The sequence below is a fragment of the Arthrobacter sp. P2b genome, from assembly GCF_900168295.1.
Taxonomy (GTDB): Bacteria; Actinomycetota; Actinomycetes; order Actinomycetales; family Micrococcaceae; genus Arthrobacter.
The window spans coordinates 344,123-387,594 of the sequence record NZ_FVZL01000003.1 but is presented as its reverse complement, the minus strand read 5'-3'; the positions used below and the strand labels follow the sequence as shown (position 1 = coordinate 387,594).

Sequence of the window (43,472 nt, the reverse complement as noted above, 5' to 3'; positions counted from 1 at the left end):
CTCAGCTTCCCCGACTTCTTCCGCGACTCGATAGCGCCCTGCGACACCACAGCCACCCCGGCGGAGTCGTAGCCCCGGTACTCCAGGCGGCGCAGTCCCTCCAGGACAACATCCAAAGCACTGTGACCGTCAATTACACCGTCAACAGGACGGCCCACATATCCCACGATTCCACACATAGCCCCAAGACTATCGGCTGGGAGCCGCCAGCTGTAAACCGTGTGGTCCGCCGTCCCAAGGAGAAGACCACTTCACTAAGAGTTCAGGCTCGGGAAGCCGCAATACCGTTTATGTTCCGGGACAACAGGGACATCCCGGCAGCTGTGGCATTTTGCCTCCAAGCATAACGTGTCGATGAAATGCAAATTGCCAAGGCCGTCCCGATGGTACGTTCATCAAATGCGTAGTCGATTGCTCCGTGACACCACTTGGATTCTTGGAGTTGTGTGCGCACTGTACGCGTCACTCTCAGTTTGGGCTCGAGGATTCGGCGTAGACGCCCATGCGTATTGGCTGGCGTGGCATGGACCGATGTACACGACGGCGCCGGGCACTCCCGACGCCTACCTCTATACACCCGCCTTCGCCCACGCCATCTGGCCACTCGCCCAACTGCCGTGGCCGCTGTTCGTGCTCTTGATTACGGTTGGGATCGGCGCGACTCTCGCTTGGCTACTAAAGCCACTCGGCTGGAAGTGGGGTCTCCCCCTGTGGTTGGCGGGGCTGCCGGAAGTTGTGTCCGGGAACATCTTCATACTTATGGCGGTTGTAGCCGTTGTAGGGTTCTCAACCCCCGGAAGTTGGGCTTTCGTAGGGCTGACCAAAATCACCCCCTGCGTGGGCCCCATTTGGTTCCTTGTCCGCGGTGAGTGGAAAAATCTCGTACTTGCGATAGCGAGTATCGGCGTGATCGCCGGGATTTCATTCACCATTTCCCCTAGTCTCTGGGAGGAGTGGCTGAACTTCATAGTCGGCCACTCCGGCGCATCCACGCAGCCGATTGGCTCGCCATTCTTGCCACCTCCGGCCCTTCGCATTCCGGTAGGCATAGCCCTCGTTGTTTGGGGCGCGCTACGAAACAAGCCCTGGAGCATTCCCGTCGCGATGTTCTTGTGTACACCGGTCCTGTGGCTCGGCTCCTTCACTTTGCTGGCCGCGATACCCCGGCTGAAAGCGGGCCGAAAAAGTTCTGACCCCGACGCCTTGCTCCTGGATGAAAAGCGGTAGGCATGTGTCCCGAACTGTATGAGACGGGTTCGTGACGTCCATTGTCATCCGGCAAATCATCCCTCTAAACAAAGCATCCCGGCTGATTTGTCGGTCGGCTTCGGCGGCCTGCATTTCGCTATGTGCCGGGCGCGGGGCAGAATCTCTAACGTGACTTTGCAACGCAATGAGGCGAATGGAGAGGGTGTCTCCCCGTTCGTCGAGCTGGACCGGCAGACCTGGTCCCGGCTCGCAGACGAGATGGAACAGCCTCTTAACGAAGAGGACATCGTCCGCCTGCGCGGCCTCGGGGATCCCCTGGATATGAAGGAAATCCGTGAGGTCTACCTTCCGCTGTCCAGGCTCCTGCACCTGTATGTCGAGGCTGCGGGACAGCTGCATGCCGCCACTACCACCTTCCTTGGCGAGCACACCCAGCGCACGCCGTTCGTCATCGGCGTGGCCGGTTCCGTGGCGGTGGGCAAATCCACCATCGCCCGTGTGCTCCGCGAGATGCTGCGCCGCTGGCCCGGCACCCCGAACGTGGAGCTGATCACCACCGACGGGTTCCTCTATCCCCTGGCCGAGCTCAAGCGCCGCCAGCTGCTGGACCGCAAGGGCTTCCCGGAATCATACGACCGCCGCGCACTGCTGCGGTTCGTGAGCGAGATCAAGGGCGGCGCCGAGGAAGTCCGCGCGCCCTGGTACTCCCACGTCACGTACGACATCGTCCCGGACAAGGAAGTGGTGGTCCGCCGCCCGGATGTCCTTATCGTGGAGGGGCTGAACGTGCTGGCTCCGGCCCGCCCGCGCCACGACGGCAAGCAGGGGCTGGCGCTGAGCGACTTCTTCGACTTTTCCATCTATGTGGACGCCAAGACCTCCTATATCGAGGAGTGGTACGTAGAGCGGTTCCGCAAGCTCCAGAGCACCGCGTTCGCGCAGCCGGAGTCCTACTTCCACCGCTACGCGACCTTGTCCGAGGAGGAGGCGGAGAGCACCGCCCGGGACATCTGGAAGCGCATCAATGAGCCCAACCTGGAGGAGAACGTCCTTCCCACCCGTGGGCGGGCGCAGCTGGTGCTGACCAAAGAGGCTGACCACTCCATCCGCCGCATGCTCCTGCGGAAGGTGTAGCACGGGTGTGCCACGACTGCTCAGCTGAACCGGGGCCGGCGGGCACCAGCCGCCGCAGCTTCGCACGGTTCCTCGCAGCGGGGGCCGGACTGACTGTCCTGACGGCGTGCACGCCGGAGGCACCCACGGCGGCGGCGCCGTCGTCGGCCTCTCCTTCTGCGCCTCCCTCCCCCGTTGCCTCCACCGCATCAGCAAGCCCGACGGCGGACCCCGCCACAGCGGCCGCCGCACCTTCCGAGCCGGCACCGTCGCCCTCCGCCGTTCTGCCGCGGCAGTTCTCCCTGACCGACCCGGCGAGCCCGTGGCTCATCGTCAACAAGCACCGGCCGCTGGTCCCCGCCGCCTATGCGCCGGCTGACCTGGTGCGCCCCGCCCTCGCGACAACCGCCTCCGGGGAGGCTGCGCTGCTGAACAGCACGACGGCGGCAGCTGCCGAGGCGATGTTCGCGGCTGCTGCGGCGGACGGCGTGTCCATGGTGCTGGCCAGCGGGTACCGCTCGTACAGCACGCAGGTGGCCACCTACAACGGCTACGTCGCCTCGCGGGGACAGGCCGACGCCGACACGGCCAGCGCGCGCCCAGGGTACTCCGAGCACCAGACGGGGTGGGCGTTCGACATCGCCGACGGCAACGGCGTGTGCGGTTTCCAGCCGTGCTTCGCGGACCAGCCCGCCGCGGTGTGGGCGAAGGCGAACGGGCACCGGTTCGGGTTTGTGGTGCGGTATCCGTGGATGTTCCACCCGATCACCGGGTACTACTACGAGCCGTGGCACCTGCGGTACATCGGGGTGGAGGCCGCCACGGACATGGCTGCGCGCGGCATCTTCACGCTGGAGGAGTACTTCGGCGTGGAAGCGGCGCCGGGGTACTTTGAGTAGACGGGGTATGCCACAGATGTGACGGAGGGTAATAGAGTCACGTCTTCGCCATATTGCATACTGCGTAATTCCTGCGGAGATTTTGACGCAAAGGAGCAACAGACGACCAGAGGCCTGCGGTAATCTCTGCCTTTATGGGGAACGTTTTCAAGAACGGACTTATCCGTTCACATGGGACAGTTAGTAGCTTTTGGGCCCTCTTTGTTCTTCGGGTGGATAGGTTGCTGACCCCGCAGCGGCTGCGGCTTTACCCGCTGTTTTTTCTTGTAGCTTCTGCACTTGGGGTGTCGTTTGCGGTCGTAATTCGCATTGTGGCCCCCGCAATGCAGGGTGCGCTCATGCCCGATTACCTCGCTCATTGGACTGGCGGCCGCCTTTTACTCATGCCGGGAATCGGTAGTCTTTACGACCCCGAAGTTCAGAGCGCCCTACAGTCGACTAGTGTCGGGACGGATGTTCCACTCTCCTGGTTTGTCTCGGCACCCGTTGTTGCAGTGTTCTACGCCCCGCTTGCGCTTCTGCCGTACAACCTAAGTGGGCTCATCTGGCTGCTCATTAGCTCTACGTTGCTTGTCTGGTGCGTACTAAACCTTCGAACTCTTGCCCCTGGGCTCATGGCACGGAAAAAAAGCACGGTGATTCTCTCTGTCTTGTCGTCGCCAGTCGTCTTTGAACTTCTCGGCGGCGGGCAGGACTCGGCTTTCATTCTCGCGGTCTGGCTTGTCGGCATCCGGTTGCTGGCAAGGCAACACTCCTTGTGGGCTGGCGCAGTTTTCGGATTGGGCTTTGCTAAGCCGCAGCTCGTCGTCGTCGTTCCGCTGATTTTTTTGGTTTCCCGGAACTATCGGGCGTTGGCGTCCTTCGTTGCCACGTGCGCTCTGCTTCTGGGCATCTCTGTGGCTGTAGTCGGCCCAGGAGGCTTCCAGCAGTGGCTCGCCACTCTCGGAAGCTCGCTGTATATGCAAGAGGTTCAACAAGGACAAGCATGGAAAATGGTGGGTCTGCCCTCTTTCGCCCATGCCCTGTTGCCACCGGAATGGGGAACCTGGATAGCTCCTGGGCTAACCTTGCTACCGCTCCCCGTGGGCGCAACCATTCTAATCGTTCATATCCTCAAAAAGCGCACTACTGAGACCACGCCCGTTTGGATCGCTGCTCTTGCCACAATCGCAACGTTTTCACCGCATTTGGCTGTCTACGATGCCATCCTATTTGTGCCGGTTATAGTCTTTCTCCTGGAACGCCAGGCATCGCCCGTGCTCCGCGTCTGCACGGTGGGAGCTTTTGGTCTTCTGTACGCCACACCTGCCCTACATCTTGCTGCGGCTCTTCTGCCCTGGCCTCTGACCATCCTTGGGGCTCCTTGGGCTGCCCTTCCATTGGCAGTCGTTTGGTGGCAGTCGATTAGATATCTTGGACGAACTAGTAGCCATTCACAAAGCCTTGTCGCGGGCGCCAATAGCGTAGAGCCATCCCCAACGTGAGTGACGGCTGCTTTGTGAGCAGCTTTTGCACCGCGTCCTGTTGCAGGATTATTGGCCTTGCACGGGGATGCTGAAGAAAACCAAGTCGGCGGTTTTTCGGGACAGTCAAACACAGCCCCTCAACACACCTAAGAAGCTTATGCTCCTTCTCCGCCACCCAATGATGCTGCATTAACGTAGTTTCCATGCTGACAGGATTCAAGAACTTCATCATGAAGGGCAATGTCGTTGACCTTGCCGTCGCCGTTGTGATGGGTGCCGCATTTGGCGCCGTCGTGACCTCTATCGTAGAGGGCCTGCTCACCCCGCTGATCGGACGCCTTTTTAGCGCGAAAGGCATTGAGGACATGCAGTGGGAGGGATTCATGTATGGATCCGTCATCTCATCGATCATCTCGTTCCTGCTTATCGCCGCAGCCATCTATTTTGTGGTGATTCTCCCGATGAACCTGATGATTGAACACCGTAACCGCAGGCTCGGGATCGATCCAGACGTCAAGGAGGAATCCGCGGAGGACCCGCAGATCGCCCTGCTGACCGAAATCCGTGATTCGCTGAGGGACCGGTCCGCCTAGATTCATCACACAAAAATGGTCCGCTTTCCTGCTGGGAAAGCGGACCATTTTGTTTGGCTGGATTAGTCGCTGACGAGTTCCAGCGCGAGCTCAGTCCGGACTACCTGGGCGAGGTGCTCGGCGATGGACTGCGCCGTCTCTTCGTCGGCGGCCTCCACCATGACGCGGACCACGGGCTCGGTGCCCGAGGGCCGGAGCAGGACGCGGCCGGTATCGCCGAGCGCGGCCTCTGCTGCTGCCACCGCCTGGGCCAGGACCTCGTTGCTCTTGACCCCGGCGCGGTCGACGCCCTTAACGTTGATCAGGACCTGCGGAAGCTTGGTCATCACGGTGGCCAGTTCCTTCAGCGGCTTGCCGGTCAAGGCGATCTGGGCGGCGAGCTGCAGGCCGGTGAGGACGCCGTCGCCGGTGGTGGCGTGGTCGGCGAAGATCACGTGGCCGGACTGTTCGCCGCCAAGGTTGTAGCCGCCGTCGCGCATTTCCTCGAGGACGTAGCGGTCGCCCACCGCGGTTTCGCGGATGCTAATGCCGGCGTCGCGGAGGGCGAGTTTCAGGCCGAGATTGCTCATGACGGTGGCCACCAGGACGTCGTCCTTGAGCTTGCCGGAGGCTTTGAGGGCGACGGCGAGGATGGCCATGATCTGGTCGCCGTCCACTTCATTGCCCTCGTGGTCCACGGCGAGGCAGCGGTCGGCGTCGCCGTCGTGGGCGATGCCGAGGTCGGCGCCGTGCTTCACTACGGCTTCTTTGAGGGCGCCGAGGTGGGTGGATCCGACGCCGTCGTTGATGTTGTGGCCGTCCGGGTCTGCGCCAATGACGATGACGTCCGCGCCGGCGTCCTTGAAAACTTGGGGTGAGCAGCCGCTGGCGGCGCCGTGGGCGCAGTCGAGGACCACCTTGAGTCCGTCGATGCGGTGCGGAAGGGTCTGGAGGAGGTGGACGATGTAGCGGTCCTCGGCGTCGGAGAAGCGCTGGATGCGCCCGACGTCGGCGCCGACAGGGCGGACGGCCTCCTTGGACATTTGCGCCTCGATGGCGTCCTCCACCTCGTCGGGGAGTTTCTGGCCGCCGCGGGCGAAGAACTTGATGCCGTTGTCCGGAGCCGGGTTGTGGGAGGCGGAGATCATGACGCCGAAGTCTGCGTCCAGGTCAGCCACCAGGTAGGCGGCTGCGGGCGTTGGAAGAACGCCGGCGTCGTAGACGTCCACGCCTGAGCTGGAGAGCCCGGCCTCGACGGCTGCGGCGATGAACTCGCCGCTGGCGCGCGGGTCGCGGGCCACCACGGCGCGCGGCCGGCTGCCGTTGGAGTTGCGGTCGTGGCCGAGCACGACGGCGGCCGCCTGGGCCAGCTGCATGGCCAGCTCTGCTGTCAGCAGGCCGTTGGCCAGCCCCCGGACACCATCAGTTCCAAATAATCTAGACACCGGACAAGTCTAGAGGATGAGGCTGGTTGGGCTTGAAACGGCTGGTGAAGCGTCCGTCACGCACTGCGGGACCGTCCGCTGCCTTAGGCATAAACGGCAAAAGCCCGCCCCGCCAATGGCGGGACGGGCTTCTGTGCAAGCGGATTTAGCGCTTGGAGTACTGCTGAGCCTTGCGGGCCTTCTTGAGACCGGCCTTCTTACGCTCGATGACGCGGGCGTCGCGGGACAGGTAACCGGCCTTCTTCAGGGTGGCGCGGTTGTTCTCGACATCGATCTCGTTCAGCGAACGGGCGATGCCGAGGCGCAGTGCACCGGCCTGACCGGAGATGCCGCCGCCGTGGATGCGGGCGATAACGTCGTAGGCGCCTTCGAGATCAAGGATCTTGAAGGGCTCGTTGACGTCCTGCTGGTGCAGCTTGTTCGGGAAGTAGTTGTCCAGCGCGCGGCCGTTGATGGTCCACTTGCCGGAGCCCGGTACAACGCGGACGCGTGCAACGGCTTCCTTGCGGCGGCCAACAGCTGCGCCGGCAACGGTCAAGGCCGGGCGCTCCTTCTTCGGCGCAGCTTCGGCAGCTGAGCTTTCAGAGGTGTAGCTGGTCAGGGTTTCCTCAGCCTCAACGGCTTCGGTGGTCTCTTCGTTCTGAGCCACGATTCTCCTTGTATAGATAAGTTGTTTGGTGGCCAGGACTACTGGGCGACCTGGGTGATTTCGAAAGTCTTGGGCTGCTGGGCGGCGTGCGGGTGCTCAGCACCGCGGTACACCTTCAGCTTGCCCAGCTGCTGTGCAGCGAGGGAGTTCTTGGGGAGCATGCCCTTGATGGCCTTCTCAACGGCGCGGACCGGGTTGGATTCCAGCAGTTCCGCGTAGTTGACGGAGGTCAGGCCGCCCGGGTAGCCGGAGTGGCGGTAAGCGCGCTTCTGCTCCAGCTTGGCGCCGGTCAGGGCAACCTTTTCAGCGTTGATGATGATGACGAAGTCGCCCATGTCCATGTGGGACGCAAAGGTGGCCTTGTGCTTGCCGCGCAGCAGGATTGCGGTCTGGCTCGCGAGACGACCAAGGACAACGTCTGTGGCGTCAATGACGTGCCACTGGCGGTTGATATCGCCGGGCTTCGGGGTGTACGTACGCACGGTGTTTGCCTCGTTCTTATTCTGGCGTTCTGGTTTAGGTGCCGCTCAGGGGCGGACACCTACTATCTGCGCGCTACCGGAACAGAGGTGAGGGCTCCATGTAACCAGTCATCCTGTGGTTCCGAATGTGCACGTTGAGTAGTCATCCTGCAACCGGATTCTCAAGCGGGCACGCACCATCGGAATAGGACACGCACAACGACTACCAAGATTAGCGCGTTAAGGGGTTCAGGGTCAAAATGGGGTAGCCGGCTGCCAGCACAGCGCCTGCCGGCTTTACCGACGCAGGGGGTCGCGGTGTTTGCAACGGGTAACGAGGGTTCTGCCGCCTGGCTCCTAATTTTTGCCGCCGGCCTCTTGGGGGTGGCCCTCTCCCCTGTCGCGGAGATACTCATCGCCAAGCACCTGCCGAGGCTGGGCGGTCTCCCAGCCCTCCCTGTCAGGATCACGACGGCGGCACTCACCGGCCTCGCATGCGCCGCCTTCACCTTGCGCCTTGGAATAGGCCTTACTCTGCCGGCTTTTATATTCCTGGCCGCGTTGGGCGTGCAGCTCGCCCGCATTGACGTCGCCCTGCATTTGTTGCCGAACCCGCTGGTGCTAATGCTGCTCACGGGTGGTTTTGCACTCTTCCTAATGCCGGGACTGCTCAATAAGCAGGCTGATGATCTTATCCGAGCGGTGCTTGGTGCAGTCATTTTGTTTGCCGGTTACGTTATTTTGGGGATAATTTCCCCCGGCGGCATCGGGATGGGAGACGTGAAGCTCGCCGCGCCCGTCGGCCTTTACCTCGGGTACCTAGGCTGGAGCCAGCTGCTCTACGGCGGCCTCCTCGGCTTCATTCTGAACGGCCTGGTCAGCGTGGTGCTTCTGAGCCGAAAAGGCCGAAATAAAGCCTCGGAAGTGGCTCACGGACCTTCCATGCTCGGCGCAACTACGGCTGCCACTCTCTTCCTCCTGTAGCTTCTTTCCCCCTTGTCTCGGACCCTTGTCCAGCAAAGAACTCCTCGCTTCCAAGTAGTGGCCCGCGTACCCGCCTCCTTTGCTGAGTACTGACCGCACTTTTCGAGTACGTACTTTTTCTCCATTCGAAAAAGTCGAGTACCACTACGCATTGTTGCCCCTACCTCGCCAATGACAATCTCTTCTTAGCGAAGTCCAGCCGCTAAAGATTTATGGGGGCAGCTGGAGATTCGTTGAAATCACCTAAAACCAATTTCACCGAATTAAGGATTCTAAAATGACTTCTCTCATGGTCTCGATGATGGCATTCGTCGCCGGCGTCAAGGATCGTTTCTCCTCCGAAAGGGGCGCAACTGCAACAGAGTATTCACTGCTTGTGGCATTCATTGCCTTCATCATTATCGCTGGCGTTTCCGTCTTCGGGACAGCTCTCAGCACCTGGTTCTCCGACCTCGGCACCGAGGTCGGCACCTGGGATGCTCCGTAGCAGGTATTCATGGCGAATGTGCCGCCTTCGCCACGGCGGAGGCGGCACATTTTTTACCCGACCTGTCGCTAGGGGTTGACTACTTTGAAACGAAAGATCCCGGGGACGACCGAAAACTCGCGTGGAGCAGTCGCTGTCGAGTTTGCCCTCGTAGCCCCCATCTTGCTCTTACTCGTTGCTGGCCTTATCGAGTTCGCCAACGTATACAACGCACAAATTTCGGTTACTCAGGCTGCACGGGAAGCCGCCCGCGCCATGGCTATTCATAACAACCAGGCGACTGCTGAACTTGCTGCAGCCGACGGGGCTCCTGGTCTGGAAACAGCTGTATTCGATTACGACTTCTCACCCACAGCCTGCTCCAGTGGTTCAAATATTGAGGTCACCATCAACTACGAGGCGGATAGTCTCACCGGTCTGTTTGGGGACACCATCACGCTTACAGGCGTAGGAGCAATGCGATGCGGCGGCTGAAGCCTTTCAAGAAAGATAACCAAAGGGGCGCTGCTGGCGTGATTGTGGCTGTGCTAGTACTGGTACTTATCGGCGCCGGCGCTCTAGCAGTCGACCTCGGCCAAATATACGGCGAACGGGCACAACTGCAGAACGGCGCAGATGCGGCCGCTCTCGCAGTTGCCCGCAGTTGCTACGAAGACTCCTGTACTCAGGCGAGCGCCGACCTTATCGCTAGCGAACTCGCAAACAAAAATGCCCTCGATGGCGGGTCGGCCTTGTCTGCGCCGGTAGACCTTTCGACGGACAAAGAGGTCACGGTCAGGACATCCACTCGGCAGGGCGAGGCTGGCCCCGGCTTTCTCAACAAGCTGTTTGCCAGCGCTCTTAACGCACCACCTGTGACAGTCGGCGCGAAGGCAACAGCCAGGATCTTTTTCCCATCGAGCAGTTCTGGATTTCCTTTAGCTATCTCCGATGACTGCTTCAACCTATCCAGTGCGAGTGATATGGCACCGGTTCAAAGAATCTCCTACAAACCCGGCGGAACTTGCACAGGCCCCTCCGGCACACAGATTCCAGGGGGGTGGGGTTGGCTGGATCAGATTGCTCCTTGTGAAGCGGCAACAGAAGTGGGCACCAATCAAGTCGGTTCTGATCCCGGCAATCCTCCCCCCACTCAGTGCCAAGGCGTTCTACAAGGGTGGAAGGACACCATTGTCGCGAACGAAGAGGTGCTGGCCGTCTTTCCCGTTTTCGATGACGCTACCAATCAAGGGCAGAACGGCCTGTTCAACGTCATCGGTTACGCCACGTTCAAAATCTGGGGTTGGAAATTCGGCAACAACGGAACCTACGAGTTCCGGAATTTGTCGACCGATCCGAACATGACCGCAGCTCTCGCCTGCAGTGGCGGTAATGACCGCTGCATCATCGGCCAGTTTGTCAAGTATGTGTCCAACGGCTCCGGCGGAGGTGGCACAGGTGGAATTGACCTGGGCACCGTGGAAATCCGCCTCACTGATTAACAACCAAGGGGAAAGAAATGAAGAAACGCCTACTGGGAGGCATCGCCGCACTACTCGTGGCAGTCATGGGTACCGTCCTATTGATCATGTATGTGCAAAGCGCGGACAAGCGTGCCCTCGCCAACACCGAAACCAGTACCGTATTCGTGGTCCAAAAGCCTGTTGAAGCCGGCACAGAGGCCAAGGACCTCACGGCTGCTGTCGTCAAAAAGGCTTTGCCCAAAGCTGCTATTGCGGCGGATGCGGTCACGGATCTGGATGAATTGGGATCAAAAGTGACCTCAGTGGGGCTGGTACCGGGGGAACAACTGCTGGGTGGCCGAATGGTGAACCCCGCGGATTTCCTGGGCTCGTCAAGGGTCGCCGTTCCGGAAGGCATGCAGGAGCTAACCCTCCGGCTGCCAATCGAACGTGTCGCGGGCGGGAAGATCAGCGCAGGAGACACCGCAGGTATCTTCATCTCCTTGGACGAAACCTCAACAAACGCCACGACTGGGGCAGAGGGAACGGTATCCAGCGGCACACAACTGACCTTCCACAAAGTCTTAGTAACAGCAGCCCAGTTCAGCGACGGTTCCGCCTCACAGCCGGAGGGATCCTCCGGGAAGGCTACTGCCGACAGCTCGAAAAAGACCCAGAGCGACGACACGTACCTCATCACAATCGCTCGCAACTCCGTGGATGCGGAGAAGATAATCTACGCCGTTGAGTTTGGAAGGGTTTACCTTTCTAAGGAACCGGACAACGCCACGGAAGGCAATGCGGGTGTTGTTAGCAATTCGAAGGTTTTCCGATGAGCCGGTTCGTACTCATCACGCCTAACCATGAATTTGAACGCCGTGTGAGGATGGCAACTGCCGGCATGGCAGGTTCCCTCCAACATTTCCAGGCTGGTTACCTGCCCGAAGGACCTGAGGAAGTGCTCAGGCAACTGCTGGGAGAACCACCAGAGGTATTCATCCTGGGGCCGGGTTTGCCGGAAGGTGAGGCATTGAAGTTTGCCGCAGTGATGGACCTGCAGTACCCGGAAATCAGCATGATTCTGGTCGCAGCGGACGCTTCCGACGTTGCGATTCAGGCTATGAGGGCTGGAATTCGCGATCTCCTCGATCCGTCGGCAGAGATTGAAACGATACGCATCATTGTTGAGCGGGCCAGCCTTTCCTCCGCCGGCCGTCGCCGCGGGCTGGCGCCCAGCAGCTCAGAGCACCACGAGCACTCTGCTGGCGGGCGGATTATTGCCGTCATCTCGCCTAAGGGTGGTGTCGGTAAGACAACGGTGGCGACGAACATCGCTGTAGGTTTGGGTCAATCTGCGCCTATGGGCGTGGTGATTGTCGATTTGGACCTACAGTTCGGGGACGTTGCCAGTGGATTGATGCTTGAGCCGGAGCACACCATCACTGATGCTGTCGTCGGCGCGGCGAGCCAGGATTCTATGGTCCTCAAGACCTACCTCACCGTGCACCCCGCTGGCATCTACGCATTGTGCGCACCGACCAACCCGGTGGAAATGGATCGGATTAGCGGCGAGAGCGTAACCCATCTCCTAAAGCAGCTACAACAGGAATTTCAGTACGTCGTCGTTGATACGGCTCCTGGACTAGGTGAACACGTTCTCGCCACCCTAGATCTCGCATCGGATGCTGTATGGATCTGTGGCATGGACGTACCCAGCATCCGAGGCCTCCGCACGGGCAACCAAATCCTGTCGGAGCTGAACTTGCTTCCAGAAACTCGTCACGTGGTACTCAACATGGCCGACCGACGTAGCGGCTTGACCCTACAGGACGTGGAAGCCACAATCGGGGCCCCGGTTGACATCGTGCTGCCGCGTTCCCGGACACTTCCCTTTTCAACGAACAAGGGAGTTCCGCTCCTTCAAGACGGCAGTAGGGATCCTGCCACTAAGGGCCTTCGCAATCTAGTAGAGCGCTTCAAACCAAATTGGGAAGCCAGACCACATAAGAAATTGCACCGAAGGGCGGTCGTCCAGTGAACCTGTCACGCAGGCTTGAGAAGGTGCGAGGCACCGAAGCCATCATGTCTCTCCCTGAAACTGATCAGAACCCGTTTGCGTCAGTACCAGCCGTTACTGAACCTGCAACTCTAGGCAGAATCCATGAAGCCAAGGCAGCCGAATCGGCGCAAAATGCTGAAGTTGTGGAATTGGCCCCCACTGCGGCCGTGGCCAGCGGCGCACTTAGTGCCCTTAAGGACCGCGCCAGCCAGGCACTCTACGAACGGCTCGGTGCTCGTATAACGGATTCATCGCTTGAGGAAGCCGAGCTTCACCAATACGTTAGAGATGAACTGAAGGTCGTCGTTGATGAGGAACAGGTACCGCTAACTTCGGCAGAACGCCAGCGGCTAATTCGAGAAATAATTGATGACGTTCTCGGCCACGGCCCCATCCAGCGCTTCCTCGATGATCCTTCGATTACCGAAGTCATGGTCAACCGTTTTGACCAAGTCTACGTTGAACGAACCGGCAAGCTGACTCTGACCGACACCAAATTTGCATCAGACGATGCTTTGCGGCGAGTCATCGAACGGATTGTTTCGAAGGTGGGCCGCCGAATTGACGAGTCATCACCACTGGTGGATGCGCGCCTGGCCGATGGTTCTCGAGTGAATGCCATCATCCCTCCCTTGGCGGTCAATGGACCTGCGCTTACAATCCGCAAATTTGGAGGCGATGCTCTGACTGTGGACAAGCTGATTGCGTATGGCAGTTTGTCACCAGAGATGGCAGAACTGCTTCAGGCCTGTGTCCTGGCCCGCATGAACATCATCGTTTCTGGCGGTACTGGAACCGGTAAGACAACTCTACTAAACGCGCTCTCTTCGTTCATCCCCGCATCCGACCGCATCGTGACCATTGAGGACGCGGTCGAACTCCAGCTCCAGCAGGATCATGTCGTGCGACTGGAGAGCCGGCCCGCAAACATTGAAGGCAAGGGCGAGGTAGCAATCCGCGATCTCGTTAGGAACTCCCTACGTATGCGTCCTGATCGCATAGTTGTTGGGGAAGTCCGCGGCGGGGAATGTCTGGACATGCTTCAAGCCATGAACACCGGTCATGATGGTTCGCTTTCCACGGTCCACGCAAACTCACCGCGCGACGCAATAGCGCGCCTTGAGACCTTGGTGTTGATGGCCGGCATGGATCTCCCGCTCAGAGCAGTTCGCGAACAAGTCGCTTCCGCAGTGAATCTCATTGTCCAGATCGCCCGACTCCGGGATGGAACGCGCCGAGTCACGCACATTACTGAAGTACAGGGCATGGAGGGGGATATCGTCACTCTCCAAGATGCCTTTGTCTTCGATTACTCTGCCGGCGTCGATGTCAACGGCAAATTCCTGGGCAAGCCGATCCCCACTGGGGTACGGCCACGGTTTACCGACAGGTTTGCGGACTTGGGAATTCATGTGTCGCCGCAGATCTTTGGCGCCCCGTCCGTAAGGACACGGTAGTCGTGAACGCCGAAATGCCCGTAACGATGTTTGCCGCTGGACTATTCCTGATCTATGTAGCACTCGCCCTAATCATCGGATTGGTGTTCAAAGGCGGGCCAGGGATCCCGCTTTCTCGCAGAAGGCCGGACACCGTACAACATTCCTCGAGGCTAAGCTGGGTCACCGCTCAGGCCATCGGTGTGCTCAACCGAGGTCTGAAGAAGCGGCCCACCGGACTATACAACAGGGCCAAACTGGAGCAGGGGGGCTTGAACAAGGATCCCGGCGACTACCTTCTTATGGCGGGGGCGAGCACGTTGTCGGCGACCGTTCTCGCGTTCCTAGGCGGGGGTATGGGCCTCAGCCTGCTGGCATTCGTCATGACCCCCCTGTCGTTCTATATGTTACTTACGCTGCTGATTGTCCGTCGCCGTCGTAAATTCGACGCTCAAGTTCCGGACACTCTCCAGATGTTTTCTGGCGGACTTCGGGCAGGACATAGCCTTCTTCGAGCCATTGATGCGGCGGCGCAAGAAAATGAAGCTCCGATGTCGGAGGAACTCAACAGAGTGGTCAACGAGACCCGGATCGGGCGGGACTTGGGCGATTCCCTAAACCAAGTAGCGTTTCGGACGAATAATGACGACTTCCAATCGATCGCACGCGCTATCGACATTCACCGGGAAGTCGGTGGCGACCTCGCGGAAGTCCTCGATCACGTGGGCGAAACCATCCGTGACCGGAATCAGGTTCGGGGCCAGGTTCGAGCGTTGAGCGCGGAAGGCAGGGTATCGGCCATAGTTTTGATGGCTTTGCCAATCGTCATGTTCCTGGTCCTCGTTTTCAGCAATGAGCTATACCGGAGGGTTTTTACCACGACTCTTCCCGGCTATCTGATGCTGGGAGGAGCCGCCCTGTTCCTAACCCTTGGCGGCCTGTGGCTGTCGCGTCTGGTCAAACCGAAGTACTAGGGGGATTACGATGCAACTCATTGCCTACGCAGCCATTTTGGCCATCATCGTGCCAATCTCGGCCATGCTTTGGTTGGCTTTAACGGGGGACAGGGCCGCAATACGGAATATTCAGGCAAACCTGGGTCGCCGTACCGGACAAGGTCGAACCGCTCTTACCGCTAACGAACAAGCACTCGCACTTGCACACCGGCTCACACCGCGAAGCTATGAGGCGTGGCTCGATAAGCAGCTTGCAGCTGCGGGACGGCCGAAGGAATGGCCGCTTGGTCGGATCATCATGGCAAAACCTCTACTGGCTTTTGCAGGGGCAGTAACTGGTGTTCTTTTCTACGCGGCAAAGCCCGGGGCAGACCGATTTCTTTTGTGGATCGGTATCACAGCCCTGTGCTACTTTGTTCCCGACATTCTGCTCCGGAACCGCGCACAAAAAAGGCGCCAGCAAATCCGGCTGGAGCTTCCCAACGCCTTGGACCAGATGCTCATTTCTGTTCAGGCCGGCCTGGGATTCGAGACTGCTATGGGTAGGGCCGGGGAGAACGGCACAGGCCCGTTGGCCGACGAGTTAATCCGAACCTTACAGGACATCCAAGTGGGACGTTCGCGCAAGGAGGCCTACCTAGCGATGTCCGAACGGATCGACGTTCCGGACGTCCGGAGTTTTGTCAGGTCCGTAGTACAGGCTGACACATACGGGATAGCCATTGCTGGAGTATTGAAGTCCCAAGCGAAGGACATGCGGATTAAGCGCAAGCAGCGAGCTGAAGAGCATGCCATGAAGATGCCGGTCAAGATGCTCTTTCCGCTCATTTTCTTCATCCTTCCGACCCTATTTATTGTTCTGCTTGGTCCCACCGTCATTAGTATCATCGAGACATTTTCACGAGCTCAACAGTGATGGACACAATGAGCCCATCGATCCGGACGTGGATAAATAGGTTCGTCGCAAATCAACGCGGCAATACTATGGCGGAGTACGGACTGGTGATGGCAGCCAAGTCCTGGCCATCCTCTGATCACTTACCCTGCTGGGGCTGGCGCTTGATGGTTGGTTCGAGGAATTGACTGCTCGATTCGTTGACTTTATGGCCTGAAAAGCCACTGCACCCGCGCCATACGGCGCCCCAAAGACAGGACCCCCTCGGCACCCAGAACCGAGGGGGTCCGTTTGAGTGCCCGTAAACACTCGAATCCCAGCGTTAGCGCAGCGAAGACCAAGTGAAAGCGCAGGAAAAATACACCCCGGAAAGCCTTTGCGCAGGATGTTCCAAGATACCGATTTTGGCCCTTTTCCGGTTGCTAACTTCGTTTCAGTGCTGGTGCAGGACCAGCCATCCGTCTCGCACAGGAGTCTCAAAATGCTTTCTCTCTACACCAACCTCATGACTCGCCTTCGCACCGAAGAAAAGGGTGCCACCGCCGTCGAGTACGGCATCATGGTCGGTCTCATTGCGGTCGTCATCATCATCGCTGTCAGCACCTTGGGCACCACGCTCAACGGGTTCTTCGACTCCGTCAACACCGAACTGGCCCCCGCCGCACCCGCTAGTGGCGGCACCGGCTCCTAGCAACCCCCGTTCGGTTCCGGACCCCATATCGGAACTGCACCGCTCGCCAGCAGGAGCAAGAACGAGTCATTCAAGAGGAGGTGCAGCAGGTGTCACACGATTCGGAGCGCGGAGCAGCCGCCGTCGAATTCGCGATCCTGCTGCCCCTCCTCTTGATGCTGGTACTGGGAACCATTGAATTCGGGCGCGCCTACAACGCCCAGATCACGCTCACCAACGCAGCCCGCGACGGCGTCCGGGTCATGGCCATCGCCAACGACCCGGCCGGCGCCAAGACCGCCGCCCAGAACGCGGCGGCATCGGTCAGCACCGCCATTCCCACCACGGACATCACGCTCAGCACCACCGCGTGCAGCACCGGGAACCAAGTGACGCTGACCATCAACTACAACCTGTCCACAATCACCGGCATCGCGGGCCCGTTCCCGATGACGGGCAAGGGGGTCATGCTGTGCGGCGGCTGACCAGCGACCAGACAAGCAACGAACGCGGCGCCGTCTCAGTCATCGTTGCCATCCTCCTGGTGACCCTCCTCGGCTTCGTGGCGATCGCCGTCGACGTCGGCGTCATCTATTCGGAGCGCGCGCAGCTGCAAAGCGGTGCGGACGCCTCGGCCATCGCGATGGCACAGAAATGCGCCCGCGACGCCACAGACACAAACTGTTCGACGATGTCGGCGCTAGCAACAAGCCTGGCCAACCAGAATGCCCTGGACGGCATGAGCAAAGTGCACAGCATCCAGCTCGACAAGACGGCACGGACAGTCTCAGTTACCACTAGCGCGAAGGAAACAGGCGGACAAGACAACTCTGTCTCCCTCTTCTTCGCGGACGTCCTCGGCATCCCCACCAAGGAAGTCGGCGCCCAGTCCAAAGCCGCCTGGGGCAGCCCCAAGGCCGGCCGCACCGCTTTCCCCCTGGCCTTCTCCATCTGCCAGGTCAAGGACAACATCGGCGGCAGCCTCCAGCTCCTCCAGGAACACGGTAACAACGCCAACGAGGACTGCAACTACGGTCCCTCCGGGGCCGCGGTGGCCGGCGGCTTCGGCTGGCTGGCGCCGGACGCCGGCAAATGCGGCGGCAGCATCGACCTCGCCACCAGCGAGGGCGGCAGCGACACCGGCAACAACGCCCCGGGCCACTGCTCCACCGAACTCACCCACTGGGCAAGCGAAATCACGGCCGGACGGAAAATCATCGTCCTCCTGCCGGTCTTCAACAAGGTGGTCGGAACGGGTTCCGGCGCCGTTTACAGCCTGATCTCCTTCGCAGCCTTCGAAGTCACCGGCTGGAAGTTCAGCGGCAACAGCGGCCTCCCCTACGAGTTCCGCAGCGAAAAGTCGACGACGACGGGCGTCACCACCGCCACGGAGTGCAACGGCAACTGCCGCGGCATCATCGGCAAATTCGTCAAATACGTCTCCCTCGCCGACGGCTACACCCTCGGCCCCGTGGACGCCTACGGCGCCACCATCGCCCGCCTCACCCTCTGACCACACATCCAAACCACGGAGTAACACAGTGAAGTCTCGCCTGCTCGCCGGAACGGCCGCGGTCGCTTTGGCGCTCGTGGGAGCCCTCCTCATCATCTTCTACGCCAACGGCGCGGACCAGCGCGCCCTGGCCACCACCGAACCCGTCGACGTCCTGGTGGTCAAAACCGCCATCCCCGCCGGCACCCCCGTCAACGACATGGCAGCCTCGCTGGTCATCGAAAAGGTCCCCGCCGCCGGGAAGTCAGACACCGCCCTCAGCACCCTGGACAACAAGGCCGGAACCGTCAGCGCCGTGGACCTCGTCCCCGGCGAACAGCTCCTGGCCGAGCGGCTGGTCGCTCCGGAGGAAGCCAAAGAGAGCGGCGCCGTCGAGGTCCCCGCCGGTCTGCAGGAAGTCTCCTTCGAAGTGGAACCCAAGCGGGTAGTGGGCGGCCGCATCAACGTGGGTGACCACGTGGGCATCTCGCTCAACTTCGGGAACGGCGCCTACAAAGCGAAAGCCGAGGACGCCACTACCCAACTCACCCTCCGCAAAGTCCTGGTCACCGCCGTCCAGCGGGCCCCGCAGGCCGCGAGCGCCGAGAAGCCGGCCGATGGCTCGGACCCCGCAGACACCACCCTCCCGGAAGGATCACTGATGCTCACGGTCGCCGTCACGGACATCGACGCCGGCAAGATCATCTTCACCTCCATCAACGGCGAGCTCTGGCTCACCAAGGAACCCCTGGACGCCCAGGACAACGGACCGCGCGTCGAGCGCAAGGAAGTGGTGTACAAGTGAGCCGCTTCGTCCTCCTCTCCCCCAACGGCGACTTCGACCAGAAGCTGCGCGTCGCCGTCGCGCACGGCCTCCGCGGCAGCGTGCAGACCATCGCCTCGGACATCCTCCCTGCCGGTCCCGCCGAACTCTTCGCCCTCCTCAACCAGGAGCAGCCCGAAGTCCTGATCATCGGCCCGGACGTCCCCTACGAGGAGGCGCTCCGGTTCGCCAAGGTCTTCGACGTCCAGCTCCCCGGCCTCAGCCTGGTGCTGGTCAGCGACGTGGACCCGTCCTTTCTCCTCCACGCCATGCGCGCCGGCATCCGGGACATCCTCAGCCCCAACGCCGACGCCGCGGAAATCCGGGTACTCCTCGAACGCGCCTGCCAGTCCTTCGCCACCCGCCACCGCACCCCGAAAGCGCAAGGTGAGACCAACGGCAAGGGCCTGGTGATCGGCGTCTTCTCCCCCAAGGGCGGCGTGGGCAAGACCACCCTCGCCACCAACATCGCCATCGGCCTGGGCCAGATCGCGCCCATGAGCGTGGTGATCGTGGACCTGGACCTGCAGTTCGGCGACGTCGCCTCCGGCCTCTACCTCAACCCAGAGCACACGGTCACGGACGCCGTCACCCCCGCGGCCAGCCAGGACTCCCTGGTCCTCAAGGCCTTCCTCACGGTGCACCCGGCCGGAATCTACGCCCTGTGCGCGCCGCCCAACCCGGTGGACGCGGACCACATCACCCCGGAACAGATCACACGCCTGCTCGAGCAGCTGGCCCAGGAATTCCAGTACGTGGTCCTGGACACCGCCCCCGGCATGCCCGAAATCGGCCTCGCCGCCATGGAGCAGTGCACCGACGTTGTGTGGGTCAGCGCCATGGACATCCCCAGCCTCCGCGGCCTCCGGGGTGGCCTGGACGTCCTCCGCCAGCTGGACATCATGCCCGAATCCCGCCACGTGGTCCTGAACATGGCAGACGCCAAGGCCGGCCTCAACGTCCAGGACGTCGAATCCACCATCGGCGCGCCCGTGGATGTCAGCGTCCCCCGCTCCCGCGCCGTCGCCCTCTCCACCAACCGGGGCATCCCCGTCCTCCAGGAATCGAAGAAGGACCCCGCCGTCAAAAGCCTCCGCCAGCTGGTGGAGCGCTTCAACCCGGCGTGGCGTACCCAGACCCAGCGCAAGCTTCACCGAAGGGTGGTCATCTGATGAAACTCTCCGAGCGCATCAGCGCCGCTCAGGATCGCAACCAACCGTCCGGCGCGGCCACGGCCGTGCTTGAGCGGCCCCGCACCGCCGCCGCAGCCATCCCCTCCCCGCGCCCGACGGCGGAGGCGCACCTTTCCGAGCCAGCCGCCGTCGTGATTCCAACGCACGACGGCGGCACGCAGCAGGTGCCCAAGGCACCTGGCTTGGACGTCTTCGCCGCCATGAAGCTCCGGGCGGCCACGGCCCTTTTCGAACGGATGGGCACCCGCTTCAACGACGCGGCTGTCACCGAGCAGGAACTCCGGGCCACCGCCAAGGAGGAACTGTCCCGCATCATCGACGCCGAACAGGTCCCCCTCACGCCCGAGGAACGGACCCGCCTGGTGCGGGACGTCGCCGACGACGTCCTGGGGTACGGCCCGCTCCAGCGCCTGCTGGACGATCCTGCCGTCACCGAAATCATGGTCAACCGGATGGACCAGATCTATGTGGAGCGCAAGGGCAAGCTCACGCTCACCGAGTCCCGGTTCAGCTCCGAGGAACACCTGCGCAAGGTCATCGAACGCATCGTATCCAAGGTGGGCCGCCGCATCGACGAGTCATCCCCCCTGGTGGACGCCCGCCTCGAGGACGGCTCCCGCGTCAACGCCGTCATCCCGCCGCTGGCGGTTGGCGGGTCCTCGCTGACCATCCGTAAATTCAGCAAGGTTCCCCTGACGGTCCGCAACCTGATCGACTTTGGAACGCTGACGCCGGAGATGGCCGAGCTGCTGAACGCCTGCGTCAAGGCCAAGCTCAACATCATCGTTTCCGGCGGCACGGGCACGGGTAAGACCACCCTCCTCAATGTCCTGTCCTCCTTCCTTCCCGCGGACGAGCGGATTGTCACCATCGAGGACGCCGTGGAACTGCAGATCCAGCAGCAGCACGTGGTCCGCCTCGAAAGCAGGCCGCCGAACACCGAGGGCAAGGGCGAGGTGACCATCCGCGAGCTGCTCCGGAACTCGCTGCGTATGCGCCCCGACCGAATTGTGGTGGGCGAGGTCCGCGGCGGCGAATCGCTGGACATGCTGCAGGCCATGAACACCGGCCACGACGGGTCCCTCTCGACCGTGCACTCCAACTCGCCCCGCGACGCCGTGGCTCGACTCGAAACCCTGGTCCTGATGGCCGGCATGGACCTGCCGCTGCGCGCCATCCGGGAACAGATCGCGTCCGCGGTCAACCTCATCGTGCAGATCTCCCGTTTGCGGGACGGCTCCCGGCGCATCACCCACGTCACCGAAGTACAGGGAATGGAAGGAGACATCGTGACCCTCCAGGACGCGTTCGTTTTCGACTATTCCGCCGGGGTTGACGCCCACGGCCGGTTCCTCGGCAAGCCCGTGGCCACCGGCATCCGGCCGCGCTTCATCGACCGGTTCGAGGACCTGGGCATCCACGTTTCCCCCGGCGTGTTTGCCGGACCGCAGACTCCCGCTGCCCAAAACCAGACCGGAAGATAGGGCACCGCCGTGATCCTTGCTGCCGGAGCAGTCATCCTGCTGGTGGCCGTCTGCCTGCTGGGCGTTGCTGTGATCCTGCCGGGCGCCCCCTCGGTGCCGCTGGACCGCCGTCGTCCGTTTGAAGCCGAGCGGCCCTCCTCGATATCCCGCCTGGCGCTCTCCGCCGTCCGCTCTTTCGAACGGCCCCTGGCCGGACGCAACGTGAAGCTGTTCGCCCGCGCCGAGCTGGAGGACGCCGGGCTTCGCCTGAGTCAGGCCGAATTTTTCCTGCTGGTGGGCATCGGAGCCGGCATCGGAATGCTGGTGGGGACTGTCACCGTGGGACCGCTGGTGGGGCTGCTCCTGGCACTGCTGGCGCCTTTCGTCGGGAAACTGGTCCTCGGATTCCTGGCCGGGAAACGCCGGGCGGCGTTCGACGGCCAGCTCGGCGACACCCTGCAGCTGCTCTCCGGCGGTTTGCGCGCCGGGCACAGCATCCTGCGTGCCATCGACGCCGCCGCCACCGAGTCGCAGAAGCCGACGTCTGAGGAAATGCGCCGCGTCATCACGGAGACGAGCCTGGGCCGCGACCTGCTGGCAGCCCTCAACGACACCGCGGAGCGGATGAAGAACGAGGACTTTGTCTGGATCTCCCAGGCCATCCAGATCAACCGCGAAGTAGGCGGCAACCTGGCGGACGTCCTGGACCAGGTCAACGAAACCATCCGCGAGCGCGCGGAAATCAAGGGCCACATCAAAGCGCTGGCGGCGGAAGGCAAGTTCTCGGCCTACATCCTCATCGCCATGCCGTTCGGCATCGTGGCCATGCTCCTGTCCGTGAGCCCCAGCTATATGAACTCCATGTTCACCCATCCCCTGGGTTGGGCCATGATCGGGGCGTCCTTTGTCCTCATGACCATCGGCGCGCTGTGGATGCGCAAGATCATCGACCTGAAGTTCTGAGGACGCCATGAACCCGATTGTGCTTCTGTCCATCCTGCTGGTGTGTGTTCCCCTGGGTGTGCTGGCCTGGTCCGTGCTCACGGTGGACCGGCAGGGCCGGCTCGCCGTCAACGAACTCCTGTCCCGCGGCGCCGCCCCGATCAGCGTTGCCCCCGCAGGTAAGCCGGGGTTGCTGGAAGGCGTGGGCCGGCGCCTCACTCCCCCTGCGTACGTGGCATTCCTGGACCGCCTGCTCTCCCTTGCGGGCCGGCCGGCGTCCATGCCGCTGGGCAAAGTCCTGGGCTCAAAGCTCGCCCTTGGGCTCACGGGCGCCGGGCTGGGGTTCTACCTGACCGCCATCGGCAGTACCCCGCTCATGAAGCTGGCCGGGCTCTTCGTGCTGTTCCTGGGCTACTTCATCCCGGACCTCCTGCTCTACAGCAAGGGCCTGGAGCGCCAGAAGGTCATCCAGCTGGAACTGGCCAACACCCTTGACCAGATGCTCATCTCGGTGGAGGCGGGCCTGGGCTTCGAAGGTGCAATGGCACGCGCCGGCGAAAACGGGAAGGGCCCGCTGGCCGAGGAGCTGGTGCGCACGCTGCAGGACATGCAGGTGGGCCGCAGCCGCCGGGAGTCCTACATCGCGCTGGCCGAACGGACCAATATTCCGGAGCTGCGCAGTTTTGTGCAGGCCGTGGTCCAGGCGGACACGTACGGCATCGCCATCAGCCGGGTGCTCCGGGTCCAGGCAAAGGTCATGCGCGTCAAGCGGCGGCAACGTGCCGAGGAAAAGGCCATGAAACTGCCCGTCATGATCCTTTTCCCGCTGCTCTTCTTCATTTTCCCGGTCCTCTTCATCGCCATTCTGGGACCGGCCGTTGTTAATACCGTGATGACGTTCAGTGGCCAATAAGGCCGCAGGACCGGCTGAAGGATCGCTCAAGGTTGTCAAAGGATCACCCCAAACAGCACAATTCGAGAAATTCAGGAAGTAGCCTTGAACAATGCACAGTCCAGCTCCCGGCTCCAGCGACGAGGCGGCACCTGCGGCCTTCGAGCCCGGGATCATGCCAGCCGGCCTCGCCGCATCCTCACAGGAAGCGGCCGGGCTCTTGCCGCTCGTTGACGCGGCCGTCCTGGAGGAGCTGGAGGACGAGCTGGCCGGCTCGGGGCTCGCCCAGCGCTTTGCCCGTGACTACGCGGCCATGTGGCACCAGCGGTACTCCCGCCTGGCGGCAGCGGTGCACAGCCAGGACAGCGCCTCCGCCCTGGACGCCGCCATCAGCCTGAAGATCAGCTCCACCATGGTTGGTGGGATGCGGCTGGCCAAGCTGGCCGAGCTGCTCGAAGCAGTGATCCGCCAGGGTGATTTCGGCAAGGGCCAGATGCTGATGGAAAGGGTGGCCCAGGACGGTGGCCAGACCATTTCCGAGCTTCAGGCCACCTATATCCTGGAAAACGACTAATCCTTCCCTACCGCTCGTGCGGGCGGCCCGGAGCCAGCCGGTACCCCACCCCGCGCACCGTCTGCAGCCACCGCGGTGACAGCTGGTCCTCCTTGAGTTTCCGGCGCAGGTTGCCGATGTGGACTTCGACGGCGCGCTCGTCCGCTTCGCTGATGTACGTGTCTTCGTCGTAGAACTCGCCGCGTACCGCCCTTACCAGGTCGGCCCGGGTGCATACCGCCCCGCCGCCGCGCAGCAGCACGTGCAGCAGGTCGAACTCGCTGCGGGTGAGCGCCAGCGGCTCCCCCTGGACTTCCACGGTCCGCGTCCGGTGGTTCAAAACCAGCCCGTTGTGCTGCAGGACGGCGGTATCGTGCTGGCGCGGCGCGGCCGCAGCGGGGGCAGCCGGAGCAGCCGGCCACATGGCCTGTGCCGGTTTGTGCCCGCCGGTTTCATGGCGGGGCCGGCGCATCATCGCCGCCACCCTTGCCCGCAGTTCCCGTGGCCGGAATGGCTTCGCGATGTAGTCGTCCGCGCCGGCATTGAGCGCGGACAGCAGGTCCGGCTCCTCGGTCCTGCCGGTCAGCATCACCACATACGCATTGCTGAAATGCCGGATCCTCCGAAGGACTTCAAACCCGTCAATATCAGGCAGGCCGATATCCAGTGTCACCACGTTCGCCTGCTTGCTGCGGACCACTTCAACCCCGGCCCGCCCGTCAACCGCTGTATGAACCTCGAAGCCGGCCTGGCTCAAAACCCCTTCGAGGAGGTTCCGAACGTCAGCGTCGTCCTCGATGACTACAGCCACACCAAGATCGTCGTCCATGTACTATCCCTGAGCCAGGCGGACATGACCCCCCATCGGCCCAGCGCCAATGCCATATCCGCTCCAACTCTTTATACGCTACAAGCAAGCCGCTTTAATGACATCTGTTTCAACTTTGCATTTGAAAAGTCAATTATTATGACAAGGATGTGGATTACGAGCCGGAAAGGATGCGCCACGTTGCCCAGAAGGAATTCGGAGGCACAAGCGGCGGCAGTTCGTGTGATGATCCACGCTGCCCATAGCAGCCGGTGTCATGGCTGAGCGGCTTTTTCCGCGTGGGCCTGCCCGCTTCTTCCAGGCGCTCGGGCCGCGGTCGCAGGTTGCCCTCTGCCAGCTTCCCCTGACCTTGATCGTGGCGGCACTGGCCGTTGCCACACCGTTCGCGTGGCCGGAGCTTTTGCACAGTCCGCTGTACCTGGGCGGCATTGTCCTGCACGCGGTCCTGATCCTGGCCTGCTTCCTGGTCCCGTGGGAGCGGCTGGCGCACCGCCCGTACCTGCTGATCCCCATCCTGGACTTCGTGGCGATCGGCCTGCTGCGCAACGGGGCAGCGCCCCTGCTCCCCGGCCTTGCAGTCCTGGCGGTCTTCCCGGTGATCTGGCTCTCGGCCTCCGGAATGCTGACCCGCAGCAGCCTGGTCCTCAGCTTCGCGGGCCCGTTTTTCATCATGCTCCCGTCCGTGGCCGGAAAAATTCCCAACCTCACGGCCTCGGACATCACCACCGTGTTCCTCTTCCCGCTCATGATGCTCTCCGTGTCGCTGGCCATCAGGTTTGCGAGTGTCCATCTGCGCATGCAGCAGCGGGAGCTGGCGGAAAAGGACCGGGAGCTCCGGAAGCTGCTGGGCGAAAGCCGGGAACGGGAAAAGCTGCTGCAGACGGTACTGGACGCCACCGACGTCGGCATCGTCGCCGTCGATGCCGCCGGGAACCATCTCCTGATCAACGACCGGCAACGCCGGTTCCGGGAGATCGCCAGCGGACCGGAGGACCGCGACGAAGCACAGCAGGCCATCTTCGCCCTGGACAAACAGACCGCCCTGCCCGAGGACAAGCGCCCCGTCAGGCGGGCCGTGCACGGCGAGTCCTTTGCTGACTACCTCATCTGGATCGGCGAGGGCACCGACCAGCGGGCCATCTCCACTGCCGCCCGGCAGCTCGCCGGCGATGACGGCAGCCCCAGCGGCGCCGTCGTCGTGTTCAGTGACGTGACCGGCCTGGTGGAGGCGCTGGCCGCGAATGAGGAACTGGTGTCCAACGTTTCCCACGAATTCCGAAGCCCGCTGAATTCGATCATCGGCAACGTGGACATGGTGCTCGACGACGCGGCGGACCTCCCGCCGCACGTGGCCCGGCGGCTGATGGTGGTGCAGCGGAATTCGGAACGGCTGCTGGCGCTGGTTTCCGACCTGACGGCGTCAGCATCAGCTGCCCTGAACGTCCACCCGAAGCGGACGGACCTGGCGGGCCTCGTGGAAACGAGCGTGGGCTCCGCACAGGCACAGGCCGAGCGGGCGCACATCGAGCTCACCGCGGACGTTCCATCCCCTCTTTGGGCCTACGCCGATCCGCTGAGGATCGGGCAGGCGCTGGACAACCTGGTGTCCAATGCCATCAAGTATTCCCCCGACGGCGGGAAGGTCAGCATCAGTGCCAGCACCGGCAACGACTGGATCCAGCTGAGCGTCAGCGACACCGGGATGGGGATGACCACCGAGGACGCCGCCCGGGTGTTCAAGCGGTTCTACCGCACCGAGGCCGCCCGGAAAGCGGCCATCTCCGGCGCCGGGCTGGGGCTGTCCATCACCAAACTTATCGTGGAGCGGCACGGCGGCACCATCACGTGCCAAAGCGGCCACGGCGAAGGCAGCACCTTCACCCTGACCCTGCCCGCGGACGAACCTCCGCCGTCGTTCTAGCGGTGGTTGGGTTTCGACATGCTCAACCACCGGTGGTTGAGCCTGTCGAAACCCAACCACAGGGGTCAGGTCTCCCGCAGGGCCCTTGTCAGCTCGGCGCGGGCCAGCAGCTCGTCGTCGGACGGGTAGGCCACTTCCTCCAGGACCAGCGGATGCGGCGCGGCGAGCACGGACTTTGCGTCGCGCTTCTTCGCCAGCAGCCGCTCATGCAGCCAGCCCGGTTCCACAACGCCCTCCCCCACGTACAGGGCAGAGCCGATGAGGGCGCGCACCATGTTGTGGCAGAACGCGTCGGCCTGCACGGTGGCGACGATGACGCCGTCCTCCGCACGCGTGAACTCGAAGCGCTGCAGCTCGCGGATGGTGGTGGCCCCCTCGCGAGGCTTGCAAAAGGCGAGGAAGTTCTGGAGCCCCAGCAGCTTGGAGGCACCTTCGTTGAGCAGGGACACGTCCAGCGGGTTCTTGTGCCACAGGGTGGAGTAGCGGCCCAGCGGGTCCCAGAGGGCGGGGCCGTCGGCGATCCGGTAGCTGTAGCGCCGCCAGAGGGCCGAGAAGCGGGCGTCGAAGCCGGGAGGCGCCAGCGAGATCCGATGCACCTCGACGGCCCCGGTGAGGTCGCCGAGGATGCGGCTCAGTGCCCCGCGGATCCTGCGGAGCATGGCGACGGCGGGATCGAGTTCGTGCCCGCGCGGAAGTCCCAGCCACTCGGCTTCGGTGAGGTCCAGGTGGACCACCTGCCCGCGTGCGTGCACGCCGGCGTCGGTCCGCCCGGCAACGGTGACGCGGACGGGGCGGCGGACCAGGAGCTGCAGCGCTTCCTCCAGGACGCCCTGGACTGTCCGCAGGCCCGGCTGCAATGCCCACCCGCTGAAGGGGCCGCCGTCGTAGGACAAATCAAGCCGGACACGCAAAAACCCGCCGCCCCCCAAAACGGGGGCCGCGGGTTTTTGGTCGTTCATAGACTTAAGTCTATGCGAAGAAAATCAGCGAATTACTTCGCGTCCTTTTCCTCGGCAGCGGGAGCTTCAGCAGCTTCCTCAGCGGCCGGAGCCTCTTCGGTGGCAGCTTCTTCAGTCGCAGTTTCTTCAGCGGCGGGAGCCTCAGCAGCTTCGGTCTCGGCGACCTCGGCCTCGGGAGCTTCCTCGGCAGCCGGAGCAGCCTTGGCAGCAGCCTGGGTAGCCTCGGCGACTACGGCCTGCTTGGCGGAAACCGGCTCGAGAACCAGTTCGATGACAGCCATGGGAGCGTTGTCGCCCTTGCGGTTGCCGATCTTGGTGATGCGGGTGTAGCCGCCATCGCGGTTCTCCACTGCCTGGGCAATGTCGGTGAACAGCTCGTGGACGACGCCCTTGTTGCTGATCAGGCCCAGGACGCGGCGGCGGGAAGCCAGGTCGCCGCGCTTGGCGAAGGTCACCAGTCGCTCTGCGTACGGCTTCAGGCGCTTGGCCTTGGTCACCGTGGTGGTGATCCGCTTGTGCTCGAACAGGGATGCTGCCAGGTTCGCGAGCATGAGGCGCTCGTGAGCCGGGCCGCCTCCGAGGCGCGGACCCTTAGTGGGGGTAGGCATAATTGTTTCTCCTCATGTGGAAGCCGTGGACCGCACACCATGGTGCAGCCCGCCGGCCAAGGTCTGGTTTAGAGTTCGTCGTCGCCGAAGGCGGCGTCGTCCTCTTCGATTGCTGCGGCGCGTGCTGCGAGGTCAAAACCGGGAGGCGAGTCCTTGAGGGACAGGCCCAGTTCAACCAGCTTTGCCTTGACCTCGTCAATGGACTTTGCACCGAAGTTGCGGATGTCCATCAGGTCAGCCTCGGAGCGTGCAACGAGTTCACCCACGGTGTGGATGCCCTCACGCTTGAGGCAGTTGTAGGAACGGACGGTGAGGTCCAGATCCTCGATCGGCAGTGCCATGTCGGCTGCCAGGGCAGCGTCGGTGGGCGACGGGCCGATCTCGATACCTTCAGCTGCGGTGTTCAGCTCACGGGCCAGACCGAACAGTTCCACCAGGGTGGTGCCTGCGGAAGCGACGGCATCGCGCGGGGCGATGGCCTGCTTGGTCTCGACGTCGACAATCAGCTTGTCGAAGTCGGTGCGCTGCTCAACACGGGTTGCTTCCACGCGGAAAGTAACCTTCAGCACCGGCGAGTAGATGGAGTCGACCGGGATACGGCCGATCTCTGCGTCGCCGGACTTGTTCTGAGCTGCCGAAACGTAGCCGCGGCCGCGCTCGATGGTCAGTTCGAGTTCGAACTTGCCCTTCGAGTTCAGCGTGGCAATGTGCAGATCCGGGTTGTGGAATTCGACGCCGGCCGGCGGAGCGATGTCCGCGGCGGTGACGACTCCGGGGCCCTGCTTGCGCAGGTAAGCGACAACCGGCTCGTCGTGCTCGGAGGAAACCGAGAGGCTCTTGATGTTCAGGATGATCTCAGTGACATCTTCCTTGACACCCGGAACCGTGGTGAACTCGTGCAGCACGCCATCGATCCGGATGCTGGTTACGGCAGCACCGGGGATGGAGGAGAGCAGGGTACGGCGGAGGGAGTTTCCGAGGGTGTAGCCGAAGCCCGGTTCCAGCGGTTCAATGATGAAACGCGAACGGTTTTCGGAGACTACCTCTTCGGAGAGGGTGGGGCGCTGTGCAATGAGCACTTAGGTTTCCTTTCGGCGAGCATCCGCTATATGACGCAACACAGGTGGTGGAAATTCGGTCTGAAGACTTAACGCGCTGGGCTTGCCCGGACCATCGACGGTCCGGGCAAGCTCATGCGGCGGGAAAGCCTTAGACGCGGCGGCGCTTCGGCGGGCGGCAGCCGTTGTGCGCTGCGGGGGTGACGTCCTGGATGGAGCCAACCTCGAGGCCAGCGGCCTGCAGCGAACGGATTGCCGTCTCGCGTCCGGAACCCGGACCCTTGACGAAAACGTCTACCTTGCGCATGCCGTGCTCCTGCGCACGCTTGGCAGCGGCTTCAGCAGCCATCTGGGCAGCGAACGGGGTGGACTTACGCGAGCCCTTGAAGCCAACCTCACCTGAGGAAGCCCAAGAGATAACAGCGCCGGTCGGATCCGTGATGGAAACGATGGTGTTGTTAAAAGTGCTCTTGATGTGCGCTTGGCCAAGCGCGATATTCTTCTTGTCCTTCTTACGCGGCTTGCGAACCGCGCCACGAGTCTTCGGGGGCATTTTTTCTCCTACAGAAAGTTATTGGGGAAAGCTCCGTTAATCCCGGCGGGGATTTTAACGGGCCTTCTTCTTGCCGGCGACGGTACGCTTCGGGCCCTTGCGGGTACGCGCGTTGGTCTTCGTACGCTGACCGCGTACGGGCAGGCCCTTGCGGTGGCGCAGGCCTTCGTAGCTGCCGATTTCAACCTTGCGGCGGATGTCAGCTGCTACTTCGCGGCGAAGGTCACCCTCAACCTTGTAGTTGCCTTCAATGTAGTCACGCAGCTCAACCAGCTGGGCATCGGTGAGGTCCTTAACACGGACGTCAGCGCTGATGCCAGTGGCAGCCAGGGTTTCGTGTGCACGGGTCTTGCCCACGCCGTAGATGTAAGTAAGCGCAATTTCCAGCCGCTTTTCGCGGGGAATGTCTACGCCAGCGAGACGAGCCATAGTGGCAGTACTCCTTGATAAACCGGAGGTCGTAGGCAGTACACCCGCACGTTCTGTGCGGCCCCAGCCTCCGACCGGGGGTTAGCTGCCCGGGCTCCATACGTCCCAGATCAGCTTGTGCTGCCTTTATTTACTTGCGTGGGTTAGCAACCCAGGATTTCCCGATGAAGGGAATTAGCCCTGGCGCTGCTTGTGGCGCGGGTTCTCGCAGATCACCATGACCCGGCCATTACGGCGGATCACTTTGCACTTTTCGCAGATCTGCTTGACGCTCGGCTTGACCTTCATGGCATTCCTTTGCGTGTAACAGTTGGTCAACTGGAGCGACAGCAGCTCGCGCTGAAGCCGCCCAGCAATTTACTTGTAGCGGTAGACGATACGACCACGGGTGAGGTCGTACGGGCTCAGCTCCACCACTACGCGGTCCTCGGGGAGGATCCTGATGTAGTGCTGACGCATCTTTCCAGAGATGTGTGCCAGAACGATGTGCTTGTTGGTGAGCTCAACGCGAAACATCGCATTAGGCAGCGCCTCGGTCACAACGCCTTCGATCTCAATGACCCCGTCCTTCTTGGCCATACCCTCCGCTAACTGTTGTTGCCGCAGCCCTGCCGGATTGCACCGCGCATGGCCACGAACGTTTTTGTTGGATCGATTGCCGGCTCCAGGCCCAAAGAGGGCGCGGCAGTCCAGACAACCAACAAACAACACTACTCTGTCTCGCCGTAAAAGTTAAATCGGCAATAGTAACCTACTCGGCACCGTACACACCATAATCCCCGGCCGGAGTGCTGACGGGTTCGGCGCTGGCCACGCCGTCCAAAATGGCCAAGCGGACGACGTCGGCTGCCGCGCTTTGCAGCGTGATGAGACTGATCTGCCGGGCGGTTTCGTCGCTGCGGTCGAGTGCCAAGCCGCCCGTTGCCAGGCAGAAGACGGTGTCCCCGTCAGCGAGGGTGTGGCTTGGATTCAGCGCCCTGGCGATCCCGGCGTGTGAAGCAGCGGCAGTCCGTTTGCACTCCGCCACGTCCAGAACGGCATTAGTCGCGACCACAACAAGGGTTGTGTTCAGCGGCGCCGGACCGTTGAGCTTGTCCTCCCGGTGATTGAGCTTGTCCTCCCGGTGATTGAGCTTGTCGAAATCCAGCGTTTTGGCAGGCTCAACCACCGGACCGGGGTTAACTATCGGTAGCCCCAAGGCATTAACGACTGCTAGCGCCGCAACCACAACTCCACTGTCGAGGGTGACGGACGCCGTGCCTACTCCGCCTTTGAAGGTCCTGCCAAGAAGCGCCCCGGTGCCGGCGCCCACGTTGCCGCGTCCGACGTCATGCCCTTCCTTCTCCCCCGCAGCCGCCGCCGTAGCCGCGTAGCCCATCTCCGGCGTCGGACGTGCGGAGAAGTCGCCGCCGCGGCCCAGGTCGAAGATCGCTGCTGCCGGGACGATGGGCACCACTCCCCCGGGTACGGCGAAGCCACGGCCGTTTTCCTCGCACCACCGTTGGACGCCGCCGGCGGAGGTGAGGCCATAAGCACTGCCTCCGGTCAGCACCACGGCGTCCACAACGCTGACAAGGCTGGTGGGATCCAGCGCATCGGTCTCGTGCGTGGCGGGCCCGCCGCCCTGGACATCAACTGAGCCCACAGTGCCCGGCGGCGGCAGGACCACCGTCACTCCGGTGAGCCAGCCGGCGTCGTTCCGTTGGACATGGCCAACCCGGATACCGGGCACATCAGTGAGAGATCCCATGCGCCCATTCTGCCCCGCACCACCCGAGCGCCCAGCCGCGACAGCACCGCATTGTTTAACCTATTGAATATCGATAGAATTCGACTGTTGCCCGATAAAGGAGAAGTTCATGGGAAAGCTAACGGTCCTGGCGCTGCGCATCGTCATTGCGCTGGTCCTCGCCGGTTCACTGTTCGTGCAGGTATGGATGGTGCCGCTGTTGTCCATTGACATGGAGGAAGCGGGCGCACCCACCGGCCCGCGCATCGCGCTGCTGGCGATTGTGGTCCTGGGCATCGTCTGCGTGCAGGTCACGGCGGTGTGCGTCTGGCGGCTGCTGACCATGGTGCGGAAGGGGACGGTCTTCTCCCACGGCGCGTTCCGCTACGTTGACGTGATCTTCGGCGCCATTGCGGTGGTATCGCTGCTGATGTTCGGGATCGCCGTGCTGCTGGCTCCGGGAGAGGTGGCGCCTGGCGTCGTCCTGCTGATCTGCGGCGCCTCGCTCATGATTGCCGGTGTGGCACTGATCGTGCTGGTGCTCCGGACGCTGCTGGCGCAGGCGGTGGCCCGTGACGCCGAGGCCAAGCACCTGCGGTCCGAGCTGGACGAGGTGATCTGATGGCGATCATCGTGGATATCGATGTGGCGCTGGCCAAACGGAAGATGCCTGTCGGCGTGCTCGCAGAGCGCGTGGGAATCACGCCGGCGAACCTGGCGGTGCTTAAGAACGGGCGGGCCAAGGCGGTGCGGTTCACCACACTCGAGGCCCTGTGCGAGGTGCTGGAGTGCCAGCCCGGCGACCTGCTGCGGTGGGTGCCGGACGGCTCTGCGGAAGACTAAGAGGGCCTTCCCCAACTAGGTCGCAGTAGTTGTCGTTTTGGCGCGCCATAACGACAACTACTGCTACTTACATGGGCTAGGGGATGGGCACAGGGGTGACGCCGAGCGGCACAAGGTGCTCCGCTCCGCCGTCGGGCGCTGAAAGCACCCAGATGCCCTTCTCATGGACGGCCACGGAATGCTCCCACTGGCAGGACCGCTTGCCGTCGGTAGTCACCACGGTCCAGTCGTCCTCCAGCACGGCGGTCTCAATGCCGCCGCGCACCAGCATGGGCTCGATCGCGAGGCAAAGGCCGGGCTTGATCTTGGGCCCGCGGTGGTTGGTGCGGTAGTTCAGGACGTCCGGCGCCATGTGCATTTCGGAGCCGATGCCGTGGCCCACGTAGTCCTCGAGGATGCCCAGTGGTTTCCCGGGGACGGACGAGACGTAGTCGTCGATAGCCGCGCCGATGTCGCCCACGTGTGTGCCTGTGGCCAGCGCCGCGATCCCCCGCCACATGGCGGCGTTGGTGACGTCCGAGAGCCGCTGGTCCTCGGAATCGGCGGTTCCCACAATGACGGTCCGCGCCGAATCGGAGTGCCAGCCGTCCACGATGGCACCGCCGTCGATCGAGATGATGTCGCCGTCCTGCAGCACGCGGCTGCCCGGGATGCCGTGCACCACCTCGTCGTTGACGGACGTGCAGATGCTGGCCGGGAACCCGTGGTACCCGAGGAAGTTGGACTTCGCGCCGGCTTCGTTCAGGACGGCGGCGAACACGTCGTCGAGGTGCTTGGTGGTCACACCGGGCACCGCGGCGGCAACAGCAGCGTCCAGGGCACGGCTCAGGACCAGTCCTGCCTCGTGCATGGTGCGCATCTGGGCGTTGTTTTTGTATTCGATGCGGGGCTGGCCAAAGGCCATGGTGTGTTCCTTTCAAATGGCTGAGGCTCCTCCCGTGTACCGGGAGGAGCCTCGGAAATCAGTGCCTGGATCAGGCCGCCTGTGCCGCCTTGATGGCCTGCATCACGCGGTCGGTCACTTCATCGATCGGGCCGATGCCGTCAACCTGGGTGAGGATGCCGCGCTCGGCATACTTCGCCACCACGGCTTCGGTCTGCTCGTGGTACAGGTCAAGGCGGTGGCGGATGACGGCTTCGTTGTCGTCGCTCCGGCCCGTTTCCTTGGCCCGGCCGAGGAGGCGGTGCACCAGCTCCTCATCGTCGGCAGTCAGCTGCAGGACGACGTCGAGCTTCTCGTCGCCCTTGGCGAGGATCTCGTCGAGGTAATCCACCTGCGCTGTGGTGCGCGGGTAGCCGTCCAGCAGGAAGCCGCTTTCGACGTCGGCCTCGCTGAGGCGGTCGCGCACCATCTTGTTGGTGACGCTGTCCGGAACAAAGTCGCCCGCATCCATGTACTTCTTGGCTTCAATGCCAAGCGGCGTTTCGCCCTTTACATTGGCGCGGAAGATGTCGCCGGTGGAGATCGCAACAACGCCGAGGCGCTCCGAGATCCTTTCCGCCTGCGTACCCTTGCCCGAACCGGGAGGTCCAATAATCAGCATTCTCGTCATCGCAAAAGCCCTTCGTAGTGACGTTGTTGTAGCTGCGCATCAATTTGCTTGACGGTCTCCAGGCCAACGCCCACCATGATCAGGATCGAGGTGCCACCGAACGGGAAGTTCTGGTTTGCGTTGATCAGTACCAGTGCCACCAGCGGAATCAGTGCCACGAAGCCCAGGTAGAGGGCGCCGGGCAGGGTGATCCGGGAGAGCACGTACTGCAGGTAGTCAGCGGTCGGTTTACCGGCGCGGATACCTGGAATGAAGCCGCCGTACTTCTTCATGTTGTCGGACACTTCTTCAGGGTTGAAGGTGATCGCGACATAGAAGTAGGTGAAGAACACGATCATGGCGAAGTACAGGACCATGTAGATCGGTTGGTCGCCGCGGACCAGGTTGTTGTTGATCCATTCGACCCACGGCTGGAGCTGCTCACCGGCGGCGGGCTGGTTGAACTGTGCAATCAGGCCGGGCAGGTAGAGCATGGAGGAAGCGAAGATCACCGGGATAACACCGGCCATGTTCACCTTGATGGGGATGTAGGTGCTGGTTCCACCCACGGTGCGGCGTCCGATCATCCGCTTGGCGTACTGCACCGGAACACGGCGCTGTGACTGCTCCACGAAGACCACCAGTGCCACGGTCAGCAGGCCGACGGCCAGGACGGTGAAGAACGTTGCCGGTCCCTGCGAGCTCCAGATGGCGCCGAGGGAGGTGGGGAACGTCGCTGCGATGGAGGTGAAGATGAGCAGGGACATGCCGTTGCCCACGCCCTTCTCCGTGACGAGCTCGCCCATCCACATGATCAGGCCGGTGCCGGCCGTCAGGGTGATGATGATCAGGATGGTGGTGATGACACTGTCGTCAGGGATGATCGGGAGCGCACAGCCGGGAAGCAGCTGCCCGGAGCGGGCCAGGGACACCAGCGTGGTGGCATTCAGCAGGCCCAGGGCAATGGTGAGGTACCGGGTGTACTGGGTCAGTTTGGACTGGCCCGAAGCGCCCTCTTCGTACAGCTGCTGAAAGCGGGGAATGACCACCCGGAGCAGCTGGACGATGATGCTGGCCGTGATGTACGGCATGATGCCCAGGGCGAAGATGGACACCTGGAGCAACGCGCCGCCGCTGAACAGGTTAACGAGCTGGTAGAGCCCGCCTGCCGTCTGACCGTTCTGCAAGCATTGCTGGACATTCTGGTAGTCCACACCAGGCGAGGGAATGAAAGCACCCAAGCGGAAGATGGTGATGATTCCCAGCGTGAACAACAACTTGCGTCGCAGATCAGGCGTGCGAAAGGCCCGGCCAAATGCGCTAAGCAAGCGTCCTCCTGTGGTGTTTATAAGAGTGGTGTGATGGGGCTCAATAATCCCAACAACCGAGTCTAACGGTTGGATGCGCCATGCGAACAATCCGCGGCGGCGCCCGTGCGCCCGGTGGCGGGAAAAATACGTCGGGTGGATGTGAAAAACTCCCGGTGACCAGGGCCTTGGCCCCGGTCACCGGGAGTTCAACAACGGGCTTGGCGCCCACCGGCTCTAGAGAGCGGTGGTGCTTCCGCCTGCTGCAGCAATCTTTTCAGCGGCGCTGGCCGAGAATGCGTGGGCGGTGACGTCAACCTTGACGGTGATGTCGCCGGTACCCAGCACCTTGACGGGCTGGTTCTTGCGAACGGCACCCTTTTCGACCAGGTTCTCCACGGTGACTGCGCCACCTTCCGGGAACAGCTCGTTGAGCTTGTCCAGGTTTACAACCTGGAACTCAACCCGGAACGGGTTCTTGAAGCCGCGCAGCTTCGGCAGGCGCATGTGCAGCGGCAGCTGGCCGCCGGCAAAGCCAGCCTTGACCTGGTAGCGGGCTGCAGTACCCTTGGTGCCACGACCGGCGGTCTTACCCTTGGATGCCTCACCACGACCAACACGGGTCTTGGCGGTCTTGGCACCCGGAGCGGGACGCAGGTGGTGAACCTTCAGGGCGTTCTGCTTGTCAGCAGCGGCGCTCTGTGCCTTGTCAGCAGTGTTCTCTGCCATTTACTTCGCCTCCTCTACCTTTACCAGGTGCGGAACCGTGTTGAGCATTCCGACGGTGACGGCGTCGGCGGTGCGGACAACGGTGTGTCCGATCCGCTTCAGGCCGAGGGACCGCAGGGTGTCGCGCTGGTTCTGCTTGCCGCCAATGGCGGACTTGATCTGAGTGATCTCCAACTGGGTGTCGGAGGGGATCAGGTTCTTAGCCATAACTTAGACACCTGCCTTCGGGTTCAGGAGGGCCTTCACCAGTGCCGGCGGAGCGATCTCGTCGAGGGGCAGGCCGCGGCGTGCTGCCACTGCTGCCGGCTCTTCGAGGCGCTTCAGGGCATCAACGGTCGCGTGAACGATGTTGATGGCGTTGGAGGAACCGAGCGACTTGGAGAGGATGTCGTGGATGCCCACGCACTCCAGTACTGCACGGACCGGGCCACCGGCGATAACACCGGTACCGGCGGAGGCCGGACGCAGCATTACGACGCCTGCAGCAGCCTCACCCTGAACGCGGTGCGGGATGGTGTTGCCAACGCGGGGAACGCGGAAGAAGGACTTCTTGGCCTCTTCAACGCCCTTCGCGATTGCGGCAGGAACTTCCTTAGCCTTGCCGTAGCCAACGCCGACCATGCCGTTGCCGTCACCGACGACGACCAGAGCGGTGAAGCTGAAGCGACGACCACCCTTGACCACCTTGGAAACGCGGTTGATGGTGACGACGCGCTCTACGAACTGGCTCTTCTCGGCTTCACGGCCGCCGTCGCGGCCGCCACGGCCACCACGCTCGCCGCGGCCCTGGCCACGGTCGCCACGCTCGCCGCGACGAGCGCCGCCACGGCGGTCGTCACCAGCTGCGGGGGCAGTGGTCTCAGTGGCCGGAGCAGCTACGGCTTCAGTCGCCTTCTGATCTGCAGACACAGTGTCCTTTTCCTTGTTTGCTTCCGTCACAGTGACAGCCCACCTTCACGTGCACCGTCAGCGACGGCGGCGATCCGGCCGTGGTACTTGTTACCACCGCGGTCGAAGACAACAGCTTCGATACCGGCAGCCTTGGCACGCTCGGCGACGAGCTCGCCAACGCGCTTGGCCTTGGCAGTCTTGTCACCGTCGAATGCACGAAGGTCGGCTTCCAGAGTGGACGCGCTCGCTACGGTCAGGCCCTTGGTGTCATCGACAACCTGGACGAATACGTGGCGTGCGGAGCGGTTGACGACCAGACGAGGACGTACAGCCGTACCGGAGATGCGCTTACGGATACGAAGCTGGCGGCGGCTGCGCGAAGCAGACTTGCTCTTGTTCGTACGCTTCTTGTTAATTGAGATGGCCATGGTTACTTACCAGCCTTTCCGACCTTGCGGCGGATGACTTCGCCGGCGTAACGGATGCCCTTGCCCTTGTAGGGGTCCGGCTTCCGCAGCTTGCGAATGTTGGCAGCAACCTCGCCGACCTGCTGCTTGTTGATACCTGAAACAGAGAGCTTGGTCGGGGTCTCAACTGCAAAGGTGATGCCCTCCGGTGCGGAGACGTTGACCGGGTGGCTGAAACCGAGAGCGAACTCAAGGTCAGATCCCTTGGCCTGAACGCGGTAACCGGTACCGACGATTTCAAGCTTCTTCTCGTAGCCCTTGGTGACGCCCTCGATCATGTTGGAGATCAGGGTGCGGGTCAGGCCGTGGAGAGAGCGGGATGCGCGCTCGTCGTTCGGGCGGGCGACGGTCAGGGTGTCTGCTTCCAGGGAAACCTCGATCGGGCTGGCCACAGTGTGGTTCAGCTCGCCTTTGGCACCCTTGACGCTGACGACAGAGCCGTCAACCTTGACCTCAACGCCGGCAGGAACGGTGATGGGGAGACGTCCAATACGTGACATTATTCTCTTCCTTTCCCGTTACCAGACGTACGCGAGGACTTCGCCGCCCACGCCCTTCTTGCCGGCCTGCTTGTCAGTCAGGAGGCCGGAAGAGGTGGACAGGATTGCGACACCCAGGCCACCGAGCACGTGCGGCAGGTTGGTGGACTTTGCGTAAACACGCAGGCCCGGCTTGGAGATACGGCGAACGCCAGCGATGGAACGCTCGCGGTTCGGTCCGAACTTGAGCTCGATGGTCAGCTTCTTGCCGACCTCCGCGTCTTCTTCCTTCCAGCCGGCGATGAAGCCTTCGGCCTTGAGGATGTCGGCGACGCGTGCCTTGAGCTTGCTGTACGGCATGGACACGGTGTCGTGGTATGCCGAGTTTGCGTTGCGCAGACGCGTGAGCATGTCTGCGACAGGATCTGTCATTGTCATTGTGGGCTCTTGCCCTTCCTCATAACGGTTTCCGCGGTGCCGCTTCCACAGGTGGGAGCCGTACCGCCGGACCTTTTACGTAGTTAGATTAGTCTTCGGCCTTGAACGGGAAGCCAAGCGCCTTCAGCAGCGCGCGGCCTTCGTCATCGGTCTTTGCAGTGGTAACAACCGTGATATCCATACCGCGGGTGCGGTCGATCTTGTCCTGGTCGATTTCGTGGAACATAACCTGCTCGGTCAGACCGAAGGTGTAGTTGCCGTTGCCATCGAACTGCTTGCCGGACAGGCCGCGGAAGTCGCGGATACGGGGCAGTGCGAGGGTGACCAGGCGGTCCAGGAATTCCCACATGCGGTCGCCACGCAGGGTAGCGTGTGCACCGATGGGCATGCCTTCGCGCAGCTTGAACTGTGCGATCGACTTGCGGGCCTTGGTTACCTGCGGCTTCTGGCCGGTGATCTGGGTCAGATCGCGGACAGCGCCGTCGATCAGCTTGGAGTCCTTGGCGGCATCTCCAACACCCATGTTCACAACGACCTTCACGAGGCGCGGAACCTGGTTGACGTTTTCGTACTTGAATTCCTCAATGAGCGTGCTCTTGATGGATTCGGCGTACTTGGTCTTCAGACGAGGAACGATCTTCGTTGCCGGAGTCTCGAGAGTCTCAGTCATTAGATGTCCTTCCCTGAGCTCTTGGCCACGCGGATGCGGACTTCGCGCTGCTTGCCGTTGCGCTCAACGGTCTCAGTGCGGAAGCCAACGCGGGTGGGCTTCTTGGTGGACGGGTCAACCAGTGCCACGTTGGAGATGTGGATCGGGGCTTCAACAACCTCGATGCCACCAGTCTTGGTGCCGCGCTGCGACTGACCGACCTTGGTGTGCTTGGTTACGCGGTTGATGCCTTCGACCAACACTCGGTTGGTGTCGGTGAACACGCGCAGGACCTTGCCCTGCTTGCCGCGGTCGCCGCCGCGCTCAGCCTTGGCGCCAGTGATGACCTGAACGAGGTCACCCTTCTTGATCTTTGCAGCCATGGACTAGAGCACCTCCGGAGCCAGAGAAACGATCTTCATGAACTTCTTGTCACGGAGTTCACGACCAACCGGTCCGAAGATACGGGTACCGCGGGGGTCACCGTCGCCCTTCAGGATCACAGCTGCGTTCTCGTCAAACTTGATGTAGGAACCATCCGCACGGCGGCGTTCCTTCTTGGTACGGACGATGACTGCCTTGACAACATCGCCCTTCTTTACGTTGCCGCCCGGAATTGCGTCCTTGACGGTGGCGACAATGACGTCACCGATGCCTGCGTAGCGACGGCCGGATCCACCGAGAACGCGAATGGTAAGGATTTCCTTAGCACCCGTGTTGTCGGCGACCTTGAGTCGCGACTCCTGCTGAATCACTATTTACTCCTTGCGTCGCGCCGGTTCTCAGACCGAAAATCTTCCTACGGAATGAGCCTTGCGGAACGGTTGATCGGGGTGTCTCTTGACCTGCCTGGATTTTGCCAGACCAGGCCTAAACGCCCGTGCCAACAGCAGTTGCTCCCATCCGGTCCGGGACGGATCCCGGGCGCAAGGGGGCACTATGCCTTGGCACGCTTGTTTACGAGGTTTGATGACGGCGCACGAAAGGCGCCATACAAACTCAAAATCTTAGCACAGTTTGGCGCAGTCTCCATATCACCTGGCGCCACTCCCCCGCAAGACGGACGACGGCGTCACCCAGGGCAGCCTTTTGGCCCGCCAGGCGCACCACTCCCCTGCAAAGCCGCGGCCCCGCCGTCGCACGCTCTCTCACCTGATGCGCATTTTCAACCGACGCTCTCTCACCTAATGCAGACTTTTTACCGACGCTCTCTCACTTTCCTGAGGGAAGTGAGAGAGGGTCCTCCCAAAACCTGCATCAGGTGAGAGAGCGTTGCCCAAATGACGGCGAAAGGTGAGAGAGGGTGCGGAAGGGCGGACGACGGCGGCACGCAGGGCAGCCTTTTGGCCCACTTTTGGTGCCACTCCCCCACAAAGCCGCGGCGCCGCCGTCGTAAGCTCCTCAAAAGTGGGCTGCCCGTGACGGCCCGGGCTGTTAAACGAGGAAGCCCCCGCTCCGGAGGGAGCGAGGGCTTCCAGCTAAGCAGCAGGTGCTACTTGGCCTTCTCGAGGATTTCCACGAGCCGCCAGTTCTTGGTGGCGGACAGCGGACGGGTCTCGGCGATGACAACGAGGTCGCCGATGCCGGCGGTGTTGTTCTCGTCGTGAGCCTTGACCTTGGAGGTACGGCGGATGACCTTGCCGTACAGGGCGTGCTTCACGCGGTCCTCAACCTGGACAACGATGGTCTTTTCCATCTTGTCCGAGACCACGTAGCCGCGACGCGTCTTGCGGTAACCGCGCTGCTCAGCCGTGGCTGCGGTAGCAGTTTCCGTCACGTTCTCGTCCTTTTCACTCACTTGGCATCCTCCTCGGTCTCAACCGTTTCAGCCGGCTCGGCCTTCTTGGTTGCTGCCTTCTTGGACTTCTTCTCTTCCTTGGCTTCCACAACCGGTGCGGCAACCTCGGCACGAATGCCCAGCTCGCGCTCACGGAGAACGGTGTAGATGCGGGCGATGTCCTTCTTTACCGCGCGCAGACGACCGTGGTTCTCCAGCTGTCCGGTGGCGGACTGGAAACGCAGGTTGAACAGCTCTTCCTTGGCCTTGCGGAGTTCTTCAACGAGACGCTCGTTGTCGAAACCGTCCAGCTGTGCGGGAGCCAGATCCTTGGATCCTACTGCCATTTCTATTCACCACCTTCGCGACGCAGAATGCGTGCCTTCAACGGGAGCTTGTGGATTGCCAGGCGCAGGGCCTCGCGTGCTACCGATTCTTCGACACCGGAGATCTCGAAGAGAACCCGGCCCGGCTTGACGTTTGCGACCCACCATTCCGGTGAACCCTTACCGGAACCCATGCGGGTTTCGGCAGGCTTCTTGGTCAGGGGACGGTCCGGGTAGATGTTGATCCAGACCTTGCCGCCACGCTTGATGTGGCGGGTCATCGCGATACGTGCAGACTCGATCTGACGGTTGGTGACGTATGCCGGGCTCAGGGCCTGGATGCCGTACTCACCGAAGGAGACCTTGGTGCCGCCCGTAGCAGCGCCGGAGCGACCCGGGTGGTGCTGCTTACGGTGCTTGACTCGACGTGGGATAAGCATTTAAGCCTGTCCTCCTTCTGCAGCAGCAGGTGCTGCTTCAACTGCCGGTGCTTCTGCAGCAGGAGCTGCGTCAGCGGCCGGGCGGTCGTTGCGACGGCGGCGGTCACCACGGTCAGCGCCACCCGGACGGCCCGGACGGTCGCCGGAGCGGCCGCGGGACGGGGCGGAAGCGGCCTGCTGGGCCAGTTCCTTGGCGGTGACGTCACCCTTGTAGATCCAAACCTTCACGCCGATGCGGCCGAAGGTGGTCTTGGCTTCGTAGAAGCCGTAGTCGATGTTCGCGCGGAGGGTGTGCAGGGGCACACGGCCTTCGCGGTAGAACTCCGAGCGGGACATTTCAGCGCCGCCCAGTCGACCGGAGCAGGCGATACGGATGCCCTTGGCACCTGCACGCTGTGCGGACTGCATGGCCTTCTTCATCGCGCGGCGGAAAGCCACACGAGAAGTCAGCTGCTCTGCAACGCCCTGGGCAACAAGCTGGGCTTCCATCTCGGGGTTCTTGACCTCGAGGATGTTCAGCTGGACCTGCTTGCCGGTGAGCTTTTCGAGCTCGCCGCGGATGCGGTCTGCTTCTGCTCCACGGCGGCCGATGACGATGCCCGGGCGGGCCGTGTGGATGTCCACGCGGACGCGGTCACGGGTGCGCTCGATCTCAACCTTGGCGATACCGGCGCGCTCCATGCCCGTGGACATGAGCTGGCGGATGCGGATGTCTTCGCGAACGAAGTCCTTGTACCGCTGGCCGGCCTTGGTGCTGTCAGCGAACCAGTGCGATACGTGATCGGTGGTGATGCCGAGTCGGAACCCGTGCGGGTTTACTTTCTGTCCCACTTAGCGAGCCTCCTCTTTCTCCGGGGTAGCGACTACCACGGTGATGTGGCTGGTGCGCTTCTTGATCTGAAATGCACGACCCTGGGCACGCGGCTGGAACCGCTTCATGGTCGGGCCTTCATCAACAAACGCTTCGCTGATGATGAGGTCGCCTTCGTCAAACGCCACGCCGTCGCGGTCCGCGAGGACCCGGGCGTTGGAGATTGCCGACTGTACTACCTTGAATACCGGCTCCGAAGCTGCCTGCGGGGCAAACTTCAGAATTGCCAGAGCCTCATTCGCTTGCAAACCACGAACAAGGTTGACGACGCGCCGGGCCTTCATAGGCGTTACGCGGATGTGGCGCGCAATTGCCTTGGCTTCCATTGCTTTCCTTCTCTCGTCTTTGACGTAAGTGCAGGCGCCTAGCGGCGCTTGCCCTTACGGTCGTCCTTGACATGGCCGCGGAATGTCCGCGTGGGAGCGAATTCGCCGAGCTTGTGCCCGACCATCGACTCAGTGACAAACACCGGGATGTGCTTGCGTCCGTCGTGTACGGCGATCGTGTGTCCGAGCATGTCGGGGATGATCATCGAA

The 43,472-nt window shown here is 62.2% G+C and carries 56 protein-coding genes (1 of these 56 cut by a window edge); 26 read left to right on the top strand and 30 right to left on the bottom strand.

What is annotated here, in order from left to right; genetic code table 11:
* The first annotated feature begins 531 nt into the window (after window positions 1-531).
* From B5520_RS08995 to mscL, 5 genes are all read left to right on the top strand, one after another.
* A complete protein-coding gene (locus B5520_RS08995) occupies window positions 532-1,227 on the top strand; it encodes a glycosyltransferase family 87 protein (protein WP_176156826.1) in 696 nt (231 codons plus the stop codon).
* Between the two features lie 120 nt (window positions 1,228-1,347).
* Complete coding sequence (coaA, locus tag B5520_RS08990) at window positions 1,348-2,343, top strand: type I pantothenate kinase (protein ID WP_176156825.1); 996 nt, start codon at window positions 1,348-1,350, stop codon at window positions 2,341-2,343.
* Between the two features lie 5 nt (window positions 2,344-2,348).
* On the top strand, window positions 2,349-3,221 hold the full coding sequence (locus tag B5520_RS08985; protein WP_079596707.1) for a M15 family metallopeptidase: 873 nt from the start codon (window positions 2,349-2,351) through the stop codon (window positions 3,219-3,221).
* A gap of 134 nt (window positions 3,222-3,355) precedes the next feature.
* Window positions 3,356-4,705 carry a glycosyltransferase family 87 protein gene (locus B5520_RS08980; protein ID WP_079596706.1) on the top strand — a complete coding sequence of 450 codons (1,350 nt, stop codon included), beginning with the start codon at window positions 3,356-3,358 and terminating at the stop codon, window positions 4,703-4,705.
* A gap of 185 nt (window positions 4,706-4,890) precedes the next feature.
* Window positions 4,891-5,280 carry a large conductance mechanosensitive channel protein MscL gene (gene mscL, locus B5520_RS08975; protein WP_079596705.1) on the top strand — a complete coding sequence of 130 codons (390 nt, stop codon included), beginning with the start codon at window positions 4,891-4,893 and terminating at the stop codon, window positions 5,278-5,280.
* Between the two features lie 62 nt (window positions 5,281-5,342).
* On the opposite strand, the gene glmM is transcribed toward mscL, so the two are convergent.
* From glmM to rplM, 3 genes are all read right to left on the bottom strand, one after another.
* Window positions 5,343-6,704, bottom strand: coding sequence for a phosphoglucosamine mutase (gene glmM, locus B5520_RS08970; protein WP_079596704.1), 1,362 nt, complete (start codon window positions 6,702-6,704; stop codon window positions 5,343-5,345).
* A 145-nt stretch (window positions 6,705-6,849) separates the two neighbouring features.
* Window positions 6,850-7,353, bottom strand: a complete 504-nt coding sequence (rpsI, locus tag B5520_RS08965; RefSeq protein ID WP_050054349.1) for a 30S ribosomal protein S9 — start codon at window positions 7,351-7,353, stop codon at window positions 6,850-6,852.
* Between the two features lie 38 nt (window positions 7,354-7,391).
* Window positions 7,392-7,835 carry a 50S ribosomal protein L13 gene (gene rplM, locus B5520_RS08960; RefSeq protein WP_015937805.1) on the bottom strand — a complete coding sequence of 148 codons (444 nt, stop codon included), beginning with the start codon at window positions 7,833-7,835 and terminating at the stop codon, window positions 7,392-7,394.
* A 297-nt stretch (window positions 7,836-8,132) separates the two neighbouring features.
* On the opposite strand from rplM, the gene B5520_RS08955 reads away from it, so the two are divergent.
* From B5520_RS08955 to B5520_RS08870, 18 genes are all read left to right on the top strand, one after another.
* Window positions 8,133-8,798 carry a prepilin peptidase gene (locus B5520_RS08955; protein ID WP_079596703.1) on the top strand — a complete coding sequence of 222 codons (666 nt, stop codon included), beginning with the start codon at window positions 8,133-8,135 and terminating at the stop codon, window positions 8,796-8,798.
* 277 nt (window positions 8,799-9,075) lie between these two features.
* Window positions 9,076-9,285, top strand: a complete 210-nt coding sequence (locus B5520_RS08950; RefSeq protein WP_079596702.1) for a Flp family type IVb pilin — start codon at window positions 9,076-9,078, stop codon at window positions 9,283-9,285.
* An 84-nt stretch (window positions 9,286-9,369) separates the two neighbouring features.
* The gene (locus tag B5520_RS08945; RefSeq protein WP_254865522.1) at window positions 9,370-9,759 is read left to right on the top strand and encodes a TadE/TadG family type IV pilus assembly protein; all 390 of its coding nucleotides are present in this window, start codon (window positions 9,370-9,372) and stop codon (window positions 9,757-9,759) included.
* A complete protein-coding gene (locus B5520_RS08940) occupies window positions 9,747-10,766 on the top strand; it encodes a pilus assembly protein TadG-related protein (RefSeq protein ID WP_079596701.1) in 1,020 nt (339 codons plus the stop codon). The genes B5520_RS08945 and B5520_RS08940 overlap by 13 nt, the downstream gene beginning before the upstream one ends.
* A gap of 17 nt (window positions 10,767-10,783) precedes the next feature.
* A complete protein-coding gene (locus B5520_RS08935) occupies window positions 10,784-11,563 on the top strand; it encodes a Flp pilus assembly protein CpaB (RefSeq protein ID WP_079596700.1) in 780 nt (259 codons plus the stop codon).
* Window positions 11,560-12,765: an AAA family ATPase gene (locus B5520_RS08930; RefSeq protein ID WP_079596699.1), complete on the top strand. Its 1,206-nt coding sequence runs from the start codon at window positions 11,560-11,562 to the stop codon at window positions 12,763-12,765. Before B5520_RS08935 ends, B5520_RS08930 begins: the two co-directional genes overlap by 4 nt.
* Window positions 12,762-14,243 (top strand): CpaF family protein, encoded by a 1,482-nt coding sequence (locus B5520_RS08925; RefSeq protein WP_079596698.1) that lies wholly within the window; start codon window positions 12,762-12,764, stop codon window positions 14,241-14,243. The genes B5520_RS08930 and B5520_RS08925 overlap by 4 nt, the downstream gene beginning before the upstream one ends.
* Before the next feature lie 2 nt (window positions 14,244-14,245).
* On the top strand, window positions 14,246-15,196 hold the full coding sequence (locus B5520_RS08920) for a type II secretion system F family protein (RefSeq protein WP_104443460.1): 951 nt from the start codon (window positions 14,246-14,248) through the stop codon (window positions 15,194-15,196).
* 10 nt (window positions 15,197-15,206) lie between these two features.
* Entirely contained in the window at window positions 15,207-16,094 is an 888-nt protein-coding gene (locus tag B5520_RS08915) for a type II secretion system F family protein (protein ID WP_079596697.1), read from the top strand.
* Between the two features lie 460 nt (window positions 16,095-16,554).
* Window positions 16,555-16,764, top strand: coding sequence for a Flp family type IVb pilin (locus B5520_RS08910; protein WP_079596696.1), 210 nt, complete (start codon window positions 16,555-16,557; stop codon window positions 16,762-16,764).
* Between the two features lie 89 nt (window positions 16,765-16,853).
* Window positions 16,854-17,228 carry a TadE/TadG family type IV pilus assembly protein gene (locus tag B5520_RS08905; RefSeq protein WP_104443463.1) on the top strand — a complete coding sequence of 125 codons (375 nt, stop codon included), beginning with the start codon at window positions 16,854-16,856 and terminating at the stop codon, window positions 17,226-17,228.
* Window positions 17,216-18,256: a pilus assembly protein TadG-related protein gene (locus B5520_RS08900; RefSeq protein WP_079596694.1), complete on the top strand. Its 1,041-nt coding sequence runs from the start codon at window positions 17,216-17,218 to the stop codon at window positions 18,254-18,256. Before B5520_RS08905 ends, B5520_RS08900 begins: the two co-directional genes overlap by 13 nt.
* Window positions 18,257-18,284: 28 nt before the next feature.
* Window positions 18,285-19,040 carry a Flp pilus assembly protein CpaB gene (locus B5520_RS08895; protein ID WP_079596693.1) on the top strand — a complete coding sequence of 252 codons (756 nt, stop codon included), beginning with the start codon at window positions 18,285-18,287 and terminating at the stop codon, window positions 19,038-19,040.
* Complete coding sequence (locus B5520_RS08890; RefSeq protein ID WP_079596692.1) at window positions 19,037-20,230, top strand: AAA family ATPase; 1,194 nt, start codon at window positions 19,037-19,039, stop codon at window positions 20,228-20,230. The genes B5520_RS08895 and B5520_RS08890 overlap by 4 nt, the downstream gene beginning before the upstream one ends.
* A complete protein-coding gene (locus B5520_RS08885) occupies window positions 20,230-21,735 on the top strand; it encodes a CpaF family protein (RefSeq protein WP_079596691.1) in 1,506 nt (501 codons plus the stop codon). The genes B5520_RS08890 and B5520_RS08885 overlap by 1 nt, the downstream gene beginning before the upstream one ends.
* Window positions 21,736-21,744: 9 nt before the next feature.
* Window positions 21,745-22,677: a type II secretion system F family protein gene (locus tag B5520_RS08880; RefSeq protein WP_079596690.1), complete on the top strand. Its 933-nt coding sequence runs from the start codon at window positions 21,745-21,747 to the stop codon at window positions 22,675-22,677.
* Between the two features lie 7 nt (window positions 22,678-22,684).
* Window positions 22,685-23,569, top strand: a complete 885-nt coding sequence (locus tag B5520_RS08875; protein WP_079596689.1) for a type II secretion system F family protein — start codon at window positions 22,685-22,687, stop codon at window positions 23,567-23,569.
* 91 nt (window positions 23,570-23,660) lie between these two features.
* Window positions 23,661-24,122, top strand: a complete 462-nt coding sequence (locus tag B5520_RS08870; RefSeq protein WP_079596688.1) for an Hpt domain-containing protein — start codon at window positions 23,661-23,663, stop codon at window positions 24,120-24,122.
* Window positions 24,123-24,129: 7 nt separating this feature from the next.
* On the opposite strand, the gene B5520_RS08865 is transcribed toward B5520_RS08870, so the two are convergent.
* Entirely contained in the window at window positions 24,130-24,930 is an 801-nt protein-coding gene (locus B5520_RS08865; RefSeq protein ID WP_079596687.1) for a response regulator transcription factor, read from the bottom strand.
* A 256-nt stretch (window positions 24,931-25,186) separates the two neighbouring features.
* Between B5520_RS08865 and B5520_RS08860 the strand changes: the two genes are divergently transcribed.
* Window positions 25,187-26,851 carry a sensor histidine kinase gene (locus tag B5520_RS08860; protein ID WP_079596686.1) on the top strand — a complete coding sequence of 555 codons (1,665 nt, stop codon included), beginning with the start codon at window positions 25,187-25,189 and terminating at the stop codon, window positions 26,849-26,851.
* A gap of 65 nt (window positions 26,852-26,916) precedes the next feature.
* Here B5520_RS08860 and B5520_RS08855 read toward each other — a convergent pair whose 3' ends face one another.
* The 8 genes from B5520_RS08855 to B5520_RS08820 all read right to left on the bottom strand — a co-directional run bounded on the left by B5520_RS08855 (window position 26,917) and on the right by B5520_RS08820 (window position 32,208).
* Window positions 26,917-27,810 (bottom strand): tRNA pseudouridine synthase A, encoded by an 894-nt coding sequence (locus B5520_RS08855; RefSeq protein ID WP_176156823.1) that lies wholly within the window; start codon window positions 27,808-27,810, stop codon window positions 26,917-26,919.
* 32 nt (window positions 27,811-27,842) lie between these two features.
* Window positions 27,843-28,418, bottom strand: a complete 576-nt coding sequence (rplQ, locus tag B5520_RS08850; protein ID WP_079596685.1) for a 50S ribosomal protein L17 — start codon at window positions 28,416-28,418, stop codon at window positions 27,843-27,845.
* A 68-nt stretch (window positions 28,419-28,486) separates the two neighbouring features.
* Window positions 28,487-29,497, bottom strand: a complete 1,011-nt coding sequence (locus B5520_RS08845; RefSeq protein WP_013601812.1) for a DNA-directed RNA polymerase subunit alpha — start codon at window positions 29,495-29,497, stop codon at window positions 28,487-28,489.
* A gap of 130 nt (window positions 29,498-29,627) precedes the next feature.
* Window positions 29,628-30,029: a 30S ribosomal protein S11 gene (gene rpsK, locus B5520_RS08840; protein WP_009358720.1), complete on the bottom strand. Its 402-nt coding sequence runs from the start codon at window positions 30,027-30,029 to the stop codon at window positions 29,628-29,630.
* A gap of 54 nt (window positions 30,030-30,083) precedes the next feature.
* Window positions 30,084-30,458 carry a 30S ribosomal protein S13 gene (rpsM, locus tag B5520_RS08835; protein ID WP_003803743.1) on the bottom strand — a complete coding sequence of 125 codons (375 nt, stop codon included), beginning with the start codon at window positions 30,456-30,458 and terminating at the stop codon, window positions 30,084-30,086.
* A gap of 174 nt (window positions 30,459-30,632) precedes the next feature.
* Window positions 30,633-30,746, bottom strand: a complete 114-nt coding sequence (gene rpmJ, locus B5520_RS08830; protein WP_009358722.1) for a 50S ribosomal protein L36 — start codon at window positions 30,744-30,746, stop codon at window positions 30,633-30,635.
* 69 nt (window positions 30,747-30,815) lie between these two features.
* Window positions 30,816-31,037, bottom strand: a complete 222-nt coding sequence (gene infA / locus B5520_RS08825) for a translation initiation factor IF-1 (protein WP_009358723.1) — start codon at window positions 31,035-31,037, stop codon at window positions 30,816-30,818.
* Window positions 31,038-31,209: 172 nt separating this feature from the next.
* Window positions 31,210-32,208, bottom strand: a complete 999-nt coding sequence (locus B5520_RS08820) for a P1 family peptidase (protein ID WP_079596684.1) — start codon at window positions 32,206-32,208, stop codon at window positions 31,210-31,212.
* 109 nt (window positions 32,209-32,317) lie between these two features.
* On the opposite strand from B5520_RS08820, the gene B5520_RS08815 reads away from it, so the two are divergent.
* Together B5520_RS08815 and B5520_RS08810 are read left to right on the top strand one after the other, a co-directional pair.
* A complete protein-coding gene (locus tag B5520_RS08815; protein WP_079596683.1) occupies window positions 32,318-32,809 on the top strand; it encodes a DUF2975 domain-containing protein in 492 nt (163 codons plus the stop codon).
* Window positions 32,809-33,030, top strand: a complete 222-nt coding sequence (locus tag B5520_RS08810) for a helix-turn-helix domain-containing protein (RefSeq protein WP_079596682.1) — start codon at window positions 32,809-32,811, stop codon at window positions 33,028-33,030. The genes B5520_RS08815 and B5520_RS08810 overlap by 1 nt, the downstream gene beginning before the upstream one ends.
* 76 nt (window positions 33,031-33,106) lie before the next feature.
* Here B5520_RS08810 and map read toward each other — a convergent pair whose 3' ends face one another.
* From map to rpsS, 18 genes are all read right to left on the bottom strand, one after another.
* The gene (gene map, locus B5520_RS08805) at window positions 33,107-33,934 is read right to left on the bottom strand and encodes a type I methionyl aminopeptidase (protein ID WP_079596681.1); all 828 of its coding nucleotides are present in this window, start codon (window positions 33,932-33,934) and stop codon (window positions 33,107-33,109) included.
* A gap of 70 nt (window positions 33,935-34,004) precedes the next feature.
* Complete coding sequence (locus B5520_RS08800) at window positions 34,005-34,574, bottom strand: adenylate kinase (RefSeq protein ID WP_176156829.1); 570 nt, start codon at window positions 34,572-34,574, stop codon at window positions 34,005-34,007.
* A 5-nt stretch (window positions 34,575-34,579) separates the two neighbouring features.
* The gene (gene secY, locus B5520_RS08795; protein WP_079596679.1) at window positions 34,580-35,890 is read right to left on the bottom strand and encodes a preprotein translocase subunit SecY; all 1,311 of its coding nucleotides are present in this window, start codon (window positions 35,888-35,890) and stop codon (window positions 34,580-34,582) included.
* Window positions 35,891-36,106: 216 nt separating this feature from the next.
* On the bottom strand, window positions 36,107-36,598 hold the full coding sequence (rplO, locus tag B5520_RS08790; RefSeq protein ID WP_079596678.1) for a 50S ribosomal protein L15: 492 nt from the start codon (window positions 36,596-36,598) through the stop codon (window positions 36,107-36,109).
* A complete protein-coding gene (gene rpmD, locus B5520_RS08785) occupies window positions 36,599-36,805 on the bottom strand; it encodes a 50S ribosomal protein L30 (protein ID WP_028269574.1) in 207 nt (68 codons plus the stop codon).
* A 3-nt stretch (window positions 36,806-36,808) separates the two neighbouring features.
* Window positions 36,809-37,537, bottom strand: a complete 729-nt coding sequence (rpsE, locus tag B5520_RS08780; RefSeq protein ID WP_079596677.1) for a 30S ribosomal protein S5 — start codon at window positions 37,535-37,537, stop codon at window positions 36,809-36,811.
* Complete coding sequence (gene rplR, locus B5520_RS08775; protein WP_079596676.1) at window positions 37,534-37,917, bottom strand: 50S ribosomal protein L18; 384 nt, start codon at window positions 37,915-37,917, stop codon at window positions 37,534-37,536. Before rplR ends, rpsE begins: the two co-directional genes overlap by 4 nt.
* Window positions 37,918-37,919: 2 nt before the next feature.
* Window positions 37,920-38,456, bottom strand: coding sequence for a 50S ribosomal protein L6 (gene rplF / locus B5520_RS08770; RefSeq protein ID WP_079596675.1), 537 nt, complete (start codon window positions 38,454-38,456; stop codon window positions 37,920-37,922).
* An 18-nt stretch (window positions 38,457-38,474) separates the two neighbouring features.
* Entirely contained in the window at window positions 38,475-38,873 is a 399-nt protein-coding gene (gene rpsH / locus B5520_RS08765) for a 30S ribosomal protein S8 (protein WP_079596674.1), read from the bottom strand.
* Window positions 38,874-38,961: 88 nt separating this feature from the next.
* Window positions 38,962-39,543, bottom strand: a complete 582-nt coding sequence (gene rplE, locus B5520_RS08760) for a 50S ribosomal protein L5 (protein ID WP_050054317.1) — start codon at window positions 39,541-39,543, stop codon at window positions 38,962-38,964.
* Window positions 39,543-39,905, bottom strand: a complete 363-nt coding sequence (rplX, locus tag B5520_RS08755; protein WP_013601824.1) for a 50S ribosomal protein L24 — start codon at window positions 39,903-39,905, stop codon at window positions 39,543-39,545. The genes rplE and rplX overlap by 1 nt, the downstream gene beginning before the upstream one ends.
* A 3-nt stretch (window positions 39,906-39,908) precedes the next feature.
* A complete protein-coding gene (rplN, locus tag B5520_RS08750; protein WP_009358299.1) occupies window positions 39,909-40,277 on the bottom strand; it encodes a 50S ribosomal protein L14 in 369 nt (122 codons plus the stop codon).
* A 737-nt stretch (window positions 40,278-41,014) separates the two neighbouring features.
* Window positions 41,015-41,320: a 30S ribosomal protein S17 gene (gene rpsQ, locus B5520_RS08745; RefSeq protein WP_013601827.1), complete on the bottom strand. Its 306-nt coding sequence runs from the start codon at window positions 41,318-41,320 to the stop codon at window positions 41,015-41,017.
* Window positions 41,317-41,646, bottom strand: a complete 330-nt coding sequence (rpmC, locus tag B5520_RS23175; protein WP_013601828.1) for a 50S ribosomal protein L29 — start codon at window positions 41,644-41,646, stop codon at window positions 41,317-41,319. Before rpmC ends, rpsQ begins: the two co-directional genes overlap by 4 nt.
* Window positions 41,647-41,648: 2 nt before the next feature.
* Window positions 41,649-42,065 carry a 50S ribosomal protein L16 gene (rplP, locus tag B5520_RS08735; protein ID WP_013601829.1) on the bottom strand — a complete coding sequence of 139 codons (417 nt, stop codon included), beginning with the start codon at window positions 42,063-42,065 and terminating at the stop codon, window positions 41,649-41,651.
* Window positions 42,066-42,896, bottom strand: a complete 831-nt coding sequence (gene rpsC, locus B5520_RS08730) for a 30S ribosomal protein S3 (RefSeq protein ID WP_079596673.1) — start codon at window positions 42,894-42,896, stop codon at window positions 42,066-42,068.
* A complete protein-coding gene (gene rplV, locus B5520_RS08725) occupies window positions 42,897-43,262 on the bottom strand; it encodes a 50S ribosomal protein L22 (protein WP_009358304.1) in 366 nt (121 codons plus the stop codon).
* A 38-nt stretch (window positions 43,263-43,300) separates the two neighbouring features.
* Window positions 43,301-43,472, bottom strand: partial view of a 30S ribosomal protein S19 gene (gene rpsS / locus B5520_RS08720; protein ID WP_003803803.1) — the 3' portion only. Its footprint extends 110 nt past the window's final position; the window shows 172 of its 282 coding nt (coding positions 111-282); its start codon lies beyond the right edge, outside the window; the stop codon is at window positions 43,301-43,303.

What these genes read in the sequence shown, in the direction of transcription:
- B5520_RS08995 (WP_176156826.1), top strand. Translation starts at nt 532, where the DNA reads ATGTACACGACGGCGCCGGGCACTCCCGACGCCTACCTCTATACACCC.
- coaA (WP_176156825.1), top strand. Translation starts at nt 1,348, where the DNA reads ATGTGCCGGGCGCGGGGCAGAATCTCTAACGTGACTTTGCAACGCAAT.
- B5520_RS08980 (WP_079596706.1), top strand. Translation starts at nt 3,356, where the DNA reads ATGGGGAACGTTTTCAAGAACGGACTTATCCGTTCACATGGGACAGTT.
- mscL (WP_079596705.1), top strand. Translation starts at nt 4,891, where the DNA reads ATGCTGACAGGATTCAAGAACTTCATCATGAAGGGCAATGTCGTTGAC.
- B5520_RS08950 (WP_079596702.1), top strand. Translation starts at nt 9,076, where the DNA reads ATGACTTCTCTCATGGTCTCGATGATGGCATTCGTCGCCGGCGTCAAG.
- B5520_RS08940 (WP_079596701.1), top strand. Translation starts at nt 9,747, where the DNA reads ATGCGGCGGCTGAAGCCTTTCAAGAAAGATAACCAAAGGGGCGCTGCT.
- B5520_RS08935 (WP_079596700.1), top strand. Translation starts at nt 10,784, where the DNA reads ATGAAGAAACGCCTACTGGGAGGCATCGCCGCACTACTCGTGGCAGTC.
- B5520_RS08930 (WP_079596699.1), top strand. Translation starts at nt 11,560, where the DNA reads ATGAGCCGGTTCGTACTCATCACGCCTAACCATGAATTTGAACGCCGT.
- B5520_RS08915 (WP_079596697.1), top strand. Translation starts at nt 15,207, where the DNA reads ATGCAACTCATTGCCTACGCAGCCATTTTGGCCATCATCGTGCCAATC.
- B5520_RS08910 (WP_079596696.1), top strand. Translation starts at nt 16,555, where the DNA reads ATGCTTTCTCTCTACACCAACCTCATGACTCGCCTTCGCACCGAAGAA.
- B5520_RS08885 (WP_079596691.1), top strand. Translation starts at nt 20,230, where the DNA reads ATGAAACTCTCCGAGCGCATCAGCGCCGCTCAGGATCGCAACCAACCG.
- B5520_RS08875 (WP_079596689.1), top strand. Translation starts at nt 22,685, where the DNA reads ATGAACCCGATTGTGCTTCTGTCCATCCTGCTGGTGTGTGTTCCCCTG.
- B5520_RS08870 (WP_079596688.1), top strand. Translation starts at nt 23,661, where the DNA reads ATGCACAGTCCAGCTCCCGGCTCCAGCGACGAGGCGGCACCTGCGGCC.
- B5520_RS08865 (WP_079596687.1), bottom strand. Translation starts at nt 24,930, where the DNA reads ATGGACGACGATCTTGGTGTGGCTGTAGTCATCGAGGACGACGCTGAC.
- B5520_RS08860 (WP_079596686.1), top strand. Translation starts at nt 25,187, where the DNA reads ATGGCTGAGCGGCTTTTTCCGCGTGGGCCTGCCCGCTTCTTCCAGGCG.
- B5520_RS08855 (WP_176156823.1), bottom strand. Translation starts at nt 27,810, where the DNA reads ATGAACGACCAAAAACCCGCGGCCCCCGTTTTGGGGGGCGGCGGGTTT.
- rplQ (WP_079596685.1), bottom strand. Translation starts at nt 28,418, where the DNA reads ATGCCTACCCCCACTAAGGGTCCGCGCCTCGGAGGCGGCCCGGCTCAC.
- rpsK (WP_009358720.1), bottom strand. Translation starts at nt 30,029, where the DNA reads ATGCCCCCGAAGACTCGTGGCGCGGTTCGCAAGCCGCGTAAGAAGGAC.
- rpsM (WP_003803743.1), bottom strand. Translation starts at nt 30,458, where the DNA reads ATGGCTCGTCTCGCTGGCGTAGACATTCCCCGCGAAAAGCGGCTGGAA.
- rpmJ (WP_009358722.1), bottom strand. Translation starts at nt 30,746, where the DNA reads ATGAAGGTCAAGCCGAGCGTCAAGCAGATCTGCGAAAAGTGCAAAGTG.
- infA (WP_009358723.1), bottom strand. Translation starts at nt 31,037, where the DNA reads ATGGCCAAGAAGGACGGGGTCATTGAGATCGAAGGCGTTGTGACCGAG.
- B5520_RS08820 (WP_079596684.1), bottom strand. Translation starts at nt 32,208, where the DNA reads ATGGGATCTCTCACTGATGTGCCCGGTATCCGGGTTGGCCATGTCCAA.
- B5520_RS08815 (WP_079596683.1), top strand. Translation starts at nt 32,318, where the DNA reads ATGGGAAAGCTAACGGTCCTGGCGCTGCGCATCGTCATTGCGCTGGTC.
- B5520_RS08810 (WP_079596682.1), top strand. Translation starts at nt 32,809, where the DNA reads ATGGCGATCATCGTGGATATCGATGTGGCGCTGGCCAAACGGAAGATG.
- map (WP_079596681.1), bottom strand. Translation starts at nt 33,934, where the DNA reads ATGGCCTTTGGCCAGCCCCGCATCGAATACAAAAACAACGCCCAGATG.
- B5520_RS08800 (WP_176156829.1), bottom strand. Translation starts at nt 34,574, where the DNA reads ATGCTGATTATTGGACCTCCCGGTTCGGGCAAGGGTACGCAGGCGGAA.
- rplO (WP_079596678.1), bottom strand. Translation starts at nt 36,598, where the DNA reads ATGGCAGAGAACACTGCTGACAAGGCACAGAGCGCCGCTGCTGACAAG.
- rpmD (WP_028269574.1), bottom strand. Translation starts at nt 36,805, where the DNA reads ATGGCTAAGAACCTGATCCCCTCCGACACCCAGTTGGAGATCACTCAG.
- rplR (WP_079596676.1), bottom strand. Translation starts at nt 37,917, where the DNA reads ATGGCCATCTCAATTAACAAGAAGCGTACGAACAAGAGCAAGTCTGCT.
- rplF (WP_079596675.1), bottom strand. Translation starts at nt 38,456, where the DNA reads ATGTCACGTATTGGACGTCTCCCCATCACCGTTCCTGCCGGCGTTGAG.
- rpsH (WP_079596674.1), bottom strand. Translation starts at nt 38,873, where the DNA reads ATGACAATGACAGATCCTGTCGCAGACATGCTCACGCGTCTGCGCAAC.
- rplE (WP_050054317.1), bottom strand. Translation starts at nt 39,543, where the DNA reads ATGACTGAGACTCTCGAGACTCCGGCAACGAAGATCGTTCCTCGTCTG.
- rplX (WP_013601824.1), bottom strand. Translation starts at nt 39,905, where the DNA reads ATGGCTGCAAAGATCAAGAAGGGTGACCTCGTTCAGGTCATCACTGGC.
- rpmC (WP_013601828.1), bottom strand. Translation starts at nt 41,646, where the DNA reads ATGGCAGTAGGATCCAAGGATCTGGCTCCCGCACAGCTGGACGGTTTC.
- rplP (WP_013601829.1), bottom strand. Translation starts at nt 42,065, where the DNA reads ATGCTTATCCCACGTCGAGTCAAGCACCGTAAGCAGCACCACCCGGGT.
- rplV (WP_009358304.1), bottom strand. Translation starts at nt 43,262, where the DNA reads ATGGAAGCCAAGGCAATTGCGCGCCACATCCGCGTAACGCCTATGAAG.